Consider the following 55078-nt stretch of genomic DNA (forward strand, 5'->3'; position numbering starts at 1 on the left):
CGATCCCGAGCAGAACTCAACCTTCCGCGACAATTATCTCGCCGTTCCGTTCGACCTCTCCCGCGCAGCTTTCATCGCGACCTCGAATATGCTCGATACCATTCCAGGCCCACTGCTGGATCGCATGGAGATCATTAGCCTGCCCGGCTACACGGAAGATGAGAAGTTCGAAATCGCGCGGCGCTACCTCATGCGCCGTCAGCTTGAAGCCAACGGCCTCACACCAGAGCAAGCTGAGATCGAGCCGGACGCGCTAAGATTGATCATCAAAGGATATACGCGCGAAGCCGGGGTACGCTCACTGGAGCGAGAGCTCGGAAGAGCGTTGCGCTACGCCGCGGTGAAAATCGCCGAGGGAACGACGAGCAAGGTCACCATCGAGACCAAGGACCTGACGGCAGTTCTTGGGCAGCCACGCTTCGAGGGCGAGATAGCGTTGCGCACTAGCGTTCCCGGCGTTGCCACGGGTCTCGCCTGGACGCCGGTCGGCGGCGATATTCTGTTCATCGAGGCTACGCGCGTGCCTGGCAGAGGTGGATTGATTCTTACAGGGCAGCTCGGCGACGTCATGCGCGAGAGCGCACAAGCGGCCATGACGCTGGTGAAGAGCCGTGCGGCTGACCTCGGAGTCGACCCGTCAGTTTTCGAGAAGAACGACATCCACGTTCACGTGCCAGCCGGTGCGACACCGAAAGATGGCCCGAGCGCAGGCGTTGCGATGTTCACAGCACTCGCCTCGCTCCTCACCAACCGCACCGTCCGAAAGGATACGGCGATGACTGGTGAGATCTCGCTGCGCGGACTGGTGCTTCCGGTTGGCGGCATCAAAGAAAAAGTGGTGGCAGCCGCGGCAGCCGGCCTTACCCGCGTCATGCTACCGGCGCGCAACCGCCGAGACTTCGACGATATCCCTCAAGGCGCCCGCGAGAAACTCGAATTCATCTGGCTTGAGCGAATTGACGACGCAATCGCGGCAGCTTTGGAGACGCCTCAGCCGTAGATGGCGCGATGAGTAGTTCATTTAGTAGCGATGCCCAAATCGCCAATCAGCTTGGCGTACTTCGCCAGCTGATCGCGTGTCAGCACACGCAGCTCTTCCGGCGAACTTCCTCTGACCACGAGGCCTTGCTCGTCGAGCCTGCGCTGTGTCTCGGGATCGGTAAGCGCCTTGAGAACTTCCGCGTTCAGACGCGCGATAATGTCTTTCGGTGTTCCTGCCGGGGCCAGAATGGCGAACCAGGAGTTAAACAAAAAGCCCGGTAGCCCGGATTCGGAGATGGTCGGAACGTCCGGAAATTGGGGTAACCGCGCCTTGGTTGTCACGCCGATCAGCTTGACCTGCCCACCGCGCACGAGACCGGCAACAGTACCGAGTCCCTGAAATGCGACCGGGATCTGCCCCGCGACCACGTCGCTCGCAGCTTGTGTCGCCCCGCGATAAGGAACGTGGGTCAACGAAATGCCGGCGCCGGCGGCGAACATTTCCATCGCCAGATGCTGCGGGCTCCCGATGCCACCGGATCCATAATCGATCTTTCCGGGTGATGCTTTGGCTGCAGCGATGAGATCCGCCGCGCTCTTGAAGCCAGACCTCTCGTTGACGATCAATCCCCACTCCACCGTTGCCACCAGAGAAACCGGTTCGAAGTCCTTGACAATGTCCCATCGCAGACCGGGTTGCAGAGCCGGCACCATTGTCATGATGCTGTCGTTGAAGCCACCGATCGTGTAGCCGTCAGGCTCGGCTCTCGCGACCTGTTCAGCTCCGATGGTGCCAGATGCGCCGGGCTGGTTCATGATGACAAACTGCTGCCCGAGGCTTTCGGACATCTTCTGCGTCACGATCCGAGCTGCGACATCCACAGCACTTCCTGCTGCCAGCGGCACGATCATTCGGATCGGCCGATCAGGGTAGCTGGATTCGGCAAAAGCCGTAGTTGCTAATACGGAAATCAAAACGGCAGAGATCGAAGCGCGATAGAAACGCATTCTGACTCCTCTTAGGTGAGACGGGCCATGCCAAGTTCGCCGGCGAGCTTGTCCAACGCGTTCATCAATGCGGGGGCAATTGGAATACCGGAGCGGGCGCGACGGATACGCGTCTCGTGGCTGCGTTCGCCGGGTACAGTGATTCGCTCGACGCCGGGAATACGAGCGCTGTCGCGCAGATCACGGATCAACTTGTCAACGTTCGCCTTGAACACTGCAACATCACCGAAGGCTGCGACGTTGATGGCGGCGATGGCCTGGCCGGTATTGGTGACGCTGTCATCGTCATGATTAAAATCGATGACGTCCTTGCCCATGGCGGCGCCGCCGAGCGTTCCCGCCAACAACCCGATCACCAGAGCAAGGCCATAGCCCTTATAGCCCGCCTCCATACCACCAAGAGGCAACAGCATCCCCTCGTCCGCGCGCTTCGGGTCAGTCAGCGGCTTGCCTTGACGATCGATCATCCACCCCTCGGGCATCGTCTCGCCGCGCAGCGCCTTGGTCTTGACCTTGCCATAAGCTGCTACTGTCGTTGCCATGTCGAGAACGATGGCGCGTTCCTCGCCGGCAGGAATCGCCACCGCAATCGGATTGGTCGACAACAACATATCGAGACCGCCCCACGGCGGGAGGTGATTGGCGTTGCCGACCGCGAAATACAGGCCGATCATGTCATGTGCCAACGGCATGCTGGCATAGAGCGACGCCGGCCCGGCATGATTGCTGAACTGCGAGTTGACCCAAGCGATCCCCGTGACGCGCGCTTTCTCAATTGCCATCTCGGCGGCGCGCTTCATGACAAGGTGTCCCATGCCATTGCCGCCATCGATCAATGCCGTGCTGGGATAATCGTGAACGACGCGAATTTTCGGGGCAACGTTGAAGCCGCCAGCCCTGATACGCCGCGCGTATTGCGGCAGCCGGGTGACGCCGTGCCCGTCAGAGCCCTGCAGGTCCGCTTCCGCCATCAATGCGGCGACCGTCTGCGCATCAGCGTCCGGCAATCCGAGCCTCACCAGCGCGTCCCGGATGAATGCTGCCAATCGATCGAATGACACAGTCGAGTCAGAACTCATAATTCGTCCTTGTCAGGATTGCGATGAACCGCCGGGTGATATCCGAAATGCTTTAATCACCCGTCAATTCGCGCATGATCCGATACAGTGCGGGCTGCGCCTCGAAGCCGATCCCGGGATGATCCGGCACAGCGATCTGTCCATCGCGCACCTTCATGCCATCGGCGAAACCGCCGAAAGCCGCGAACACCCCGGGGTAGGATTCACAGCCACCCAACCCTAATCCTGCGACCAACGCAAACGACATCATGTTGCCGCCATGAGGAAAGATGCGCGCACGCGATCCTCCGAGCGCCTCGACGCGATCGACCATGCGGACATAAGCGCTGACGCCGTAGGCCTGCGGGGGATCGACCTGAAGAAAGTCACGATCCTTGCGGAAGCCGCCGAACCTGAACAGATTCTCGACATCTTGTTGGCAAAACAGGTTTTCGCCCGTGGCGAGCGGCGGCCGATATGTCTCGGCCAGATCGCCGAAGGACGCGTAATCCAGCGGCGCACACGGCTCTTCAAACCATCGCAGCCCGTAGGGCTCCAACGCTCGCCCATAGTCCCGCATGCGATCCGGCGACAGAGCTGCATTCGCGTCAACCGCGAGGCGGCTGGCCTCCCCCACTAACGCGATGGCAGTGTCGATCCGTGCCAGATCGTCCTTGATCGATGCACCGCCGACCTTGATCTTGATATGCGTATATCCGGACTGCAGGTGACGCTTCACCTCGTCGGATAGAGCCTCGAGGTCGCGCTCCGGCTTGTACCAACCTCCCCCGACATAGCAGGGAACCAACGGAGGCGTGTTACCATGATAAAAGCGTTCAGCGAGAACATGCCATAGCGGCCGCTCAAGACTCTTCGCCAACCCATCCCATACGGCGGTCTCGATGGTCCCGATCGGCACTGACCGCTCGGCATCACCGCCGGGCTTCTCCCGCAGCATCATGCGTCGCAAGACTTTGTCAGGATCGATCAGTCCCGCTTCGTCGATCAGTTCGTCTGGCGGCGCGGACAAGATGCGAGGTATGAAGCGCGCGCGCATCGCCGCACCGCAGGCATAACGCCCTGTGGAGTTGAAAGCATAGCCGATGACAGGCTTGCCTTGGCGCACCACATCCGTGACGACCGCGACTACCGACGTCGTCATTTCAGAAAAATCGAATGCTGCATTGCGCATCGTCGACGCGACGGGCACAGCTTTCTCAAAAATGCCGGTGATCCGCACGCCAATTCCGATCTATCAAACCGGCTTGATGCCGGCCTTGGTGACGATTTCGCGCCACTTGGGTATCTCATCGGCAATACGCTTCCGCATGCCATCAGATCCATTGGCGAGCACTTCGAACCCGTCAGCGCGCAATTGATCGGCGATCTTCTGCCCCTTCAGCACCTCGACAGTCTTGCTGGACAGTAACTGCACGATCTCCGGCGGAGTTTTCGCCGGCGCCAGAAAGCCCTGAAAAGTATCGGCGACAAAATCCTTGTAGCCGAGATCAATCATCGTCGGGACATTCGGAAGATCGAACCAACGGTTCGTACCCGTAATCGCCAGTGGCTTCAGGAGTCCACTCTCGATATGCGGATGCGCAGGAGGAAGAGCCGCAGAGCAGACCTGAACGGTGCCACTGAGGGCAGCCTGAATTGCCGGTCCCGCGCCTGAGAATGGCACATGCGTCATTTCTATACCGGCAACATTTTTCAGGAGTTCTGCGGAAAGATGAGGCGTGGTGCCGACACCAGGACTGGCGTAATTAAGAAGATTAGGGTCAGCCTTGGCGCGCGCGATCAGTTCAGGAAGCGAGTTGATGCCCATTTTGGGATCGACGAGAAAGACATTCGGCGACGTTCCGAGTTCAGCGATGGGCGCGAAGTCTTTGTAGGGATCGTAAGGAATCTTGGCATAAAGACTCGGATTCAGGACATAGGCGCTGGATGTGATCAGCAAAGTGTAGCCATCCGGTTCGGAGTTCGCGACCATTCCGATCCCGATGTTGCCACCTGCGCCACCCCGGTTATCGACGATCGCCGTTCCGCCGATGGCATCACCGAGATGCTGGGCGACGATGCGCGCCATGATATCTGTCGGGCCTCCGGGCGCAAACGGAACGAGGATCTTGATGGGCCGCGCGGGGTAGCTCGCTGCCCGACCGCGCCCAGGCCAGAGGCCGGCGGCCGAACCGGCCGCGAATGTGAGGGCGGCCGATCGCAGCACAGAACGACGCGACAGAACACCACTGCTCGTCTTCGACATGGCGTCACTCCCTTTGACAGTGCTTGCTTGCACCGTGATTATTTTTGGCGGCCTTCGTCTTCGCGAATTTTGCGGCCAGACCGCGACGACTGACGTCGTCGCGGGTCAATATCGTCTCAGCGGGTCAGCGGATTGCGACCGGATTGATCGGCGATCCAACTGCTCCGGTGATCGGAAGCGCCGGTCCAACGAACAGGAATTCGTAGACCTTGTCGGCAGCGCAGGCTTTTGCCAGCTCGTCCAGCTTGAAGATTTCGCCCATGGTCAGCCCCATGATCGGGATACAGATCCAGTGCCAGGGCTGGTTTGCATCATCGCAATTGTTGGGACGCACTTCGACGCCCCATGTGTCGGTCGCGACCGCGGCGACCTGCTTGTCCTGAAGCCAATCCAGCGTCTCGAAGGCAAGGCCCGGCGCATCGCCGCCCGGATAACCGTCCCAATTACCAGCCGCGAGCTTCTCTTCCATCTGGCCGGTTCGGATCAACAGATGGTCGCCACGCCCCACCTGCACGTTCTGAGCCTTGGAACAACTGTCGAGCATGTCGTTGGTGATCGCAAAGCCCTCGGGAAGCCAATCGACGCCCTGATGCCGGGCGATGTCGAGCAATACACCACGTCCGACGAACTTCTCCTTGGTGTGCTCGATACCCGCCTTCTCCGCACCGAATGATGAGACATTGCGGCAATCGTAGCCGTTCCACATGTTGTCGCCGTAGAAGATGTGGCCAAGCCCGTCCCAGTGCGTGCCGGCCTGCAACGGAAACAGCACGATATCGTCGGCAGAGCGGATGCCCCGCTTATCCAGTACGCCGGAATAAGCGTCGGTCCCGGTGCGAAGCATCGTGTGCACCGGATTGAAACGGCCAACCGGTGGGAACTTGGTCTTTCCGCCTTGCGGTCCCTTGTTGTCATAGTTCAACGCGAGCGAAAACACCTGGCCTTTACGTACGAGACCAGCAGCACGCACGATGTCTTCGGGCTTCGTATGGTTGAGCGTTCCGATATGATCGTCAGCGCCCCACCTGCCCCAATTCTTCAGCCGCTCTGCTGCTGCTTCGATATCCTTCTTTGTGACTTTTGCAGGCGCGTTTAATCCGTCTGTCATGTGGGACGTCTCCTCGATTTTGTTGTTGATTTTGGAACTGGCGTCGATCTGAAACCGGCGGCCAGAAACGGCACGAGATGGCGCAGCGCATCCTCGACGCGACCAGGATCGCAACGTCCATCAGTCAACGATTGAATGCGGCCGGCATTGGCCATCGTGTAAAACATCGTCCCAAGCATGAAATGGAAGCGCCACTCCAGATCCGCTCGCGGAATATCCGGCAATGCCAACGCTATCGCCTTCACGAACTCGCTACTGGATTCATCGAAGGCTTTGGCGAGTATCTTTCGGCTGACGGCCTCTGGCTCCATGGACAGCCGCGCGCGCAGCTTCACGAAAGCTCGGCCGCCGAAGCGATCGTCCGATCCAATCGTCAACGCTGGCCGAAGAAACGCTTCAAGAATTTGTTCCAGCGATGGCTTCCGCAGATCAATCTCTGCCAACAACCGCAATCGCTCTTCGGCGATAGGCTTCGCTCGCGCAGCAAAAATCTCGGAGAGCAACTGCTCCTTCGATCCAAAATGATAGTGCAACGAGGCAAGATTGACGTCGGCAGCGGCAACGATGGTTCGGATGCTGACGGCATTCCAGCCGTGTTCGGCGAACAATTGCTCAGATGCATCCATTAGGCGCTGACGCGCAGACGGCTTCCCCGCGACAAGATCAATTTCAGATTTTGCGAGAGACGAAGACTTGGCCAATGTCGCGTCGACCCTTGACTAAAATAAACGTTCGTTTCAATAAGTCGTTCGTTTGGATGATGTCAAGCGACGGATGACGTCACTTTGTGAAGATTGAGTCTGCCGCCTCACCCCGACCACCGTTGTTGAACTGACAAAATCAAGAGTCGGCCGACGCTGCTTGCAGTGCGTGCAGATCAAAATGACAGGGAAAACGACCAGCATGACGACACGTCGGAATTTCCTCAAAGGCGCTGCGGCCAGCCTCACTTTCTGCAGTTGCGGCATGCTCGATGCCGCTCACGCGCAACAGGCGCGCCCACGTCATCTGCCGGTCATGGTCAAAGGCAACCGCGTCAAGACCATCGACGTCCATTCGCATTGCATCATTCGCGACGCACTCGACCTGATGGGCGATCAGGTGCCGAAGATTTTACCGCCTACAAAAGGTCAACAAGAACATTTCATCGTTGTGGAAGATCGCCTGAAGGCGATGGATGAGATGGCGATCGACATGGAGGTGCTGTCGATCAACCCTTTCTGGTATCGCACCGAGCGCGACCTTGCAGCCAAGATCGTGCAGATCCAGAACGAACAATTGGCGCAGCTCTGTGCGTCGAAACCGGATCGCTTTGCTGCGTTTGCATCGCTTGCCCTGCAATATCCCGACCTCGCGGTGCAGCAACTCGAGGATGCAGTCAAAAAACAGGGCCTGCGCGGCGCCGCGATCGGCGGCAACGTGGTGGGAACCGACTTTTCCGATCCAAAATTTCATCCGGTCTGGGCCAAAGCCGAAGAGCTCGGGGCCGTGCTGTTCGTGCATCCCCAGAGCACCGTCGAACTCGCCGCACGCTTCAAAGGAAACGGCTGGCTGGCGAATACGATCGGTAACCCTCTCGATACGACCATCGCACTGCAGCGCCTGATCTTTGAAGGGACATTGGATAAATTTCCGAAATTGAAGGTGCTGGCGGCGCATGGCGGTGGCTATCTCGGCTCATACGCACCGCGCTCCGATCACGCCTGCTTCGTCTCACCGCAGAACTGCAATCCAGAGATCCAACTGAAGAAAAAGCCGACGGAGTATCTTAACCAGCTCTATTTTGACTCGCTGGTATTCACACCGGAGGCGCTCCGGCATCTGGTAGCCCAGGTCGGCGCGAGCCAGATCATGCTCGGGACCGACCACCCGATTCCGTGGGAGGAGCATCCCGTCGATCACGTCTTCGCGACAGATAGCCTCTCCGACCAACAGAAGATCGCCATTCTCGGCGGCAATGCCGCCCGCATGTTCGGAATGAAGAGCGGTTAAGCAAACTTAGCTATCATCATCTCGTGTCGCGTCCACTATCGTAACGCGGCGTCAAGCTGCAACATGGATTGATCATGAAACTTGTGACTTTTGAACGGGACGGCCTCGCGCATCTGGGCATTTTGCTGGGTGACGACAAACTTCTCGATCTGCAACGCGTTGTTTCCTCCGCTGGGATGTTCGAAAGTCTTCTGTCCCTGATCGATGCCGGAGAAGCCGGCATCGAAGCACTCCGGCAGGTGGAAGCGCGTGCAGCCGCTGGGGAGTTAAAGGACGCGATCTGCGATAGCTCTGCTGTGAAAATCCTGCCGCCGATTCCGCGACCGCGGAAGAATGTGTTCTGCGTAGGCCGCAACTACATCGAGCACGTCAACGAGGGCTATCGGGCGCGCGGCACGGAAATCAAGCTCCCGGAATATCCGCAATTCTTCACCAAACCGCCGACCGCTGTCATTGCTCATGGCGCTCCCATTCCCCGGCATGCTGGCCTTACAGACAAGCTCGACTACGAGATCGAGCTCGCTCTGGTCATTGGGCGCGGCGGATGCAACATCTCAGAAGACAAAGCCTTCGACCATGTCTTCGGCTACACCATTCTCAATGACGTCACCGCGCGCGACCTGCAGCGGCGTCACGATCAATGGTTCAAGGGCAAGGGCCTCGACGGCACCTGCCCCATAGGTCCTTGCGTCGTTCTGCGTGACGACATTCCGGATGCCCAGTCGCTGGACGTCGAATTGCGCGTTAATGGCGAGGTCCGCCAGAAATCCAACACGCGGCACATGATTTTTTCAATCCGGCGCATCATCAGCGAGTTGTCCCAGGGCCTGACCCTGGAGCCCGGTGACATTATCGCAACCGGCACCCCCTCCGGTGTCGGCTACGCGATGGAGCCGCCAAATCTGCTCAAGAGCGGCGATGTCGTGACATGCCGGATCGAGGGCATCGGCACGCTCGAAAATCATGTGGTCTAGTTGTTGAAGATACCCCTCATTGAATCCGATTATCAGACTCCGATGAAAAATGTGAAACTCCCGGCAAGCTGGCCGAGTGGCCGGCACATCGCCCTTTCAGTGAGCGTCATGCTCGAAGGTTGGACCGACGACAGTGCGCCCGGTATCGGACCGATGGGCAATCCGCTCAAGGCGGGCATACTCGATCTACAGGGACAATCGTGGGCAGCTTACGGACCGCAGGCCGGCGCGTGGCGGCTGCTCGACATGCTGGCGACAGCAAATGTGAAAGCGGTGTTTTATGTCAGTGGGATCCTTGCGGAGCGATATCCCGATCTCATGAAAGCCATCGTCGCGGCCGGTCACGACATCGCTGCGCACAGCTGGGGCCAGAACATCGTTCCTGCCTATCAGACCAGAGAGGAAGAGAAGGCCGATCTACAGCGATGTGTCTCGGCCCTGGAGTCCGCCTCAGGGAAGAAACCGCGCGGCTGGATCAGCCCTCGATGCACGCCGAGTCAAAGCACGTCACCCCTCCTCGCCGAAGCCGGCTTCACGTGGCATGGCGACATCTTCGATACGGACCTGCCGTATCGCTTACAGACGCCGTCGGGGGCACTCATGGCCGTGCCATTCACCATGGAGGTGAACGACATGCCGCTCTACATTCGCTACGGCAACGAACCGGAAGCGTTCACACGCATCCTGCATCGCATCCTTGAGAACGCAGCCGACATACCGCGCCGGCCGTTTTGTCTCGACTTGACGGTTCATGCCCACGTGTTCGGACGGCCTTTTGGCGCAATCGAATTCGCAAAATCTCTGGGCATTGCCAAAGACCATCAAGCCACCACCTGGCTAACGGACCACGCAACGCTCGCCGACCAATTTTCCCATCTTGTAGATACACACAACTAGCGGTCGCCCTCGACCATGACTCAACACAAAACAACTCACAGGGGATTATTATGTCCAAGGACGGAATGACTGTCATCATCACGGGATCGGCATCAGGTCTCGGCGCCGCGACGGCGATTATGCTCGCGAAGCAAGGCGCGCGCATCGTCATCAACTATGCGTCGAGTCAGAAGGAAGCCGAGCAAACTGCGGACCTCTGCCGAAATGAAGGTGCTGAGGTCGTTGTTGTCCAAGGCGACGTATCGCGGGACGAAGACTGCAAGCGGATTGTTGCAGCGGCTGCACCGTGGGGCCGGTTGGACGCACTCATCAACAATGCGGGTACGACGAAACATGTGCCGCAGAGCGATCTCGATGGACTTTCCGCTGAGGATTTCCAGCGCATCTTCGCAGTGAATACGATTGGACCTTACCAAATGGTACGGGCTGCCCGCGCTCTGCTCGAAGCCGGCGCGAAAGCTTCGGGTCGCCCTTCGGCTGTGGTCAATACTTCGTCCGCTTCAGCATTCCACGGCGCCGGCTCATCGATGGCTTACGCCGCTAGCAAGGGCGCACTCAATACGATGACTCGATCCCTCGCGCGCGCACTGGCGCCTCTGATCCGCGTCAACACCATCTGCCCTGGCTATATCGACACGCCCTGGTTCACGAAGGGGCGTGGCGCCGAGGCCGCGGCCAAAGTCCGCGATGCCACCATCGCCAAAGTGCCGCTCAAGGTCGCGTCCACAGCCGAAGATATCGCGGGAGCCATTTGCTTTCTCGCGACACCACAATCCAACAACATGACGGGCGAAATCGTGCGAATGGACGCCGGCGCCCATCTGGTGATGTAAACGAGCTCATTCACGTGCTGCGCGGGATAGGTGATCATACCCCCCGCAACCACAGATAACGCCCGTGGTCCATGCGATTTTCGTCTGGACCACTTTTGTGGACTAAGGGAAGCCAGCGGGATGCGAGCCCACCGACCACTCAATTCTTGAGATTCAAATCGCTACGATCACCGGTCACAGCCTACGCGGCGTTGAGCTAGCTGGGACTACGCGTTCCAGGAATCCTGCCGAGATATCGGCACTTCAACGTTGCGTAATCCGTTGATCGGAAGTCGTAACCATTTGCTCACCCTTTAAAGAGAATGGCTATGCTGCTGCTGGTTGGTTAATGGTGTTGGATTATCAGTATCGACCGATTTACCGGCGGTCGCCAGATGCTTCTTGATCAGTTTTCAATTCTCGTTGCCATCGGTTTTTCCGGTGCATCGCTCGGGCTCACACTCTTTATGATGTGGGTGGTTGGGCGATCGGATACTCATTTGCTGCATTGGTCGGGAGGCCTCGCGCTCATTGTCGCCGGCGTGATCCTCTTTGGCGAGATCATCGACAAATTTAATGACAAACTGCTGCTCGCGTCGTTCGTACTGTTGATCGTCGGCTTTGGCCTGGTCTACGCGGGCTCAGCTAAATTCTGTTCGAGCAGAACAAGCTGGCCTCTCGTTGTTACGGTTGTTGGCATTGGCGTCTTGTTGACGGTAGTCGCTTTCGCGATGGGGTATTCGGGCACGGGGACTATTGCCGGCAATGTGGCAATCGGCACACTGCTCGCGCTCAGCGCTCATCAATATTGGCTCGCGCGCATCGAATCTCCGTTTCTCATGATCATAAATGCAGCGTTTTATCTGGTCACCGCCGTGTCGTTCATAGCTTGCGGCTATGCCCTCGCTAAACAAGGCCAATTCACTCTGACCGCACGGCCGGCCAACTGGGCCGAGGATATCAACTCCCTCGTCGTAATCGCTGGATTGACCGGCATCGGAACGCTATCGCTTACGCTTAATCAGACTCGTATCGCGAACCGGCATAAATCAGATGCGATGACAGACCCGTTGACCGGTTTGCTCAATCGCCGCGCATTGCTGGATAGCCGCATAGATTTGGTCCCGGCGGGAACGGCGGTGATCATGATGGATCTAGATCACTTCAAAGCGATCAATGACCAGTTTGGACACGATGCCGGCGACCAGGTGTTGAAAACCTTCGCCGAACTTGTCCGCGCAAACATTCGTGCAGACGATCTCGCCGCTCGCATGGGAGGCGAAGAATTTTGCCTTGTCCTGTCCAATTCAAATCCGAAGGCCGCCTCTTCTGTTGCCGAGCGCATACGATCTCAGATTGAAGGGATGACTGTTTCGACTTCTTTTGGGCCGATCCGGGCGACGATCAGTGCAGGCATTTGCATTCGATCCACGGAGCTTGAAACACTTCAGGCTCTGCTCAACCGCGCGGATGAAGCTCTCTATCAAGCGAAAGCTTCAGGCCGTAACCGCGTTGAGATCTCCGGCTTCAGTCTGGTTGCCTAGCCCGCAGCCCAATAGCAACGTTGCGCGCCCCGCAATCCGACTTCCGCCAATACTCTGGCAACTTCCGCTGGCGTAAAACCGCCTGATCCAACGAGCCTTCTCACGCTCGGTCTCACTCGTCTTACGCACCCGCATCTCACCCTTAGCCAGGGGCGTCGTCGTCTGGAACGAACTCTCGCGCCGGCACCAGCTACACAACATCGCCTCCCAGTGTATAGTTCACGTGCGGCAATCCAAGGCATGTTGAAAGTCCAAAGCTCGGCGGATTATTCCTCTACCTCCGCATCCAGATCGAAGATCAACCATCCGCTGGCGTCCGCAGGGGCGTCTTTTCAAGATTTACGTCACAGCCTCAGACCGGTGATAACATTCAATGTCGCTTGCCGACCATCCGCGTTTGCCTGCAATGCCTTCTCGATCGCCGGCACGAGGTCTGCGGGATTCTCAACCCGCGCCCCATATCCGCCGCAGCTCTGCGTGACCATCTCAAAATCAGGGGATGGCGCAAGCGAAACGAGTGGAATCTCGTTTTGCCGCGCGGCCTCACCGTGCGGGTAGATGGCTGTAACACCCCGCGCTACGGCATCCCATTGCGAGTTGTTAAGCACGATTGTCAGAGTCGGCAGCTTTTCGGCGCGCTCAACATAGTGAGCGGAAAGCGGAACACCGAACATATAGGAGCCATCGCCTATCGTTGAGATCACTTGCCTGCTGCGGTCAGCGAGCTTGGCACCGATCGCCTGCCCCAAGCCCATGCCGAGTCCACCTGAGCTTCCGGTGATGAAGCCATCATGCCGGCACATGTCCAGATAGTGATAACCTGAACCCATTTCGTCGACGACGATCGCGCTCTTATCACGCACTTGATTGAGTGCGTCGGCGACGAGAGCTGGGCTAATCGGTGCCTTATTGCGCAAGCTTGCGATCATGGCCTTGCGGCCTTCGACGATTTCCGCATGCAGGGCTGACACCGACTTCCTACGCGCGTCGACAATTGCCGACTTACTCCGGAGGCGCGATTCGAGCAATTCGTCGAGCAACTCAGCGGCAAGACCAGGATCTCCTGCGATCGCGAGATCAATCGGAAAGCCTCGAACAGGATAAGTCCGATAGAGCGGATCGTGAGCAATATGAATGATCTTTGCACTGTTGCTCGGTTGCATATGGTGCGGCATCCACGGAACTGGGGACTCAAGCACCACGATTACATCTGCCGCTTCTAGCAGCTTGCTCGTAATTGGCCCAAGATTCATAGGGTGGTCCGAGGCAATATTCGCATGAGCAGCACTCGTGACGGGAATTGCCGCGTTTTGGGCGAGCCTTGCAAGCGCCTCAAAGCTTCTAGATGTTGTAGAGGCACGGCCTGCGACAATCAGCGGCATCTGCGCGTTTGCAATCAAGTCGGCCGCTTGCTCAAGCCCCTGCATGGAAGGTGCAGCAGCTATGGCGCCGCGTGCGGACGCGCGAAATGACGGCTGCTCGATAGACATTTCATCAATCAACGTTTCTCGCGGCAGTGTTAGATAAACTGGTCCGCGCGGTTCGCTCATTGCAATATCGACCGCGCGTTGCACAATAGAACCAACCGGCTGCCCGTGGCGCAGCTCGTACTCCCACTTGACCGACTCTCGAACTATCGCAGCCTGGTCGAAATTCTCCTGCATCCAATGGATCACACGATCGCGCGAGCCGACGTGGCCCTCCTCGGTTAACGGTGTGCGTCCCGCGGCTAAAATCACAGGGACATTGTCGCGCGCGGCATTCATCATTGCGCACACTGTATTCGCGGTGCCCACGTTGACGTGGACCATGACGCACGAGGCCTCCCCTGAAATCTTCGAATAGCCTTGCGCCATGCAGAGGGCGACGTTTTCGTGAGGGACGGTAATAAATTGCGGCACGCTCTTACCGACGCGCTGCATGCGAACCATTCCCTCGATGATCGGAGGAAAGTCGGACCCGGAGTTGGCAAAGACGAAACGAATCCCCGCCGCGCTCAACGCTGAAAGATATCCTTCGGCCACGGAGATCTTCTCGGCTGTTTCCATGTCACTTCCTCTAGCGGGATGTCCGCTCCGAATGTTGCAGACTTCAACTCCAAACGTAAAATATGTCAATCACTCATCATATAAGATGATATGTGTCGCAGGGTTGGTTATGCAGCCTCGGCTTTTAATTTCGCATATTGCGTCGCGGAGCTTCTTCGCGAACATAATCGTCGGAATGTTTGTGTTCGCTGTTGATGAATCCGCCACATAGATATTTTCGATTCCGACGACCTTTCCCTCTGGATCGAGGACTGCCATCCGGCCGGACCGCATCGTCTCATGCGACATGCCCTACCTGACACCAGACGCGAAACGTCAGTCTAGGCCACGCACTCCTCCAAAGCCCAGTTAGCGGCGAGCGCCATCTCAAACAAAATCCAAGCTCGTGGGCTGCGTTAATCTATTCCCGCCGCAGACGACAAAGTGGGTCGCAAAGTTCTCGATATTCCGTTCGAGAACGAATATTGAAGCACGCCCCTGTGAGCTAATACGTTCGCGGGGCTGATGTCGGCGGAATTTTGTCAACCGTTCTTTTCGAATATCTCTTTGAGCAGGGGGCCCCATTGTTCAGCTTCTGCCCTAATCTGCGCAGCGAACTCCTCGGGGTTTCCCTTTACAGCTTCACTTCCGATTTTTCGCATCGCTTCCGCTACAGCGGGATCCTCCGCCATTTTCTGGAGAAGCTGAGCGAGGCGTTTTACAATCGCTTCAGGCGTTCCTGCGGGGGCCATGATTCCATTCCAACTCTCAACCACATAATCGCGCAGCAGCGTCTCGTGAACGGTCGGCACGTTCGGCAAAAACGGGACACGCTCCTTCGACGTAACTGCTATTCCCCTCACCGTCCCTGCTTCCATCTGTGGCAAGGCTTCCGTCATGTTCGCGAAAGCGAAGTCGATCTCGCCAGACACAACGGCAAGAATTGATTGAGAGCCACCTTTGAATGGAATGTGTTGAGCCCGCATCCCTGTGCGCGCCTCGAAGAGGCGCACTGAATAATGCGTCAGACCTGCGATACCACTCGATCCATAGTTGAGCTTTCCGGCGTTGGCCTTCGCATGCTCGACCAGATCTGCAAGGGATTTCACTGGCAGATCCTTCCTGACGATGACGACTTGAGGTACCGTGCTAACGATCGCGATGGGAATGAGGTCCTTGAGCGGATCGTAGCTCACCTTCTGAATGAAGGGCACAATCGATATGGCCCCGACACTGCAGACACAAAACGTGTATCCATCAGGTGCCGAGTTCGCCACGTACTGAACGCCAATAATGCCGCCCCCTCCTGGGCGGGACTCGACGACAATGGGTTGGCCGAGCTCTTTCTCAAGATAGGTGGCGGCGATACGACCTACAACGTCGGTGTAACCTCCAGCGGCATAGGGGACCACAAACGTTATGGGTCGGCTTGGCCAGTTGCTGGTCTGGGCGTAGACCGACGTCATCGTCGCGAAACTTACGATCAGCGCAAGCAAGCCCTTCATGACTCGCCTCCCATACTATGTGTCTAAAAATAAAACCTCTGTGAATAATGTGCTGAGTTCTCCCAACGTCAAACTCATATGATGGGCAATGTCTGCTTTTTGCGAAGGCATCCGCTTATCTCGAGGGCAACTCGGGCGTGTGAGCTACGGCCTGTTCGAGCAATTTGATCGTTCACCGCTGTCCCGCAGTTGATCGACTTGACGAGTGTGGCTGGGGAACCTGGATCCTACTCAGATGACGTCCCCGGAGCCGGCAGTCTCCGTGAAAAACTTCTCGTACTTTCCTTCCATCCCTTCGAAGGCTTCTGCATCGGCAGGCGGGTCTTTCGAGTCGGAAATGTTCGGCCAGATCGCGGCAAACTTCGCGTTCAGCGGAAGCCATTTCGCCGCGTCCGGCGACTTATCCGGCTTGATCGCATCGGCTGGGCATTCCGGCTCGCACACGCCGCAGTCAATGCACTCCTCCGGATGGATCACCAGCATGTTCTCCCCCTCATAGAAGCAATTCACGGGGCACACCGCAACGCAGTCGGTGTATTTGCATTTAATACAGTCTTCGGTGACGACATACGTCATCTCGCGCTCCGCAATAAAGCGACATCAATGGTCGCATCGGATAGCCCATCACGACCCGGCCGCCGCCTGGCGCGCCGCAATCTGCTGAAGCGCCCAGCGTGAATTCTTCCTAACTTCAGGATCGAGATCGTTGACCACGAGCGCGAGGAACGGCTCGGCCGCCGGATGGGCAATTTCCCCCAAAGCTGCAGCAGCCTCCTTGCGGAGATTGGCTTGCTCATGGCTGATGCACCGCCCAATCGGCTCGACCGCGCGATCGATCTTCATCTTGCCCAAGCTGCGGACCGCTTTGAGACGGACCTGCCAGAATTCATCCTCAAGCGCCGTGATCAGGTCGTCCGCCGCGATCGCGCCATTGCCATTGGTGCCGAGCGTCTCGGCAGCCATCTCGCGCACCATCCAGTCATCGTCCTTCAAGGCGCGAGTAATCGCCTCCGCCGCCGGCTTCATTTGAGAAAATGCCAGGGCACTCACCGCAGCGCGCCTGACGTAAGCATCCTTGTCCCCGGTCGAAGCAGTTAAGGCGGGAATCGATTCCTCCAGCTTGAGAAACCCGATGACGCCGATGGCCTGCACGCGAACCGCCGCATCAGCGTCCTGCAGCGCATCGAGCGCAGGTTTGAGTGTGTCCTTGCGCCGCAACTCCTTCAGCGCCCGCAATGCGCTCATGCGCACGAACGCATGGCCGTGCGCCACAAGCGGAAGAATTGCATAAGCACACGCTGGATCTTTCAATTCAGCCATGCTGTCGGCTGCGGCCGAAGCAACGCCTTGTTCGGGATCGATCAGCAGCTTCGTTAGTGCAACAGCTGTTTCCGGACCATCGAATTCACCGAGTGCAATGGCCACTTGCTGGCGCACGCCAGCATCGGGGTCCGAGACCAGGCCCGCGAGATGGCTCACGGCCGCTGGATCTCCCGAATGTCCAAGCGCAATGACCGCAACGCGACGCTCTCCCGGATCGGGCGCGTGCAGGCGTTCATCTGCATCGTCGAGATCGTCATAGGACTCGAATGGACCCGACATGACTTACCTCAGAAGATAAGGAATATTGACGGTCACGGCACCGGTAGGACAATCCGCTTCGCACGGCATACAGTACCAGCACTCGTCGTAGGCCATGTACGCCTTTCCGGTCATATCGCTGATGCGCAAGACATCGAGTGGGCAGACATCGACGCAGACCGTGCAGCCCTTGTCAGCAATGCACTTGGCATCATCGACGACGACAGGAACAGAGGTTTGAAAACTGGCGAGAGGCATTTCTGACACTCCTGTTGTAGGATCAAGGTTGACTTAGGCGGTGGCTCGAATGCGCTGCTTGTCGTAGAGATCCTTTTCGTCGTCCGCGATCGGAACGACATAGGGTTGAACCCCGCGCTTCTCGCTTGTCATCTTGCCGTCCTTTTTGCTGAGAAGGGTATGACAGAACCAATCTTCGTTATCCTTCTCGGGATAATCCGTCCGCAGATGATAGAGACCCCAGCGGCTTTCCTTGCGGTAGAGCGAGGCATGGGCTGCCATGTCCGCGCAGTCCAGTATCGACTGCGTTTCCAGCGCACGCAAAAGCTCGTGTGAATTGCGCACGATCATACGCCGCTCCATATCTTCGCGGACCTCCGAAAGTCGGCGCGCGCCCAATTCGAATTTGCGGGTCACTTTCGGCGGCTGGAAATAGTCGTTCACAAGTCGTCGTGTCTTGAATTCGATCTGGTTCGGCGGGACCCCGTCTTCACGCTTGGTTGGCGCCATCACGCGATCGCGCTCCTTTGCGACGTCGGCCGCGTCGAAGTCCGCGAAGTCGTGATTGTCCGCAAACTCCATCGCATCGATGCCGGCCACCGATCCGTTCGTGAAAGCACCGAGCATATAGTTGTGCGGAACGCTCGCCATGTCGCCCGCGGCATAGAGGCCCGGCACCGTGGTGCGTGCGTTGTCGTCGACAAACACGCCCGATGCGCTGTGGCCGGAACAAAAACCGATCTCCGAGATGTGCATTTCAATTGACTCGGTGCGGTAGTCGTTACCCCGTCCCTTCTGGAATAGGCCGCGGGTCGGGCGCTCGACCTTGTGCAGGGTCGACTCGATCTCTTCGATTGTCTTTTCGTGCAGATGCTTGAGCTGGAGGAATACAGGCCCCTTGCCCGACTGCAGTTCGTTGTAGAATTCCAGCATCATCTGGCCCGACCAGTAATCGCACTCGATGAAGCGAGATCCTTCATTATTTGCGGTGAATGCGCCGAACGGACCTGCAACGTAGGCACACGCCGGGCCGTTATAGTCTTTAATCAGTGGATTAATCTGGAAGCACTCGAGATTCGCGAGTGCCGCACCCGCGTGATAGGCCATGGCATAACCATCGCCCGAGTTTGCCGCGTTCTCGTAGGTGCCGAACATGTAACCCGAGGTCGGAAGACCGAGCCGGCCGGCGGCACCCATGCACAGAATGACGGCTTTGGCCTTGATGACGAGGATTTCCGCGGTGCGTGTGTTGACGCTAATGGCCCCTGCCACCCTGCCACCCTGCGACGTCAAAAGCCTCGTCGCCATATAACGGTTCGAAATGAGGATACGGGCCCGCCGTAACTGGCGATAGATCGCCTTCTTGACGGTTTCGCCGTTCGGCATTGGCAGAACGTAGGTGCCGATGTGGTGCACCTTCTTGACAGCATAGTCGCCGTTCTCGTTCTTCAGGAAGCGGATACCGAAACTGTCGAGCTCCTCGATAATCTTGTAACAGTTCTGCGCATACTTATAGACCGCCTTCTGATCGACGATGCCGTCGTTGGCGATGGTGATTTCCTTGGTATACTGCTCGGGTGTCGCATACCCCGGGATGACAGCGTTATTCAGCCCGTCCATGCCCATCGAGATCGCACCCGAACGCTTGACGTTCGCCTTCTCGAGCAAGACGACATTTGCTTTCGGATTTTTGAGTTTAGCCTTGAGCGCCGCCATCGGACCGGCGGTACCGCCTCCAATGACGAGCACGTCACACGAAACTTCCGAAAGCCCATCGACGATCTCATCCATTGCCATTGTAGTGTCCTCGCTTTGCAGGCAGCGGCTTGTTTGCGCCAGATTTCTTCAGTTGGTCCCGGCGCGATAGCAATTAGTTGTCGCCAGCGACCGAATGCTATTGTTTAGCCGTCCTGCACATTACCGAGACTGGAAATGATCAATTCGCAGGCAGGCGACGACCTTCATCGTTCAGCGAAAGCCTTTTCGATGACGAAGTGACCCGGTTCATTGTGGTTGCCTTCCTGGAAGCCACGACGAACGAATATGTCGTTCAACTCAGCGAGCATCGATGGACTTCCACACAGCATGATGCGATCCGTCTCGATATTGAGCCTCGGCTGATGGGTATCATCGAAAAGGCGGCCCGACTCGATGAGATCGGTGATGCGTCCTCGATTGCGGAACGGCTCGCGCGTCACCGTGGGATAGTAAATGAGCTTGTCCGCCATCAGCGGACCGAACAACTCGTCTTCGCGAAGATTGGCGACAAGGCGTTCGCCATAGGCCAGCTCCGAGACCTGCCGGCAGCCGTGCGCCAGGATAATAGTCTCGTAGCTTTCATATACTTCGGGATCCTTGATCAGGCTTGCGAATGGCGCGAGGCCTGTACCTGTCGAGAGCAGCAACAGTCGCTTTCCGGGAATAAGGTTCCCAGTGATCAATGTCCCTGTGGCCTTGCGACCGACCAAAATGATGTCCCCTTCCCTGATCTTCTGCAGGCGAGACGTCAATGGTCCATGGGCTACCTTGATACTGAAGAATTCCAGCGATTCCTCGTGGTTGGCGCTCGTCATGCTGTAAGCGCGCAACAGCGGACGGCCATCGACTTCAAGCCCGATCATCGCGAATTGACCGTTCTGGAAGCGGAAACCAGGGTCGCGTGTTGCTGTAAAGCTGAACAAAGAGTCTGTCCAATGCGTCACAGACAGCACCGTCTCCTTTTGAAATGCGCTCATCGTATTTCTCCTTCGATCGATATCCGGCATCACAGACGCATTGCGGACGTCCCGATCAGAGATTTCGCGAGGGAGAGAACCTGCGCAACGCCGGACTGAAAATCCGTGTCGATTAGTTTCTAATTTTGCGAAGACCACGCCTGCCCATCGACGCGATCGCTTTGGCAATTAGTTGCTGTCCAACCAAGCGGCCGGCTCATAATGTGATGTCCGGGAGAAGAGCCATGACGAACAGCTCAGCTATAACAATGCAGCTCGACGGATATCAGGTGAGCCATGACCTCACGATGCTGTCCCTCGCAATGGAAGATGGATCGCGACTCGATCTTGCCGCCGAGCTGCTCAGGATGTTCTGCAAGTGCGCTCATTGCACCCGCGCGCGTCTCGATGGCCGTTTCCCTGATCGCTTCCCAGGCATCGCCATCGTCGACGTTGCCAACCTCGGCTACGGGTTCAACATCGCGTTTTCCGACGGCCACAATCGCGGCATCTATCCGAGGCCCTATCTGTTCAGCCTGGTGGACCGCTGAATCCATCGGCGTTTCGAGGTTCCGGTGCCTGCCGTGCACTCAGGATTCTGGCACAAAGCTTGCTGTTCTTTAGACTGGTTATAAAACAGTTTGGAGACCAGCGATGCTGCTACAGGCACCAAACATCGTGCGGGGAAGCTCAACCCCGACGACAGGAACCACCAAGGCTCGATCCAACTCATCACTTCTGCTCACGGAGAACCATCAATCGATCGGCGGCCCGCCGTCATTGATGGATACGCTCACGGTGAAGGAACGCGAAGTCGTTCTCCAAAAGGGGCGTCGGAAAGTGCTGAACCGAGGGCAGACTCTCTTCAGCCAAGGAGCCAAACACGACGGCATCTTCCTCATCGAGAGCGGCCGCATTCGAGTTTTTTACACATCTCCACAGGGACGTGAGATCACGCTGGCCTATTGGCACGCGGGAAACTTTGTTGGCGGGCCGGAGATATTTGGTACCGGCATACACCAATGGTCCGGCATTGCGACCAGCAATTGCAGCGTTGTTCAGCTTCCAGGCAAAGAGCTGCGCACGCTGGCCGCGGAAGTGCCCAATCTCGCGATCGGACTGATCGAAGGCCTGACTTTCAAGGGTAAATGCTATTCGGCCCTCGCACAGATGCTGGGAACCAGATCGATCACCCAGCGCCTTGCGCATCTTCTCCTGCATCTCATGGAGCTGTACGGCGTGGACGATCCGGACGGCGTGTTGATCGCGGCATCCTTTACCCATGCCGATCTGGCTCACATGGTGGGCGCCACGCGGCAGTGGGTCACGATTAGCCTCAAGCGCATGCAGGCCAAGCAGATCGTCCTGACAAGGCGGTCCCAGATCGTCGTCTGCAGAACCGATATCCTGGAAGAGATGCGAGGCCAGGCATCAGACCAGATCTGATGCACACGCAAACGGCTGCAAGGAGGGAAATTGCCCAACTCGTGTGCAAACGGCATTTCGCGGCAACTAATCGACTGTAAAGGCCAGTCGGCGTTTGCCGGGCGCTCAGTAGCGACCAATCATGTGAGCCGCAACACATCCAACATGACGGGGATGAAAATGGCTCGCCACATTTCGATACTCTCGCTTGCGATGTCCGTCGCGTCTGCCGCCCTTATTGCGGCCCAGCCAGTCAAAGCCGAAACCGTGACCATCGGCATCGGCACGCAAGACACGACGACCAACACCGCCACCACCGGCGTTGTCATCCGCCAGCTGCACCTTCTCGAAAAGTACCTCCCCAAGGACGGGAAATACGCCAACATCAAGTTCGAGATCGAATGGCAGAATTTCACGTCGGGCCCGCCGGTTACCAACGGCATGATGGCCAACAAGCTTCAATTCGGGGCGATGGGCGATTACCCGCTCGTGGTGAACGGTTTCACCTTCGAGAACAATCCGGAAAGCAAGAGCCGGCTGATCGGTGTCGCTGCCTACAGCATGTCGGGGTCAGGCAACGGTATCGTCGTCCACAAGGATTCACCCTACTACGAGCTCTCTGATCTGACAGGAAAGCTCGTCAGCGTCCCGTTTGGCTCGGCCGCACACGGCATGGTCCTGAAGGCAATGCAGGACCGTGGTTACCCGGCGGACTTCTTTCAGCTTGTCAGCCAGAGCCCTGAAGTTGGTTCAACCAATCTTCAAGAAAAGAAGATCGACGCTCATGCGGACTTCGTGCCGTTCGCGGAACTGCTTCCGTTTCGCGGCTTCGCTCGCAAAATCTTTGACGGCGTGGAGACAAACCTTCCCACCTGGCATGGCGTGGTGGTCCGCACCGATTTCGCGGCGAAATATCCGGAAGTCGTCGTGGCTTATATGAAGGCGATCATTGCCGCTAACCAATGGCTTCGCGCCGATCCCAAGCTCGCGGCCGAAAAGATCCAGGAGTGGACCGGCATCAACAAGGAAGTAGTCTATATCTTCTTCGGCCCGGGCGGAAACATGACCACCGATCCGACGATCAAGCCTGCTCTGATCGACGCTGCCGTCACCGACGTTGGAGTGCTCCAGAAACTGGGCCGAATGAAAGAATTCGATCCCCGAAAATGGGTCGACGACTCATTCCTCCGCAAGGCTTACGCGGAAATGAACCTCGACTATGACGCGCAGCTCGCCAGTACCAAAAACTACGAAATCTCCGGCGAAGACAGCTTCTGCAGGAAATCGATCTCCGAACCACGCAAGTCGGGTGAGGTCTGGGTGGATGGCGACGGAATCCTGCCATTCTCCAGCACCCGGTGCACGCTTGGCGCGTATGCGGACTACAAGGCGAAAGGCAAGAAGATCAACGTGGCCTACGTCTTCGATACGGCACGTGGAATCAAGCTGTTCGCGGATCAGGCCTTCTTCGCAGTCGCAGGCGACGATATCGCTCCATTTTTGCTGAAGAAGGACGCCGAGGCTTATGCCGCGAAGAGCAACGGCAAAGTCCTTGGCTTTGAAGATGCAGTAAAAGCGGCCGTCAGCGGAGGAAAAACATGAACAGTCCTGCACGCGTGATCAAGCCGGACGACCATCAATCCCTCAACGCAACAGCCGCCCCTATCCTCGCGGCAGCTACGCCGGCAATGCCTGCAGCGCGCGAGTATATGAAGCGATGGTTACGGCTCAACAAGGACAAGATCAGCGCCGCGTTCATCGGCGCGCTATCCTTGCTGGCGTTTCTGATCGCATGGCATTTGCTGACAAAGTATCGCGTGGTGTTCTTCGTGCGCTTCACAAATGTCCCCTCGCCGCTTGCAGTTTATGAAAGCTTCGCTAAGGCCATTCACGATCCAAAATTCCTCATGCACATCGCGCTGAGCTGCCGCAGGATCCTGCTTGGATTTTCGCTGGCCGCGATCATCGCCGTCCCGCTCGGTCTTCTCATGGGAAGGTTCAAGCTGGTTCACGAGATGCTATTCCCGATCTCGGAAGTTCTGCGCCCCATCCCGGCCATCGCGTGGGTGCCGATGGCGATCATGCTTTGGCCCACCAACGAACAGAGCATCATCTTCATCACGTTTCTCGGCTCGTTCTTTCCGATTCTGGTGAACACGCTGCACGGCATGTCGTTGGTCGATCCTGTTTTCGTGCGCGCAGCGCGGTCGCTCGGCGCGCGTGAGGCGTCGATCTTTCGCGAGGTCTATTTTCCGGCATCACTTCCCCACATCTTTACCGGACTGACGGTCGGCATGGGCGTGGCCTGGGTTTCACTAATCGCTGCCGAAATGATCTCAGGTCAGTACGGCATCGGCTATTTCACCTGGGAGGCCTATTCACTGGTGCAGTACGCGGACATCGCGCTCGGCATGATCGCCATCGGAGTCCTTGGACTGTCGTCAAGCTTGTTAATCCGTATGGTTGGACGCCTGTCAATGCCGTGGAGCCGCACATGACACTCACAGAGACCCAAACATCGAAAGGACATGTCGAGGTCAAGGACTTCGCCTTGAACTACGAGACGATCGACGGATCGGTCTCGGCGGTCACCAACACAGGCATCCACATCAAGCCGGGTGAATTCGTCTCGATCGTCGGTCCCTCAGGGTGTGGCAAATCCACTCTGCTCAACGCGGTGGCGGGATTTCTCAAGCCCACCGAAGGCACAGTGACTGTCGACGGGGAACCCGTGAAGGGACCGAGCGCGGACCGCGGCATGGTTTTTCAGCAATATTCCCTGTTTCCGTGGAAAACGGTGCGAGAGAACGTCGAGTTCGGTTTGAAGATGCGCGGCATGGAGCGGTCGCAACGCGAACGAGCAGCGCGCACGCTTCTTGGACTAGCTGGTCTTGAAGCCTTCGAGAAGCACTACCCGGATCGTCTGTCCGGCGGCATGAAGCAGCGTGTCGGCATTGTCCGGGCCTTGGCAACCGGACCAAAAGTCCTTCTGCTCGACGAACCGTTCGGTGCACTCGACGCACAAACGCGCGTTATCATGCAACAGATTCTCACCAACATGTGGCAGCGATTGAAGATATCGGTGCTGTTCGTCACCCACGATATCGACGAAGCGATTTTCCTGTCAGATCGGGTTTATTGCATGACAGCCCGCCCCGGATCGATCAAAGCCGAGATTCCCATTCCTCTGGAACGACCGCGGCAGCAATCGATGATGATGTCTTCGGAATTCCTGGCGCTGAAGCGCGGGCTCATGTCCTTGATCCGCGAAGAAAGTCTCAAAGCCATGGGCGGCGAAATCAATGACCTCGGTCTGCAGGGCCTGAACATCGAACTCAATGGACACTCGCTGGCAGACATTCTCTAAGCAGCGCTACGGAGTTATCTCGCGTTCAGTAGGCCGAAACGACGCACGAATTCCTATATTGGCTCACCCTTCGATCGGCTACCTTTCGCTAGAAGCGAATCATGCTGCAATGAGCCTATGCTGTGTGGCCTTCATCGATTCGCGGCAAGAAAATTCATCGAACCATGCGGCCAAATCAGGCCTGCCGGCCCGCCAATTCCGGTCAGGCCATCGAAAATCCAGATAACCGAGGAACGTAGCTACCGATATGTGGCCAATGGTGAGGCCGCTTCTAACATCGCGATTTGTTTCGAGACCATCCAAGGACGCTCCTAGAGCGTGCCGAAATCGCTCCATCATCGAAGCAGACTGCTGCGACACCGGTTTTTGCTCGTCCGCGTAAAGCCGCCCCGCCGCGGTGGATGCACCATCCGCCAGGCTTTGCAGCAACAATGCTTGCCAGCGTCGCTCGCCATGAGGCGGATGAAGGCATGGCCCACCTTGAATCGAGTCCAGATAATCGCAGATGACACTCGACTCGATCAGCACAGCACCTGTCTTCAATACAAGCGTCGGAACCTTTGAAAGAGGATTGAGCTCTCGAAGCCCACCCTCTATCCACGGATTGACCTCTATGAGTTCAATTCTAGGGGTCAATCCCAGTTCATAACCCGCAATCCTGACCTTACGAGCAAAAGGAGACGTCGGCGCATACCAAAGCTGCATAGGGGTGTCGTCTGAAGATATACAGTTGTGAATTTGTTAGATCGCCTATTCCGCGTCCATGGCAAGACGCGATTCAGCTTGAGTTAGTTTTGACTGACGCAGAGACCAATGCACAGTTTTGTGATCATAACTTTGAAGACTCGAGTAGCAGCGATGTCTCGGATGGAAACGACCAATTAAGCGCGTTCGCGCTCAAGCTAAGTGACAATGATTGCGTGTTTCGAATGCGCAACACTTTCCGTGTCGCGGAGACCGCAGACAGATCACGCTGGCTGTTGGGCGCCTAAGTTGATATACGCTCAAAGTCGGGGCCTTAAGCGTGGTTTAAGCTTCTCGTCATTGTGTTCTCACCATCAGAATGAGGACATATCGCGATGAGATTTTTACGGCGGCTGTTGATAGCAGCCCCTAACGCAAAACCGGACCATCGCCTGAGTGGGCGCCTATTCTCTGCAAGAATGGGGCGCCGTTCGGTCTTTGCGCTCGGCGCAGCCACCCTCGCTGGGTGTGTAACGGAAGATGGAACTTCAGGACCGCTCTTAAGCTCGTCAACGACACAATCGGCGGCTCGTCCTGGCCCTTCGATATACGATGCTGTGTCAGATAATGGATATCAGATACCTGCTGTTGACGTCGCTCAGGTGGATCAAAGGTACTGGCGAACCGATGTAGTGTATTCAACCAAAGAAAAGCCAGGAACACTGATTGTCGATACGCCGAACAAATACCTCTACCACGTCCTCTCAGAGGGCCGTGCGACACGCTACGGCGTAGGCGTGGGCCGCGAGGGGTTCGAGTGGTCAGGTCGAGCCGTCGTCGCCTACTCACGTCAATGGCCTCGCTGGGTGCCACCGGACTCGATGATGCAACGGCAGCCGGAGCTCAAGCGTTACAGCGCCAACAATGGCGGTATGCAACCGGGCTTGCGAAATCCTCTCGGCGCACGCGCCCTTTATATCCACGAAAACGGCCGAGACACATTATACAGATTGCACGGCACCAGCGAACCAGACTCTATCGGTATGGCTGTGTCGTCAGGCTGCATCCGCCTTCTGAACCAGGACGTCATTCACCTCTACAACAATGTCAGAAACGGTACGCCCATTGTGGTAATCCCCGACCCGTCGATGTCCCCCACCCGACTATCAACGATCTGAGTCAGATCTTAGCGATAAGCCGCATCTTCTCGATTGTAACGCGCTGCGAGAGCCTTGAGTGCTCTATGAAATGCAACACGCACGGCAACTTCGCTCATACCAAACCGCTTCGCCGTCTGTTGAATGCTAAGCCCCTCTATAGCTATCGATTTGACTATCTTCTGGGGGGTATCCTTCAACGAACTCAAAATTCGTTCAACATTGTGGGTCTCAACGACCGGATCTGTGCTTTCGACCTCAAGGACATCGATGATGTCGTCAATGGGAATCTTGATGTGCCGGCCGCGATGACGAAGCACGTCTACAAGCTTGTTTCGCGTAATCGCGGTAATCCATGGCCCAATCGGGCGCGATGGATCCCAAGTGTGACGCTTCAAATGGACAGCAAGAAGTACTTCCTGCACGACGTCCTCAGATTCGGACAAGGCCATGCCGTATTTATTGCAGAGGCGCTTTGAGACGATACGCAGAAACTTGGACAACGATTCCAAAAGCTCGCGATACGCATTGGCATCCCCTTCTAACGATGCTTGCATCATAGCAGCCCACTGGCCCTCACGAGAGTCGGGTTGCACGCATCATCCTTTAATTCGACGGAGCCGAGCCGTTCGGCCTGAACTATCAACCGGGTCAAACTAACTCGTGGCCGCGCACCTAAAGCGACCTCGGTTTATTTTAGATCGTTCGTTCTAGATTGCAAGATACAACCAACCGGCAAGCCAAAATTGCACCATTAATGACTTCGTCATGTAACAATTATCCCGCTCAGCACGAAAGAACCGTAATTCAGCCAATGTAGGACCCGTCGAGCCTCAGTCGGCTCCAAAACCCGGGATCAAAATGAAGACGGAATTTCTTATTTCGGCTCTAGCTCAAGATAACGCCCCGGGGCGAAGCTTCAGGCAGACGATAGCTATCGCGTTCCTCGCAGGATGCTGCGTCGCGGCGGCTGTGTTCGTCATCGGCATGGGGCCTCGACCCGATTTTTCCGAAGCCATGCACACCGTGCGCTTCCCGTTCAAATTTGTGGTTACGATACTACTGGCGGCCACGGCCTCCGCCTTTGTGATCAGATACAGCCGGCCCGGCGCTAAGTTAGGCTGGATTGGCCGGGCTCTCGTGATTCCACCCTTGCTCCTCGCAAGCGCAGCCATTGCCGAATTAATCCTGGTGCCGAAGTCACTCTGGATGACAAGACTGATCGGATCAAATTCGCGGTTCTGCCTAACTCTCATTCCGCTATTGTCAATCGGCCCCCTCGCCTGTCTTCTCATGGCATTAAGAAAAGGGGCACCTTCAAACCCAGGAGCTGCCGGCGCAATCGCAGGGCTTGCGTCCAGCGGAATCGCGGCCACGTTTTATGCAGCGAATTGTTTTGACGACAGCCCGCTCTTTGTCGCTTTTTGGTATCCTCTTGCGATCAGTATCGTTGTCGCTGTCGGATACGTGGCGGGTCGAAAATATCTCCGCTGGTAACAATTTTTTCAGGAGTAACCAAAATCATGAACAGGCTCACCCAAGTCCCGGATGAGCCTGACATTCAATGCATCGATACGTAATTACTTTTTCATCTCGTCCTTCTTCATGGCGTCCTTCGACATACCGTCGTGGCCCATCGCGTCCTTCTTCATATTATCCTTTTTCATCGAATCTTTCGCCATACCGTCCTTGCTCATGGCGTCTTTGCTCATGGAATCCTTGCTCATCTTGTCCTGCGCATGGGCCATCGGGCTAAGGGCAAATCCGGTCGCTACGACTGCAGCCAAAATCAAAGGCGATTTGAATTTCATAATCGTGTCCTCATCGAAGTCCTGACGGCACATGCCGTCCAGTGAGCTTACGTGTTTGCGACCATGTCCGTTACACACCGTCGGCGACTATAGCGGACCGAGTGCGAAATACATCCTCGACCGACATGTAACAAATGCTGGGGTGCTCGCGAACATAGTTGGACAATGAGAGGAGCCTCCTATGTTAACGCGTTTCGCCATCGCATTGGGCATTGCTACGAGCCTTTTCCCGGCTGTTACCCAAGCATCTGATCGCCCGGTTGTCGTCGAGTTATTTACTTCTCAAGGATGCTCGTCCTGCCCCCCGGCGAACGCTTTCCTCAATGAATTGTCTAAGGATCGACAGGATCTGCTACCGTTGGCCTTTCATGTCACTTATTGGGACGGCCTGGGCTGGAAAGACCCGTTCTCACTACAGGCTGCAACCGATCGCCAAGGCCGATATGGCAGACGGTTTGGCGACGGATCGTACACACCCGAGATGGTGATCGATGGAGCGGTAGGCCTGGTTGGCTCATACCGTGGAGAGGTGAATTCTGCGATCGAAAAGGCGAAACTTGAGCAGCAGACATCCGCTGAAATTCACATTGAACGGAATGGCTCACGCCTTGCAGTAAAGATCGGCGCCGGCAAAGGTGAAGGAAATATCCTGCTGGTTGGGTTTGATCACCAACATACCACGGCTATTGGTCGAGGCGAAAACTCAGGCCGAACGTTGATGGAAGCCAACGTCGTCAGATCCCTGCGCGCGATCGGTCGCTGGTCCGGCAATGCTCTCACCCTGAATGAGCCATTTCCAGAAGGCCAAGACGTCGCAATTCTGCTTGAAGACGGATCGGGCCATATCGTCGGCGCATCTCGCCTTTCTGGCGGTCCAGCCTAAGGTGAGGCGCCTCTCGCCCAATTTGGCAGCAGATTCATCACATCAATTGGCTAGTGACCTTGCCGAGCCGTTTCCTGCGACCGGCGTGTTCGCCAAGTTATCAGCAAGGTAAGTCGCGAGCTCACTCACCACGCGAGAGTTCGATCTACGCCCTTGAGTGTAAACCAGATCGACCGCCGGCAAATCTGGCAGCATCGCCGAAAGACTGACAACGCGAAGAGGTGGCGCCACCAAGACGCGGGCCAGAACAGTTACCCCCATGCTTTCGAGCGCAGCTGCCCGAAGACATTCAAAGCTTGGGCTAACGAAGCTCAGATGCCATGATCGATTACGCGCTTTCAGGGCAGCGATCGCGCAACGACGATAGGCGCATCCTTCTGGAAACAAAATCAGCGGAAGCGATTCCGCAGAATTCGGAGAGAAGTTCGGCCCGGTCACCCAAACAAGTTGTTCGCTCAGCGCTACATTCCCGACGTTTGCGCCCATCTCCTGCTTGAAGAAAGCCAAGTCAAACTCGCCTCTCGCACTACGAACGGCCAGACTTTCGGATTGATTGGCTTCGACCTCAAAACCGACCATTGGGTGTTCGCTTTTAAAACGCGCAAGCCACGAGGTGAAATTTCGTCCCAAAAAATCCAATGGGACACCCAGCTTCACAAATCCACTCAGGGCGTCATCCGACATTGACGCATAAGCTTCGTCGTTCAATTGCATCATGCGCCGCGCATACTGCAGTAACCGGTCACCTTCCGGTGTCAGCTCAATCACGCGCCCCTTGCGCCGCGACAGCAACTCTTTCCCGATTTGAATCTCGAGCTTTGCAATCTGCTGGCTGATGGTCGATTGAGAGCGCCCCACGCTTTCCGCCGCTCTCGAGAAACTCATCGTCTCAGCCACAACGACGAAAGACCTGAGGCAATCGATATCAAAGTTCATCGCTCACCATTATGAGAAAAAGCAATATGGAGCATCATCATTACTTATTTTGGCGTCCCAATCCTAACGCGTAAATAGAGAAAGCCGTAGGACAAAACGGCGGGATTCATTTTTGAGTATCGCTGCAACGCAAGATTAACTGCCCCCCGCCGATGGCCACAGCGGCCTCAAAGGGAAGGAACGCAGAACAATCCTCTGGAGGAACTAATGGAAAGCGACGCGCGGTCGTTCGATGCCGCTCACTCCTCAATAAAAGCTCTCGTCGCCGTGAAGCTTAAATCTCTTATTCCGATGACGATCATCTTTGTAGTCGGGTACATCGGACTGACGATCCTGGCCGGATTTGGAAAGCATTGGGCAGGCCTCAAGGTCCTCGGTTCCATCAACCTGGGATTTGCGCTCATCGCATTCAACTACGTGTTGTCGTGGGTTCTGGCGATTGTGTATGAGCGCATCGCCAACAACGTCTTTGATCCTCTGGCCGAGAAGGCCATACACGAGCTCAAGGAGACATCGCGATGAACCTTACGCTCATTATTTTCTCGGCCATTTTAATTATTACTCTGGCTATTACCTATTGGGCCGCGAAACGTACAAGCACGACCGCGGACTTTTACGCAGCCGACGGACGATTGACCGCCGCTCAGAACGGCTTCGCCCTTGCCGGCGATTGGTGCAGCGCCGCCGCCTTCCTCGGATTTACTGGACTAACAGCTCTCTACGGCATGGACGGGGCTTTCTACGCCCTCGGGCCACTGGTTGCTTTCTGCACGGTCCTACTTCTCATCGCCGAGCCGCTTCGAAATGCCGGACGGTACACGCTGGGAGATATCATTCGAACTCGGATGCAGTCGCGAACATCGCTCCTCGCGGCTATTGCAGGTACCGTGGTGGTAAATTTCGCTTACCTCATGCCGCAGATGGCAGGGGCCGGTGTTCTAGTCAGACTGTTGACCGGTATCTCTTACGATTGGGCTGTAATCTTTGTCGGCGTGGCGATGATTGTTTACGTCGCATTTGGCGGGATGCTGGCGACAACCTGGGTGCAGATCGTCAAAGCCGTTCTGATGCTCGGCGCAGGCGCATTGATCCTCGTCCTGTCGCTGGCATTGGTGAAATTCAATCCGGTGACCTTGTTCGATATGGCGGAAGCAAAGAACGGACCGGGCTACCTGCTTCCTGGGAACTACCTCAAGAATCCGTTCGATCAGATCTCGCTAGGTCTCGGCTATACCCTTGGATTGTCCGGGCTTCCCCACGTCATGACGCGATTTTACACCGTGCCTGACGCCCGCACTGCCAGACGATCCGTTCTATGGGTCATGTTCCTCGCGGGCGTCTTCTTTGCGGCAACGACGATCTTTGGAATCACCGCATCTGCCTTCATCGGCAAGGATGTCCTCCTCGCTGCCGACAAGGGCGGCAACCTGACGCTTCCCCTGCTTGCGGAATACCTCGGCGGAGGCAAGGGAAGTTTTGGCGGGGAGTTACTGCTGGGATTTGTTGCTGCTGTTGCCGTCGCGACGATCCTTGCAGTTGTTTCGGCGCTGACATTGTCGACATCGAGCACGATCGCCCATGATTTCTATGTGAACTGGATGAAGGGCGGCGAGGTCGACAGCAAGCGAGAGGTTATAATCGCGAGGGTGGCATCGGTTATCATCGGCGTTCTCGCCGTAACGCTTGGTATCCTGGCACAAGGCGTGAACGTCGCTGTGCTGGTCATCCTGGCGATATGCGTGGCGGCCAGCGCAAACTTCCCCGTGCTCATCCTATCGTTGTTCTGGAGGCGATTTAACACAGGCGGTGTCATTGGCGGGATGACTGTCGGCCTCGTATCGTCAGTTGTACTGGCCATGATTGGTCCCGCAATGCGAGGAGCGGACGCCTTGTGGCCGCTCGTGAACCCGACGATCGTGTCGATGCCGCTCGGCTTCCTCGGCGCAATTGTAGGCAGCCTGCTCTACGGAAGAGATGCCGATAACGAAGATCGGTTCGATAACTTTCTTATTCAAGTCCACACCGGCGTTGCGCCGAAATAGCCAACACTCCTACAACAAGAAGAGACAACCGTGACGATCAAAGCAGTCGTATTCGATGCATATGGGACGCTTTACGACGTTCAATCCGTCGAAAAGGTAACCAATGACGCATATCCCGGATATGGAGCCATCATCACTCAAATTTGGCGACTCAAGCAGCTCGAATATACGTGGCTCCGCACGCTAATGAAGCGTTACGAAGACTTCTCGCTCATCACCGAGCAGTCGTTAACGTATACCCTCCGATGCCTGGGTTTGAAGGAAGATCCGGCGATCCTTGCCCGTATCATGGATAAATACGTTCACCTCGACCTGTATCCCGATGCGGTCTCGGCGCTTGAAAAAATGCGTGAGCGCAAGCTGGCGATCTTGTCGAATGGGAGCACCGCGATGCTCAACGACTTGGTCAAAAACACAGGACTCGACAAAATTCTCACCGCTACGATCAGCATCGACTCGAAGCGAATGTTCAAGCCGAGTCCGGAGGCTTACACCCTGATTCAATCTCATTTGGGCGTAGCTCCGTCAGAGGTGCTTTTTGTCTCCTCGAATCCCTTCGACGTGTGCGGAGCAAAATCCTTCGGCCTCAGAGTTGCATGGATCGAACGCGTGACACCCGAAGCAATGGCCACCGCCTGCATCGATAACAGCACCGTTCCGCCACTTACAATGTTCAAGGCGCTGCGTACGCAGATGGATGAACTCGGTTTTCAACCCGATGTCCGGATCTCGTCATTATCAAATATTCCGCACGTGTTAGCTGAGCTAAGCTAGCTTCCCCTCCCATGACGGAGAGAGGCCGGGGCAACTTGCTGTCCCCGGCCTCTTTTATTACTGCCGATCCTCGGTGGTCATTGAATATGTCAGTCGCTGAATAACGGGGGCGGCAAAGAGAACGACCGGAACCATGACCGCCCACGACGTCAACCAGGCTTGAAGCCAGCGCGCCAGAAAGATGTCTTCAGAAAGGTAACCCAAACTACCTATTCCAGAGGCAACGCCCGATGTAATCCCCGACTGGATACTTCCATAGAGAAAATGGGCGTAGCGACGCGGTATCTTTAACATAGAACGTCTCACTCAAGCGGCAGCCGTCTTTGCCGCCCTTCTATTCATTTCAAGCCGGCGATCAACCAACGCAACAATCCTATCCAGCACTGGATGGCTCATCCCTTTTTGCTTGGCAGCCAATTGAATAAGCTTGTCGGCTCTTTCGATATTCGGTGCGCCGTTATTTAGCGCGCGAGCGGCGGATGCGGGGCGAGAGAGCCATTCGGCCGCGGCTGCATATTTCTCGAAGGGCACGAGCTCGTCTCGAGACGCGCCGAGCTTTACGCAAACGTCTACCACAAAATTATAGATCGAGCGTGATTCGTCTAGATTGGTGTGAACTGCCTCCTTTGCCGTGCACATGCCATCTTCCGTAACGCAGCGATAATTCCCTGCCATTAGCATCGCCCACTTGGCCAACGGAACGAAGATTGAGTCATAAAATCGCAATTTCACGGGAAGTTCGACCTCGCCCTCTGGTACTCCAAAGCGGACAGCATCGATATCTTTTTCCAGCTGCCGAAGGATACTGTTGCTCTCCTCGCTGTCGAACCGCGCCACCTTGAAGTTTGTTGGCAGAGTGACCTGCAGCACATTGACCTTCTCATCCGGCGGCCTCACTGCCTGTGGATCAGGACTACACAGAGTCAGCTTTCCCGGATCGAAATTATCCCATACCGCGGGTGCGGTGTACGCCGGTTTCAAAAGGTCGGCATCTAGACCTGGAATACGTCTCATGTACGGAAGCGGCGGCATGTTCATGATGGACATGCACGGGACGTTGGATCGGGCGATTGCATCGAGCAATTCCCGAACACCAGCGGAGCCATATTGCGGCTCCTGCATGGCTAACCCGATCAGATCATATTCGCTGGGATCAACGTCCGCAGCGCCGGCAGCAGACACTTCTCCCGGAAGCTTTCGTGAGTCGATCTCAACCTGATCTTTGCGACCCTTCACCGGCATCCGCACGCGAAATCCCTCCGCGTTGATGAGATCTGCCTCCGCTGGAAGACACACCAGCTTTACCGTGTGACCGCCGAATAATATTTTCGATGCGAGCAAGGAGCCATACGACGCGCCAAGAATAAGAATGTTGTATTTCGACATTGAGTACATTTCCTCGAAGTTTATTTATCTTGAGCACGCCGCTTATGCGTCATGCCGAGTACTTCTTACATGATCGATGACAAGAGGGATATCCGGACGTAGCAAGCTCACGGCAAGTGCGCCGCACAATAGGATTGCGACTCCCGTAGCGAACGGCACATTCCAACTGCCAGTGAGATCGATCAACCGCCCAAACACGACCGGCGATACGATTCCCGAGATGCCAACTCCCATAATGACGTAAGCACTCCCCAGACCTGCATACTCTTTCGAAATATCCATCGGGATCGCATACATCGGCGCGATGGTCAGCTCGAGAAAGAACATGGCGCCTGCGAGCAAAGGTACGACCAGCCGCAGGTCATCTAAAAACATCGTCGGCGTGATGAAAGCCGCAGCTCCCAGCAGTGACACCAAAATGACGCTGCAGCGAGCCAGTCTATTACGTCCAGTCAACGACAGAATGCGATCCGAGACGACGCCGCCGACCGTATTTCCGATCAAGCCAGCAAAGAACAACGCACTGGTCAGCATCGCGGAACTGCTCAGATTGGTGCCATGCTGATTGACGAAATAGAGCGGGAGCCATGAGACGAACACCCAGTAGGTCCAGCCGTAGGCAAACATCACGATTGTTACGGGAAACATCCGCTTCGTGATAATCCAAAGCGGCGTTTTCGCGCTCCGGCTTGGCAGAGAAATGCTCAATCCTTCCAGCCTTTTTGGATCGAGCATCGGATGCGTCCGCGGATCGTCGCGAAATAGCGCCCACCATAGAGCGGACCAGACAATTGCCGCAACGCCGCAAATCATAAACGAGACTTGCCAGTCGCCCCACGCGATCAATGCTGCGACGACCGGCGGCGCGAGCGCCGCTCCTAAGCGGGACGCACTGTGTGTGATGCCCTGAATGTAACCGAAGCGCTCAGGCGGATACCAATTGCGCATTGCCTGTGTCGCAGCTGGGAATGCGGGTCCCTCGCCCAAACCAACAGCGAGTCGCGCGATGAAAAGAGAGATAAGGCCTCCTGCGAGACCGGTCGCGATCGTCCCCAATCCAACAACGACAACGCAAACGACCAATGTGGATCGCGCGCCGAACTTCCTTGCTCCCCACCCTCCGAGGAGCACAGACGCCAAATAAGCCCAGGAAAACCCGCTGAAGACGAGACCCATCTCTGTATTCGTGAGGGCAAAATGAGATTTGACGGAAGTAGCCGCAGCGGAAATATTCACGCGATCAAGATACATGATGGCGAACAAGACACAGAGCAGCGTCGTAACAAGGGTATGCGCGCCGATGAACGAGCGCGACGACGACACTCTTCGTGGCGCCTCTTCCGTTTCTTGGATAACAACCATTGTTTCTCTCCCATGGCGTCGTCGATTTTTCCGACTTATCGCCTCTAGTTGTTTGCTCGCTCTCCTACTCCGCCGCTTGCACAACCCGGCCAATCGGCGGGGAATTACCGGACAAAACCTCGATCGCCGCGTTCACTCCGCCTGTGCGATAAGGTATCCCCCTCGCCTTCAGGCCGATCTCAACGCTTGAAAGGGTGCCGAGGACAGATGCCGTGCTGAAATCACCCAGGTGCCCGATGCGAAATACACGGTCAGCCAGAGGGCCAAGACCGTTTCCCAGGGACATATTCGTTCGTTGCAGGATTTCACTGCGGAGTTCGTCGGCCGAATGTCCATCAGGCAGCCGAACAGCAGTCAACGACGAGGAATATTCCGACTCATTGCGGCATTGAATTTCAAATCCCCAATGCTCGACCGCCCGACGCGTGGCGAGCGCTGCCCGATCGTGTCGCGCAAAAACCTGATCGAGCCCCTCTTCCTCGATCAAATCGAGAGCAACCTTCAAGCCTTGCAACAGGTTGGTCGAGGGCGTGTACGGAAAATATCCTTTTTCGTTCGCAGAGAGCATCTCATCCCAGCCGAGAAAGCTGCGCCGTAACTTAGCTTGCCGCGAGGCCGCGATCGCCTTTTGAGAGATAGCATTGAACGCGAGTCCGGGCGGAAGCATTAGTCCCTTCTGCGAACCCCCTACGGTCACGTCGACGCCCCACTCATCATGCCGATAGTCGATGGAGCCGAGAGATGAGATTGTGTCGACCAGCAATAGTGCCGGATGTCCTGCGTTATCAATGGCCCGTCGAACGGCTGCTATATTGGACGTAACGCCGGTGGACGTCTCGTTGTGAACGACTGCCACCGCCTTGATGGCATGCCCGGTGTCTGCGCGAAGCGCCTCTTCGATTGCGTCAGCCTTCACACCAGAGCGCCAATCGCCTCTGATGACGTCCGAACGAAGATCCAGCGCCTTCGTCATGGAGTTCCAGAGCGTAGAGAACCAACCCGTCTCAAACATGAGTACGCGGTCCCCCGGCGACAACGTGTTTACGAGCGCCGCCTCCCACGCCCCTGTGCCGGAACATGGATAGATGATCACCGGATTCTCTGTCTTGAAGACAGTCCGAATGCGTTGCAATACATTCAAACCGAGCTTCCCGAACTCGGGCCCTCTATGATCGATAGTTGGCTTGGCGATTGCCGCAAGTATTGGGAGCGGTGTGTTTGTCGGACCGGGTATCTGAAGGAAATGACGTCCGGGCGTATAAGTCATCCTAAGCTCCGTTCAGTTGTCATAAGAAAAGCGCGGCGTGCCAATCACGGCAAACCATTGCGACCATGCTTTCGAAAGGCCGGACGTTCGGTCATCAGTTCGTAATAAGCGGATACCGCGGGGTAGTCCGGCCTTATGAGCCCCGGATGCGTGAGACAGAACCATCGGTTCACCACTAAGCCGACCGGAATATCAGCAATCGTGAACCGGTTCCCCATCACGTAGGGTCCGTGATTTGTCAGGTGTTTATTCAAAAGGCCGATGACGTGAATGAGCTCTTTCTGGCCTTGCGCGACATACCAAGGATGATCGTACGGCGCTTCTTTTAGTTGGCCGCCGAGAAACGCCCCGCGCAAGGCATGCGTGACGTCGTAGGCTACCCAATCCATCCACTCTTCGATGGCCTGCCGTCCTACCGGATCGTCGGGATAGAGATCGACCGCATTAAACTTGGCGGCGAGATAGCGGACGATTGTGTTGGACTCGCGCATCACGCGCCCGCCGTCGACCACGACAGGTACCTGCCCTGTTAGATTCAACCTGAGAAACTCTGGGGTATTCGTTGGAGCGAAGCCGCGGCCATAATCCTCGCGCGTAAATGGAATACCAATTTCGTCGCAGACCCAGAGAACCTTGCGCACGTTGAAAGAATTTGACCGCCCAAGAATTCTGATCGGGCCACTGCTGCTTTTGGAACCGCCAGCCGTATCTGCCGCGCTGGGAGTCAGGATGTCCGTCATCACACACTCGCTTATCCGTTTTGAATAAGAGAATTGAAAACCTCCTCAATTCGGAAGTAAAATTGAAAGATCAGATGCTTTAATGAGTTTTAGAAATGAATATCGCTCTGCGTCAGTTACGCATTTTTCTCGCAGTTGCGAAGCACGGCTCGTTCAGTCGTGCGGCCGAAGAAATCGGCGTTTCCCAAAGCGCCATGAGCCTCGCCGTGCAGCAACTGGAAACGGAGCTGGGCGTGAAGCTCCTGGACCGCACGACACGGCAGGTGCGACTGACGATGGTTGGTCAGACGCTCGTCGCCAATAGCTCTCGCCTAATCGGAGAACTCGATGTCACTCTGAAAGAGCTTCGCGACATCGGTGAGCAACGCCGTGGCCGTGTTATCATGGCGTGCGTGCCATCAGTCGCTCGCGGCCTCATGCCGCGCTGCATAGACTACTGCGCCATGAAATGGCCAGAGGTGTCTTTTGCGATCGAAGATATTGCAGCCCGAGAAGTGGTCGCCAAGGTCCTCCGTGGCGATATCGAATTCGGTCTCTCAAGTGGCGAAATCGACACATCGGAGTTCGAGATTCAGAGGCTTCTTGAAGATCCGTTCGTTCTAGTTTGCCGTCGCAACGACGCTTTGACGCGTCGAAAGACTGTTTCCTGGCAACAACTCGTCGATCGTCGATTGATTATGCTCAACAACACTTCGGGGAGCCGCCAGCTGATTGTCGACACCATGGCGCGCCTTGGTATCAAGCCCGAGATCTTTCTTGAGCTTGCGCAACCAAGCTCTGTGGTTGGCATGATCGAGGCAGGACTGGGCGTTGCAGTAATACCGGAAATGGTCGCCCCTCATGCAACCCATCCTGGCGTCGTTACCTGCAAGCTCGTAAGGCCATCCGTAAGCCGGACAATTCTCTTGTTTCGCCGTTACGATAGATCGCTATCACCCGCCGCCACCGCTGTATGGGAATCACTTATCCATCTCTACGGCTCTCCTCGTCTTCGGAAGCGTGGATCAACCGCAAGATCCGCATCCGGATAAGCGTTGCAATTTACGGCGGCGGTCCCCGCCTCGACGCTTAAGAGGAATTTTTCTCAAGCCTTAGACAATCAAGCACTTCGTCCTACATCGTCGTTGCTGTCTCTAAACGACTTCGGGCTGCTGTTTAACCTCGTCCTCGCTCGCCTGACGCCACTGAGGGAGACTTGTGTCGACTGTCGTATCGCCTGACGCTCGAGCGGCGTTAACTAAGAGGCACCATCACCACCTTCCGAAAAGCCGACCGCTCCTTTATTCGCCCATACCAACGCTGCAGATGAAGAAGCTCTGGATGGGGGGTCTCCAGTTCGTACCAACGGTGAACAGCCACCGCGGCCGGAATATCGCCCATCGAAAACGAGTCGCCGGCGAGAAATGCCCGATTGGAAAGTCTGGCATCAAGTATCCGCACAGCGCGCAACGACAGCTCTTCAGCGCGGGCAATAACCACCGCATCGCGATTTTTCGGCTTGGTCCTGATCAGTTGGATGAAAAGCGGCCGTAACGCCGGCCAGAATACTGTGGCCTGCCAATCCATCCAGCGCTCCGCATCGAAACGCCTCTTCAATTCAGTCGGAAAGAGACGACCATCGCCCGCCTTATTCGCGAGATAGCGGACAATCACGTTCGATTCCCAAAGCTCAAAATCGCCGTCTTCGATTGTGGGGACGAGTCCATTGGGATTGAGTGCCCGATATGCTGAGGTGTGAGTCATTCCAAGTTCATTGCCGGCGTCAATGCGCTGGAATTCGAGGCCAAGTTCGACACAACACCAGAGTACTTTCTGGACGTTGATCGAATTTGCACGGCCCCAAATCTTCAGCATACTAATAAGTTCCTCGAAGACCGCCTCAGCTTCAGCGACGCGTTAACTGATAACCTGGCTAGGCAGCTTGTCCGCGAGTACCGATGGCTGGCGGATTTCAGGCGCGACCGAAAGAAGTTCGGCAGCGTGGGTCATCAGGCCCGCGGCGACGGCGCCATTCAAATGTGCGTTCCGCCCCGCCTCATCATCGAACGCATCAAAAATCGCGAACGTTGCTTTGTCAAAGCGTACGGCAAACCAGGTGACAGTACCAGCCTCTGCCGCGACAAGGTCACGCGCGTTCGTAAGAAAAGCCGCTACGTCTTCCTCGCGGCCAGGTTTGGCTTTCAACTCGACGTAAAGTGCAAAGCGTGTCACCGTCCCACTCCTTCTTCCCTCTAGCTCACTTCTCTGCCCTAGCGAACGGGCCATTCCGCATCTAAAGAGCTGAGTGGTCGCGAACCGCCTCCGCGAGCGCCGGCTTCAGATCGAGGAACCGCTTGTCGAGTGCTGCTGGATCGTCACGATTAAGGGCGATCATCTTGGCGCGCGTCTCCCCACCGCGGATAACCTCGAAGGCATTTTGCTCGATTGCCTCAATCGTTGCAGTTGCAACGGCGCTTGCGGGCTCACGTACAAAGCCAAGTTCAGGGCCTGCGCGCGACGAATGCATCATCGGAGTGTCGGTCGCTCCGGGATAAACCGTCATGACATGCACGCCCTCGCCCTTTAATTCTCGCCGCAACGATTCACCGAACTTTGCGAGCCCTGCCTTGACACCGGCATAGGTCGCGTAAAACGGGGCTGCAACAAGCGCGATACCGGACGTGACATTGACAATAAGGCTATCGCCGCTCTCACGAAGTGCGGGCAATGCGGCGCGCGCGAGCAGGATGGGCGCGACGAGGTCGACCTCAATCATGGTGCGGATCTCGTCCTCTGCCGTGTCTTCGAGACGCCCCGCCCGTACCCCTCCTGCATTATTGACGAGGACATCTAGGCCGCCGAGGAACTTGAGCGACGATGCAAGTGTCGCCTTGCGTCCCTCCTCTTTGCTCACGTCGGCAGCGGCGTACTCCACGCGCCCCCTTTTGCGCAATTGCTCCGTAGCGGCCTGCAAAACATCCGGCCGACGGCCGGTGATCACAACGCGTGCTCCTTTTTCCAACATCCCCTCGGCAATCGCGTATCCAATACCGCTCGAGCCGCCGGTGATCAGTACCCGCTTTCCTTGAAGATTCATGGTTGTCTCATGTCACATGTTTTTTGGGGGGGATAACGTCGCGTCTTTAGCGCGCAGCCTTGGGGTAGTTTGAAGGAAACAGCGCGCGTCGTGTTTCTTCATCCATTTCCTTCTTGAACGCGTGATCCGTCCCGACTGCTCTGGCTTTGGCAACAGCGGGCCGAGCATCAATGGCTTTGAACCAGCGTTCAAGATTCGGAAAAGCTGCGATCGCGGCAGCCTCACCAGGCAACACGCGAGGAGCACGGTCGAGCCACCCCCACGCCGAGATGTCAGCGACCGAAAACTTATCTCCGACGATGAATTCACGCCCCTTGAGATGAACGTCCAACACCTCATAATGACGCTCGACTTCCCGGCGGTAGCGATTGATCGCATAGCCCAGTTTTTCTGGAGCCGCGTGCTGGAAATGAACAGCCTGCCCCGAGAAAGGGCCGATACCCGTGGCTATAAAAAACAACCACGACAACAGCTCTCCCTTCTCGTTCGGCGAGCCAATGAGGCGCCCCGTCTTTTCGCCTAGATAAAGCAGGATCGCTCCTGAATCAAAAACCCGTATTTCGTTTCCTCCAGCTCCATCCGTATCGACGATCGCGGGCACCTTTCCGTTCGGATTGATGGCACGAAATTTCGGTTCGTGCTGCTCACCCTTACTGGTGTCGACAGGGATCACCTCATATTCGAGTCCAACTTCCTCAAGCATGAGCGCGACTTTGGCCGGGTTAGGTGTCGGATGAAAATAAAAACGAATCATTGGCTTCCTCTCTGGAGGCGATTGAATGGCAGCTGCCAAGCAAGAGGCCGATAGCAGTAGCGCCGGCACCAACTTGCCTGTCAGGCTGGCGCTCGTTCCGCATTATCATTCATTTTAGATCATGTGATCTAAAATGAATCAAGCGCGATCACGGCAGTCTTTCTCCTGCCGTTAGAGGAATCATTGTTATTCGTGCTCAGAAGAAAACAGAAACTATCCGCAGCGGGTTCAAAGCCGTATGTCGCGAAAGCGAAATGGCCCGCACTTGGTGACATTCAAGTCAGCGGCGCCGCCGGCACCCGATACAAACGTTTCCTGTTCGGAAGAGACGGATCAGGCCCGCATTTCGGGACCGGAATCCTCCTGCAAGAAGTGACGCTCAGTCACGAGGAGCGGACCTTCGGCATGGGGCAGCATTTTCTTGAACCTGTTCGAAAACGTCGCGATAAGCGTGGGAACTTTCGAACGAGAAAGCTCCTGTGCAAGCCAATGATCCAGCGGAAGGGACATGACTTTCCCCTTATCCCCATTTCCCGGGCAGATTCGACTGCAATTGCGGTCATTGTAGATCACGCGTTCTAAAATGAGCAGCCCTGCGGCGGCCAATTCCGGCAGCAACCAAGATTGTCAACCCACCGCACCGGGTGCTATGTAACAGGTTCAAGAGACTAGGTATTTATCAATGGGAAGAGGTTCAAAGTAGATGGCGAGGCCGCGTGAATTCGATGAGGCGGCTGTTTTAGATGCGGCCATCGAGCGATTTTGGCAACGCGGATATGAGGCGACTTCCGTGCGCGACCTCGCCGACGAAATGAACATTGCCGGCGCCAGTCTTTACAATGCCTTTGGCGACAAGCGCAGTTTATATGCCAGAGCGCTTAATCGGTATCTTGATCAAACCTTCCGTGAACGAATTCGGCGTATCGAACCGGCCATGCCCCCGCGGGAGGCTATCAGCAGTTTCCTTCAGGAAATCATCAAGCGCTCGCTGACCGACAAGCAGCGTCGCGGCTGCATGCTAGTGAATTCGGCGATAGAGAGCGCGCCCTTCGACCCAGATTTTCTGAGCATTGTAGCGACGTTTCTCAACGAGGTGGAGGCGTTTTTCTTTCGGTGTGTCTCTAAGGGCCAGAAAGATGGCAGCGTTACGCGCGATCATTCAGCCGAGGATCTTTCCAAATCGCTCCTTGGTATCCTCCTTGGCATCAGAGTACTCGCACGCGTCCGTCCAGATCGGAAATTACTCGAGGGCCTCGTCCGACCTATCCTTGGCTTGCTCGATGGAGAGGCCACCGCGCCGTCTCGCCGCACGCGCAAAAGTCGCTCTCACTAGAGGTAACGAGACCTCCTCTCCCGACTCTATCACCCCCAGATTTCGATCTATGGGAATCTGTTTCAGCCGCTAGAGTGAACGCTGTCAGTTACGCTCATATCCCTCTCCCGCGCGCCTCAAGCGAGCTTCACTTGCGCATCGGGCCAATCGCTGGCCAAGCATGCAAGGAGCTCGTCGGTTGTGAAAGATGCTGTGTGTGTGTCCCGACCGAACAAAAGCAGAGACACCACTGAGCCCTAACCGCGGACCTCGAGTCTCCATGTTTCAAATAGACGGTCTAATAAGTGGAGCGCCGAAAGAAAGAACTCCGTCAGACTGCGCCTAGGCTGCGGATTCGAACGCCCGATTGGCGATTCTTTGGACAATTCAGAAAATGCTGGTTGCTATGCTCCACGAATGTGGTCCAAGGCGGCCCTCACAGATCACTGTCTGCGGCAAAAAGCCTATTCAGATCAGGCTGTTGATTGGTTCGGAGTATGTGGCTGGGGAACCTGGATTCGAACCAAGATTAACGGAGTCAGAGTCCGCTGTTCTACCGTTGAACTATTCCCCAATCGATCGAGCGTCCCAAGGGAGCAAAGCCTTAGCTCAGCTCACCCGCTACCGGGAGCCGCAAATCAATCGTGGCGCACGATATAGAGTGCGCGCGAGCCGCGGTCTACCCCCACTTTTCATCGAAACCACATTCTTGCGGATCTATCTCCGCTGGGTTGACAGAGAAACAGATATCAACTTATTTTCTATTGTAAAAACAATTAGATAGGTAGATCTACGACGAATCGACTTGATGCTGGCTTTAAGAGATAGGTCCACGCGCCCCGCTCTCCCTTTGCCCCGCTCACCGGCCGTCCTGGCTCCTCGATTCGATCGGGTTCCATCGTCCTGTTTAACAATTTGTGCAACAACGCCCGTCATAGTCCGGGGAAATCAAAATTCCTGACAGGCAAAACTTACGCATGTTGACCTCACCGCAGGCTACCTCGCTTGGGCGCGTGATTTCGGTTCGCGGCTCACAGGCCCGCGTTGGAATCCTCGCGACCAACCAGATCTCGAACAATGCTCCACGCGCGACCGTCGGCCAATTCTTCGGAATTCGCACCGCGACGACGACGATCGTGGCGATCATCACTGAAGTGACGCGAGAAAACCTGCCGACAACCGATAATTATTTGGCGGTTGCTTCCGTCGACCTGCTCGGCGAAATCGCAAGCGGACCGACCGGCCGCTTTCAACGCGGCGTTACGTCTTATCCAACCATCGGCGATGCGGTCGATGTGCTCACCAATCAGCAGCTCAGAACGGTCTACGCACCATCGAAAGCCGAACAGATCAGCATCGGCACGCTGCAACAGGATCCTTCCGTCATCGCGCACGTCGATGTCGAAGAAATGCTCAGCAAGCATTTCGCGATTCTAGGTTCAACGGGCGTCGGAAAATCCAGCGGCGTCTCGTTACTGTTGAACGAGATTCTCCGCGTTCGGCCGAACCTGCGCGTCTTCCTGCTCGACGTGCACAACGAATATGGCCGTTGCTTCGGTGACAAGGCACTGGTCCTTAATCCACGCAATATCAAACTACCATTCTGGCTGTTCAATTTTGAAGAGTTCGTCGACGTGATCTTTGGCGGACGCCCTGGCGTTCCTGAAGAACTCGAGGTGCTTGTCGAGTTGATCCCGCTCGCAAAAGCAACCTACACGCAATACCAGAACTCCGATCGCGTTGGGCTTAAACGGGCCGATCCGAAAAATGTTGGCTTTACACCAGATACACCGGTGCCCTACCGGCTCGTTGACCTGATCTCGCTGATCGACGAACGCATGGGCAAGCTGGAAAATCGATCTTCACGCATCGTCTACCACAAGCTGATCTCGCGCATCGAAGCCGTAAAGAACGATCCGCGCTATGCGTTCATGTTCGAGAATGCGAACGTCGGCGGCGACACGATGGCTGAAGTCGTCAGCCTTCTATTCCGCTTGCCTGCAAATGGCCGGCCGATGACCATTATGCAACTCGCAGGCTTCCCCGCCGAGGTTGTGGACTCCGTCGTTTCCGTGCTTTGCCGCATGGCATTCGATTTTGGATTGTGGAGCGACGGCGCATCGCCGCTGCTGTTCGTGTGCGAAGAAGCCCACCGTTATGCGTCTGCCGATCGTAGTGTCGGATTTGGTCCGACGCGAAAAGCCGTATCGCGCATCGCCAAGGAAGGCCGCAAATACGGCGTTTATCTCGGATTGATCACGCAACGGCCGGCCGAGCTCGATGCGACCATCATCTCCCAGTGCAACACACTGTTTGCCATGCGGCTGGCTAACGACCGTGACCAGACGCTGCTCCGCTCCGCGGTTTCTGACGCCGCAGCCAATCTTCTGTCGTTCGTGCCATCGCTTGGCACCCGCGAAGTACTTGCGTTCGGCGAAGGCGTCGCACTGCCGACCCGTCTGCGTTTCAAGGAAGTGCCGACGCATCAATTGCCACGCGGCGAAGCGACCATTGCAACCTCGCCAACCGCCTATACCGGTCACGACATCAACTTCGTCAGCTCGGTGTTGGAACGTTGGCGCGGCGCGCAAACGCACCGAGAAGCTCCGAACGACCCGGTCTTCGGCGGCGGATTGGGCGATCGTACGCTCCCGCGCATGTCTGAAGCTCCCATGCTGCAACCATCCATGGGCCTCGATCCCGATCGCTTCTCCTTGCTGAAAAAGCCGTTGCGCTGAGCTGATCTGCGTCCCGATTGTTGGAGAGCTGCCGCTTGCGTGGCGGGCGCCTTCGCCTATGCTCGCGGCAACAGTTCTCATATCGGGCTATACATATGTCTCAACGTCCTATCAGCCGCTTTCCCGTCCCTGCGTTGAACGCATTGCCAGACGACATCCGCACGCGGATTCTAGCGGTCCAGGAAAAATCCGGATTCGTACCAAACGTGTTCCTCGCGCTGGCCTACAGGCCGGACGAGTTTCGCGCGTTTTTTGCCTACAATGACGCGCTGATGGAAAAAGAAGGCGGGTTGAGCAAAGCCGAGCGCGAGATGATCGTGGTCGCGACCAGCGCCGCCAACCAATGTCACTATTGCATCGTCTCCCACGGCGCAGTGCTGCGCATCCGCGCCAAGAATCCGCTCATCGCCGACCAGATCGCGAACAACTACCGCAAGGCCGACATCACACCGCGTGAGCGCGCGATGCTCGATTTCGCCGTCAAGGTTTGCCTGGAATCGCAAAAGACATCCCCCGACGACTTTAAGACGCTGCATGCGCACGGCTTCAGCGACGACGACATCTGGGACATCGCAGCGATCGCCGCGTTCTTCGCGCTTTCAAATCGCATGGCCAGTGTCACGGACATGCGGCCCAACGACGAATTCTATATGATGGGCCGAGTCCCGAAGACGTAAAGAGAAAGGCGCTTCAATTTGCTCGAGTGGTCTGACATCGTCCTGCGGCTGGGTGTGGCAACACTCGCATCCGGCGCCATCGGTCTCAACCGCGACCTGCACGGTAAGCCGATCGGGTTGCGAACGTTGGGCCTGGTCGGCCTCGCAACCGCACTTGCCGTCATGATCGCCAACCCTGCGGCCCTCGAAGCCGGACGATTGTCCGACGCCACGAGCCGCGTCATTCAGGGAATTCTCACCGGCATCGGCTTTCTTGGCGCTGGCGTCATCGTCCATGCCGAACAGCACAAGGTGAAAGGTCTCACGAGCGCGGCGAGTGTCTGGTTTACCGCATGCATCGGCGTGGTGTGCGGCTTGGGGCACTGGCGGCTCGTTGCCGTCGCTCTCGGCATCGCGCTCTTGCTACTTGTCTTCGGCGGACCGCTAGAGCGCGCGATCCATCGCCTTTTCAGCGGCCGGAATAGCGAAGACTTGCCACCCGCTCCTTAGTCGTCCGAAGCCGGTCCACACCAGCCGGGCAAGTAAATCGCGTCTTTGCTTTTTCCCAACGCCAGAGCCTGCTCGATAGCCTTTTCAAAATCGGCATCGACGGATTTGCGCGGCAGGCGCCGGCGCAGAAAATCCGCCCAAAGGAATTCGCTGAAAGGCGTTGTGTCCTTGGCAAAGCCACCGGCACGACGTAGTTCGCCGGCCAGGCTCCGGAATGGATCGTCTTTCAAACCCGTGATGTTTTTCGGCAGCTCATCATAGTGGCAACGTTCGCCCTTGGCGTCGTAGGGATACACCCAGCGATGGTTATCCAGCACCACCCAGAATGCCTTTTTATCCACCATCGTGAGATCGGCGACCACCGAGACCAGAACGTCCTTCTCACCTTCTTCATGAAGGGCGCGGGCCAAATGGTGATGGTCGATGACGTAGTTGCGCTTGTCTGGACCCACCACGACCGGGATCATGTGCCTTCCGAGCAGCTCGGCGCGCTTCTTTTTGGTGTGGTTTCGCCACCGTTTGCGCTTCTCATTGACCTCTCTCATACCGACAGTCATCTGCGTGGGACGCAGAGAGAGGATTGAAACTGGCTCCAGGACTGGCTCGCGTTTGTTCGCCATTGGGTTCGACAACCTCCGATGCGTAAGACAGCGAATATGTACCGAAAATGTGATCCGGCTGGACATCACGATCGGGGCATGATGCAGTGCAAACTAAATTGTCTGCATGGTCCGCGACGTGAGATTGGCCGAACAACGACAATCGGTTCCATCTATCCTTTAAGGCATCACAGGAATACCTTCTTTTTTCAAGACACCTTGAATCGACGTGCTAAAACAATTGGCAATTCGGATTTCGATTCATGACCATTCAGCGACCAGTGATGACGGACGGCGAAAATCGCGTAGTGAAATTCCGCCCGCGCACCTTGGCGCGACCGCCTGCACCTGTTGCGAATGAGAACACCGACAACGTCGCCCATGTTGGGAGCGACAAGGCTGCGCCTGATCTGTCACAATATGAGCGTGGACGTGAGAGCCCTGAAGAGTATCGCCATCGGATGATTGCTAATGTTGCCGCGATCGTTTTCACGGCGGCGCTGACAGGCATCGGAATTTGGCTGGCGATGACTCTTGCCGATCTTCGCAATACGCAGGACTGCGTTTTGATGGGCCGGCGGGATTGCGCTCACATCTCCGCCCAGGCCGTCCATCTAGCTCGGTACAACTAGTGTGGCGGTTCTGAAGTCCGCATCATGCTTGCTGCGAGTCCGGAATGCGGACTTCAGAACCAAAGCCACACTAGAACAATAACTTGCTAGAGCCCTTCGATTCCGAAGTTCGCAGACGAACGAGCAGCGGTATCATGCGAACTTCGGAATCGGGACTCTAGCCATCCCCAGGCTGTCCACCGTGGCTCCCTGTGCCATTGAACTCGGCCCCCTGCTCCGATATACGGGAATTTAACACTCGTCCCTTCGGGGGCTGCGACAGCCTTCCCTGTTCCTGCTCCGCGCCAAGAATGGGCAATTTACCCCGAAATATCAAAGGTTTATAGATGTCGACTACATTCGATCAGGTCGCCACGATCATTGCGGAAACATGCGACATTCCCCGCGACACGATCACCCCTGAGAGCCATGCAATCGACGATCTGGGCATCGACAGCCTGGATTTCCTCGACATTGCATTCGCAATCGACAAGGCATTCGGCATCAAATTGCCGCTTGAAAAGTGGACCCAGGAGGTCAACGACGGCAAGGCGACTACAGAGCAGTACTTCGTTCTGAAGAACCTCAGCGCCCGTATCGACGAGCTGGTCGCGGCCAAGGGCGCCTGACGCGCCCCCGCCATGCACCTCGAATATTTCAAACTGATCGACCGGATCGCCGACCTCAACGTCGGCGAACGGACCATTACGGTTGAAGCCCAAGTCCCGCAGACCAATACGATCTTCGAAGGGCACTTCCCCGGCTATCCGCTGATGCCGGGCGTTTTGCTGATCGAGGCGATGGCGCAGACGTCGGGCTGGCTTCTGATCGCTCTGTTGAAGTTCGAACGCATGCCATTTCTCGCCAGCGTCAAAGAAGCCAAGATGCGGGATTTCGTAAAGCCGGGCGAACTGCTGACTATTGATGCCAGCCTCTCCCACGATGGGTCAGGCTTTGCGATCACGGAGGCAAAGGTGCGCGTCAACGGCAAGCTGAAATGCAACGCCACGCTGACTTTCCGCCACACGCCATTTCCGAACGCAGAACTGCGTGGACACATGGAAGCGATGGCGAAGCAGCTCGGCTTTCCCGAACAGGCTATGACTCATGACTGAGCCCACATCGAACGGCGGGTCGCGTGAAACCTGGATCACCGGCATTGGCCTTGCGACCTCGCTGGGCGAAGGGCTGGACGCGCATTGGGATGCTCTGAGCAAGAAAGAGATCAATGCGGACGTGACGTCGTTCGCGCCGTATATCGTTCACCCCATGGTGAAGGTCAGCTTTGACTCACAGATCCCTAAAAAGGGTGATCAGCGCCAGATGGAAGCCTGGCAGCGCATCGGCACCTACGCCGCAGGGCTCGCGCTCGATTCGGCAGGCATCAAAGGCAATACCGAGATTCTTTCCCGGACGGACATGATCGTTGCCGCCGGTGGCGGCGAACGCGATCTCGCTGTGGACTCGGCCGTTCTCAACGCGCAGGCCCAGAGCAACGACTCTCCGGCTTCGTTGAACGAACGCTTGATGAACGACCTGCGCCCGACGCTGTTTCTGGCGCAGCTTTCCAACCTGCTCGCAGGCAACATCGCCATCGTCCACGGCGTGACCGGATCATCCCGCACCTTCATGGGTGAGGAAGCCGCGGGCGTTGATGCCGTCCGCATTGCGCTGGCACGTATCGCGGCAGGCCAGAGCGATATCGCCCTCGTTGGTGCTGCGCAGAACGGCGAGCGCAAAGATCTGCTGATGCTCTATGAGTTCGCGGATTACAACCTGAAAGACAAGTTTGCCTCGGTATGGGAGCGTGCGAACGGTTTCGCGCTTGGCTCCGGCGGAGCCTTCCTGGTTCTGGAATCCAAGGAGCACGCGCTAGCGCGCGGTGCGAAGCCCTACGCGAAGCTCACGAACGTAGTCTCCGACCTCGCACGGCGCAAAACCGCGGGCGATGTCACCTCGACGATGGATCGGTTGTGGTCAAAGCTTGGCCCAGTTGGAAGCGATGCGGCCATCATCACCGGTGCAACGGGGGCAGCCCAGGTGACCGCTGAGGAGCGGGCTTTCCTGGCGAAACATAAGGACATCCCCGTACGCGCCACGGGCACTTCTTTCGGCCACATCATGGAAGCGCAGTTCCCCCTCGGGATAGCGCTTGCCGCGTTGTCGGTCTCCCGCGGAGGGCTATTCCCCGCGAATGATGGCAGCAATGTCGAGATTGAAATGTCCAAGGCGCCTTCCCAGATTGTGGTGATTGGGGCTGGCCACTGGCGCGGCGAAGGCATGGCGCTGGTCGAAGCTGTATAACTGCGGGGACACCATGACAGCGAAACGCGATAAATTCGGACGGCCTATTATCGTTGTCACGGGCATGGGCGTTGTCACCTCGCTGGGCGCCGGCAAATCCGACAATTGGGCGAAGCTCTCCGCTGGCGAGTCCGGAATTCGCACGATCACGCGTTTCCCGACTGACGGCATGAAGACCACGATGGCCGGCACCGTCGATTTCCTTTCCATCGAACCTTTCTCATCCACCGTTCTTTCTGAACGCCTCGCCGACGTTGCGACTGAAGAAGCGGTCGCCCAGGCGAACATTGGCACGAAGGGCGACTTCCCAGGCCCCTTGTTTCTGGCTGTTGCGCCGGTCGAACTCGAGTGGCCTCCTCGCCAGGACATTGGCCGCGCCACTGGCTTGCAGTCCGGCATAGATTACGACGCGCTGCTGCGCGCCAGCGGTGGCGGAAAGTTTACGGATCTCCATCGCCGCTTCGTATTTGGCTCGGTTGCTGACCATCTGGCAGAAACCTTCGGCACCAAGGGCTCGCCTATTTCGTTGTCCACCGCATGCGCGTCGGGCGCCACCGCCATTCAACTCGGTGTCGAGGCAATCCGCCGCGGTGAGACCGACGCTGCGCTTTGCGTGGCAACGGACGGCTCGGTGAATGCCGAAGCCCTGATCCGCTTTTCGCTGTTGTCCGCCCTCTCAACTCATAACGAGCCGCCGCAGGGCGCAGTGCGTCCTTTCGCGAAGAATCGCGATGGCTTCGTGATGGCCGAAGGCGCAGGAGCGCTCGTGCTCGAAAGCCTCGAGTCAGCGACTGCGCGCGGAGCAAAAATTCTCGGCGTTGTGGCCGGTTGCGGCGAGCTGGCAGATTCCTTCCACCGCACCCGATCCAGCCCGGACGGAAAACCGATCGTGGGTTGCGTTCGCAATGCATTGGCTGATGCCGGGATGGACGTCGAGCGGATCGACTATATCAACGCCCACGGCACCGGCACGCCCGAGAACGACAAGATGGAATACCTCGGCATCTCGACCGTATTCGGCGAGCGCGCCAAGCAGGTGCCGGTTTCGTCCAACAAGTCGATGGTCGGCCATACCCTTTCGGCCGCGGGCGCGGTCGAAGCGGTATTTTCGCTACTGACGCTCGAACACCAGCGCATCCCGCCCACGATCAATTACGACGTGCCCGACCCTGCAATCCCGTTCGATGTGGTGCCGAACCAGGCACGCGACGCCCGCGTGACGGCCGTGATGTCCAATTCGTTCGGATTCGGCGGCCAAAACGCCTCCCTGATCCTGACCGGCGAGCCGGTCTGACCGGGCTTCTGTGACGGCGATGGTTGACGCCATCGCCTGAACCGGCGATACGCTCCCGAACAGTTCATGAACCTTTAGTCTTGGATCTAGTCTTGGAGACGCAGTGATGCGTGCGCTTAGCCTTGTTGCCGACCGCGAACTGGTGGTCGCAGACGTCCCGCCCCCGCCACCGCCGGGCGCTGGCGAAGTGCAGATCCGCGTCAAGGCCGTCGCACTCAACCATATCGACGTGTGGGGCTATCGCGGCATGGCCTTCGCCAAGCGTAAGCTGCCTCTTGTGGTCGGCGCCGAAGCCTCAGGCGAGATCGCATCGGTCGGCGAAGGCGTCACACGCTTCAAGCCGGGCCAGAAGGTCGTGATGTACGGCGCGCTGACGTGCGGCACCTGCCCGGCCTGCAAGGAAGGCCGTGACAACCTCTGTGAAAACGTTGCCGGCATCATGGGTTTCCATGTCGACGGATTTGCCCGCGAGTTGATGAACCTGTCGGAACGGCTCGTCATTCCGGTTCCGGATGGTGTTAGCGACCGCGATGCAGCCTGCGCACCGATCGCCTTTTCCACCGTTCAGCACATGCTGTTCGACAACGCGAAACTCCAGCCTGGTGAGACTGTCCTGGTGCATGCCGGTGGCTCAGGCATCGGCACGGTCGCGATCATGATGGCGAAAGCCATCGGCTGCACCGTCATCACCACTGTGGGCGATGACTCGAAAATCGAAGGCGTGAAGGCGCTCGGCGCCGACCACGTCATCAACTACCGCAAGGATCGTTTCGAGGGCGAAACCCGCAAGATCACCAAGAAGAAAGGCGTCGACGTCGTCTTCGAACACGTCGGCGCGGATACCTTCAACGGCTCCCTGCTGAGCATGAAGCGCGGCGGGCGTCTGGTAACCTGCGGATCAACATCGGGACCGACAACCACCATCAACCTGATGCAACTGTTCCAGCAACAGTACCGCATCTTCGGTTCGTTCGGCGCGACCATGCGCAACATCACCGACAGTCTCGACAAGATCGCCGCGGGCATGAAGCCGGTCATCGATATGGAAGTGCCGATCAGCGATGTCGCATCCGCACTCAAGCGCATGGAAAGCCGGCAGGTCTTCGGCAAGATCATCGTCACATTCTGATGAAGCGTCTTTTCTTACGCGCCAAGGCCGGCCTGCGCGATGCCGTAAAGCCCGTGACGGGCGCGGTCGTGGGTAGCATCGCGGTTGGCGTGCTGCGCATGACACGTTATTTCGATCCGCAGCGCACCGCAGACACGTTTGCATCCGTGACGCGCGGGATCGGACCATGGCTGCCAGAACACAAGATCGGCCGCGCCAACTTGACTGCGGCATTTCCGGAAAAGTCGCCTGAGGAAATCGAAACGATCCTCACGGGCGTATGGGAAAATCTCGGACGCGTCGCCGCAGAATTTGCCCACATTGATCACATCTGGGATCTCGATCCTGAAAATCCCGAGAAGGGCCGTATCGAACCCGCGCCGGGCAGCATCGAGAAATTTCTAAAATTGCGCGACGACGGCAAGGGTGCGCTCGTCTTCGCAAGTCATCTTGCCAATTGGGAATTGCCTGCCCTCGCCGCGCCAGCGTACGGGCTCGAATCGGCTGTGCTCTTTCGCCGGCCGAACATCGCCGCTGTCGATCGCGCCATTCAGGACATCCGCGCGGTGAACATGGGAACGATGGTTGCAACCACGCACGACGCCCCCTTGCGACTTGCGCAGGCCCTTCAGGACGGCGTGCACGTCGGCATGTTGGTCGATCAACATTTCGGACGCGGTGTGGACGTGACTTTCTTCGGCCGCCGAGCCAAAGCCAATCCCATGCTCGCACGCCTCGCCCGTCAGGTCGACGTCCCGATCCATGGCGTTCGTGTCATGCGGTTACCGAACCATCGCTTCCGTATCGAGGTCTCGGACGAAGTCGTCCCGGTTCGTGATGCCGACGGCAAAGTCGACGTACAAGGGACGACGCAAGCGATCACATCGGTGATCGAAGGCTGGATTCGCGAAGCCCCCGAGCAATGGCTCTGGCTGCACCGCCGTTGGCGCTGAGACGGCGTCTCCTCAGCGGCCGGTTTTCACACGCGTCCATATCCGGTTGATGATCCGCTGCGTCGCAGGATCGCGCGCGGTAATCACGAACAGCCGACCAAGTGTCGTATCGTCCGGATAAACCGTCTTATCATCGAAGACTTTCGGATTGATCAGATTCTGGCTGGCGAGATTGCCGTTTGCATAAGACAGAAAGTCGGAATTCTTGGCCGCAACATCCGGACGGTAGAGATAGTTGATGAGTTCGTAGGCCTCGGCGACATTCTTCGCATCCGCCGGAATGGCGAAATTGTCGAAGAACATCTGCGCGCCCTCTTTGGGGATCGCGTAACCGATTTCAACGCCGTTGTTGGATTCCGCAGCCCGGCTCTGCGCCTGCTTGATGTCTCCGGACCAGCCCACCACGAAGCAGATCTCGCCGGTGGCCAGCGCACTCAGATATTCCGACGAGTGAAACTTGCGGACATAAGGCCGTATCTTGCTGACCAGCTCAGCCGCCTTTTCAAGATCCGCCTGCTTGGTCGAATTCGGATCAAGCCCGAGATAGTTCAGCGCCGCCGGCAGAATGTCGTCAGGGGAATCCAGCATCTGGATTCCACAATCCTTGAACTTCGCCAAGTTCTCC

59 protein-coding genes and 1 tRNA gene (2 of these 60 cut by a window edge) are annotated in these 55078 nt (G+C 56.8%); 29 read left to right on the forward strand and 31 right to left on the reverse strand.

What is annotated here, in order from left to right:
• Positions 1–1000, forward strand: the 3' end of a protein-coding gene (gene lon / locus ACZ5C3_RS18340) for an endopeptidase La (protein ID WP_464031905.1). 1373 nt of this gene lie to the left of the window's left edge; the window shows 1000 of its 2373 coding nt (coding positions 1374–2373); its start codon lies off the left edge, out of view; the stop codon is at positions 998–1000.
• 17 nt (positions 1001–1017) lie between these two features.
• Here the strand turns inward: lon and ACZ5C3_RS18345 are convergent, their stop codons facing one another.
• From ACZ5C3_RS18345 to ACZ5C3_RS18370, 6 genes are all read right to left on the reverse strand, one after another.
• Positions 1018–1989, reverse strand: coding sequence for a Bug family tripartite tricarboxylate transporter substrate binding protein (locus ACZ5C3_RS18345; protein ID WP_464031907.1), 972 nt, complete (start codon positions 1987–1989; stop codon positions 1018–1020).
• A gap of 11 nt (positions 1990–2000) precedes the next feature.
• On the reverse strand, positions 2001–3068 hold the full coding sequence (locus tag ACZ5C3_RS18350) for an Ldh family oxidoreductase (protein WP_464031909.1): 1068 nt from the start codon (positions 3066–3068) through the stop codon (positions 2001–2003).
• 52 nt (positions 3069–3120) lie between these two features.
• Positions 3121–4287 carry an enolase C-terminal domain-like protein gene (locus ACZ5C3_RS18355; protein ID WP_464031910.1) on the reverse strand — a complete coding sequence of 389 codons (1167 nt, stop codon included), beginning with the start codon at positions 4285–4287 and terminating at the stop codon, positions 3121–3123.
• A 15-nt stretch (positions 4288–4302) separates the two neighbouring features.
• Complete coding sequence (locus tag ACZ5C3_RS18360) at positions 4303–5313, reverse strand: Bug family tripartite tricarboxylate transporter substrate binding protein (RefSeq protein WP_464031912.1); 1011 nt, start codon at positions 5311–5313, stop codon at positions 4303–4305.
• A gap of 124 nt (positions 5314–5437) precedes the next feature.
• The gene (locus ACZ5C3_RS18365; protein WP_464031913.1) at positions 5438–6421 is read right to left on the reverse strand and encodes a cyclase family protein; all 984 of its coding nucleotides are present in this window, start codon (positions 6419–6421) and stop codon (positions 5438–5440) included.
• Positions 6418–7047 carry a TetR/AcrR family transcriptional regulator gene (locus ACZ5C3_RS18370; protein ID WP_464044204.1) on the reverse strand — a complete coding sequence of 210 codons (630 nt, stop codon included), beginning with the start codon at positions 7045–7047 and terminating at the stop codon, positions 6418–6420. The genes ACZ5C3_RS18365 and ACZ5C3_RS18370 overlap by 4 nt, the downstream gene beginning before the upstream one ends.
• Positions 7048–7324: 277 nt before the next feature.
• On the opposite strand from ACZ5C3_RS18370, the gene ACZ5C3_RS18375 reads away from it, so the two are divergent.
• The 5 genes from ACZ5C3_RS18375 to ACZ5C3_RS18395 all read left to right on the forward strand — a co-directional run bounded on the left by ACZ5C3_RS18375 (position 7325) and on the right by ACZ5C3_RS18395 (position 12640).
• A complete protein-coding gene (locus ACZ5C3_RS18375) occupies positions 7325–8413 on the forward strand; it encodes an amidohydrolase family protein (RefSeq protein ID WP_464031916.1) in 1089 nt (362 codons plus the stop codon).
• 74 nt (positions 8414–8487) lie between these two features.
• Positions 8488–9387 (forward strand): fumarylacetoacetate hydrolase family protein, encoded by a 900-nt coding sequence (locus ACZ5C3_RS18380; protein ID WP_464044205.1) that lies wholly within the window; start codon positions 8488–8490, stop codon positions 9385–9387.
• Positions 9388–9429: 42 nt separating this feature from the next.
• Positions 9430–10284 carry a polysaccharide deacetylase family protein gene (locus ACZ5C3_RS18385; protein WP_464031920.1) on the forward strand — a complete coding sequence of 285 codons (855 nt, stop codon included), beginning with the start codon at positions 9430–9432 and terminating at the stop codon, positions 10282–10284.
• Positions 10285–10334: 50 nt separating this feature from the next.
• A complete protein-coding gene (locus ACZ5C3_RS18390) occupies positions 10335–11117 on the forward strand; it encodes an SDR family NAD(P)-dependent oxidoreductase (RefSeq protein ID WP_464031921.1) in 783 nt (260 codons plus the stop codon).
• A 374-nt stretch (positions 11118–11491) separates the two neighbouring features.
• Complete coding sequence (locus tag ACZ5C3_RS18395) at positions 11492–12640, forward strand: GGDEF domain-containing protein (protein WP_464031922.1); 1149 nt, start codon at positions 11492–11494, stop codon at positions 12638–12640.
• A gap of 344 nt (positions 12641–12984) precedes the next feature.
• On the opposite strand, the gene ACZ5C3_RS18400 is transcribed toward ACZ5C3_RS18395, so the two are convergent.
• From ACZ5C3_RS18400 to ACZ5C3_RS18435, 8 genes are all read right to left on the reverse strand, one after another.
• Positions 12985–14688 carry a thiamine pyrophosphate-requiring protein gene (locus ACZ5C3_RS18400; protein WP_464033396.1) on the reverse strand — a complete coding sequence of 568 codons (1704 nt, stop codon included), beginning with the start codon at positions 14686–14688 and terminating at the stop codon, positions 12985–12987.
• 69 nt (positions 14689–14757) lie between these two features.
• The gene (locus ACZ5C3_RS18405) at positions 14758–14976 is read right to left on the reverse strand and encodes a GMC oxidoreductase (protein WP_464031925.1); all 219 of its coding nucleotides are present in this window, start codon (positions 14974–14976) and stop codon (positions 14758–14760) included.
• Between the two features lie 233 nt (positions 14977–15209).
• Entirely contained in the window at positions 15210–16172 is a 963-nt protein-coding gene (locus ACZ5C3_RS18410) for a Bug family tripartite tricarboxylate transporter substrate binding protein (RefSeq protein ID WP_464031927.1), read from the reverse strand.
• A gap of 231 nt (positions 16173–16403) precedes the next feature.
• On the reverse strand, positions 16404–16748 hold the full coding sequence (fdxA, locus tag ACZ5C3_RS18415; RefSeq protein WP_464031928.1) for a ferredoxin FdxA: 345 nt from the start codon (positions 16746–16748) through the stop codon (positions 16404–16406).
• Between the two features lie 48 nt (positions 16749–16796).
• Entirely contained in the window at positions 16797–17774 is a 978-nt protein-coding gene (locus tag ACZ5C3_RS18420) for a HEAT repeat domain-containing protein (RefSeq protein ID WP_464031929.1), read from the reverse strand.
• A gap of 3 nt (positions 17775–17777) precedes the next feature.
• Positions 17778–18011 (reverse strand): 4Fe-4S dicluster domain-containing protein, encoded by a 234-nt coding sequence (locus ACZ5C3_RS18425; protein WP_464031931.1) that lies wholly within the window; start codon positions 18009–18011, stop codon positions 17778–17780.
• A gap of 33 nt (positions 18012–18044) precedes the next feature.
• The gene (locus ACZ5C3_RS18430) at positions 18045–19787 is read right to left on the reverse strand and encodes a fumarate reductase/succinate dehydrogenase flavoprotein subunit (RefSeq protein ID WP_464031932.1); all 1743 of its coding nucleotides are present in this window, start codon (positions 19785–19787) and stop codon (positions 18045–18047) included.
• A gap of 164 nt (positions 19788–19951) precedes the next feature.
• Entirely contained in the window at positions 19952–20725 is a 774-nt protein-coding gene (locus tag ACZ5C3_RS18435; RefSeq protein WP_464031933.1) for a ferredoxin--NADP reductase, read from the reverse strand.
• 224 nt (positions 20726–20949) lie between these two features.
• Here ACZ5C3_RS18435 and ACZ5C3_RS18440 point away from each other — a divergent pair, with 224 nt between their 5' ends.
• From ACZ5C3_RS18440 to ACZ5C3_RS18460, 5 genes are all read left to right on the forward strand, one after another.
• Positions 20950–21255 carry a gamma-butyrobetaine hydroxylase-like domain-containing protein gene (locus ACZ5C3_RS18440; protein WP_464031935.1) on the forward strand — a complete coding sequence of 102 codons (306 nt, stop codon included), beginning with the start codon at positions 20950–20952 and terminating at the stop codon, positions 21253–21255.
• Between the two features lie 103 nt (positions 21256–21358).
• Positions 21359–22150 (forward strand): Crp/Fnr family transcriptional regulator, encoded by a 792-nt coding sequence (locus tag ACZ5C3_RS18445; RefSeq protein WP_464031937.1) that lies wholly within the window; start codon positions 21359–21361, stop codon positions 22148–22150.
• Between the two features lie 159 nt (positions 22151–22309).
• Positions 22310–23731: an ABC transporter substrate-binding protein gene (locus tag ACZ5C3_RS18450; protein ID WP_464031938.1), complete on the forward strand. Its 1422-nt coding sequence runs from the start codon at positions 22310–22312 to the stop codon at positions 23729–23731.
• Positions 23728–24627, forward strand: a complete 900-nt coding sequence (locus ACZ5C3_RS18455) for an ABC transporter permease (protein WP_464031940.1) — start codon at positions 23728–23730, stop codon at positions 24625–24627. The genes ACZ5C3_RS18450 and ACZ5C3_RS18455 overlap by 4 nt, the downstream gene beginning before the upstream one ends.
• Positions 24624–25496 carry an ABC transporter ATP-binding protein gene (locus ACZ5C3_RS18460; RefSeq protein ID WP_464031941.1) on the forward strand — a complete coding sequence of 291 codons (873 nt, stop codon included), beginning with the start codon at positions 24624–24626 and terminating at the stop codon, positions 25494–25496. Before ACZ5C3_RS18455 ends, ACZ5C3_RS18460 begins: the two co-directional genes overlap by 4 nt.
• A gap of 99 nt (positions 25497–25595) precedes the next feature.
• Here the strand turns inward: ACZ5C3_RS18460 and ACZ5C3_RS18465 are convergent, their stop codons facing one another.
• Positions 25596–26201 (reverse strand): glutathione S-transferase family protein, encoded by a 606-nt coding sequence (locus tag ACZ5C3_RS18465; protein ID WP_464031943.1) that lies wholly within the window; start codon positions 26199–26201, stop codon positions 25596–25598.
• 458 nt (positions 26202–26659) lie between these two features.
• Between ACZ5C3_RS18465 and ACZ5C3_RS18470 the strand changes: the two genes are divergently transcribed.
• Positions 26660–27358: a L,D-transpeptidase gene (locus tag ACZ5C3_RS18470; RefSeq protein ID WP_464038375.1), complete on the forward strand. Its 699-nt coding sequence runs from the start codon at positions 26660–26662 to the stop codon at positions 27356–27358.
• Positions 27359–27366: 8 nt separating this feature from the next.
• Here ACZ5C3_RS18470 and ACZ5C3_RS18475 read toward each other — a convergent pair whose 3' ends face one another.
• A complete protein-coding gene (locus ACZ5C3_RS18475; RefSeq protein ID WP_464031945.1) occupies positions 27367–27933 on the reverse strand; it encodes a sigma-70 family RNA polymerase sigma factor in 567 nt (188 codons plus the stop codon).
• A gap of 265 nt (positions 27934–28198) precedes the next feature.
• On the opposite strand from ACZ5C3_RS18475, the gene ACZ5C3_RS18480 reads away from it, so the two are divergent.
• Complete coding sequence (locus ACZ5C3_RS18480; RefSeq protein WP_464031946.1) at positions 28199–28834, forward strand: NrsF family protein; 636 nt, start codon at positions 28199–28201, stop codon at positions 28832–28834.
• A gap of 83 nt (positions 28835–28917) precedes the next feature.
• On the opposite strand, the gene ACZ5C3_RS18485 is transcribed toward ACZ5C3_RS18480, so the two are convergent.
• Positions 28918–29148, reverse strand: coding sequence for a pentapeptide MXKDX repeat protein (locus ACZ5C3_RS18485; RefSeq protein ID WP_464031948.1), 231 nt, complete (start codon positions 29146–29148; stop codon positions 28918–28920).
• Positions 29149–29329: 181 nt separating this feature from the next.
• On the opposite strand from ACZ5C3_RS18485, the gene ACZ5C3_RS18490 reads away from it, so the two are divergent.
• Positions 29330–30031 carry a DUF1223 domain-containing protein gene (locus tag ACZ5C3_RS18490; RefSeq protein WP_464031950.1) on the forward strand — a complete coding sequence of 234 codons (702 nt, stop codon included), beginning with the start codon at positions 29330–29332 and terminating at the stop codon, positions 30029–30031.
• 42 nt (positions 30032–30073) lie between these two features.
• On the opposite strand, the gene ACZ5C3_RS18495 is transcribed toward ACZ5C3_RS18490, so the two are convergent.
• Positions 30074–30967: a LysR substrate-binding domain-containing protein gene (locus ACZ5C3_RS18495; RefSeq protein WP_464031952.1), complete on the reverse strand. Its 894-nt coding sequence runs from the start codon at positions 30965–30967 to the stop codon at positions 30074–30076.
• 207 nt (positions 30968–31174) lie between these two features.
• On the opposite strand from ACZ5C3_RS18495, the gene ACZ5C3_RS18500 reads away from it, so the two are divergent.
• The 3 genes from ACZ5C3_RS18500 to ACZ5C3_RS18510 are packed head-to-tail and all read left to right on the forward strand — an operon-like array spanning position 31175 to position 33783.
• Positions 31175–31489 (forward strand): DUF485 domain-containing protein, encoded by a 315-nt coding sequence (locus ACZ5C3_RS18500; RefSeq protein WP_464031954.1) that lies wholly within the window; start codon positions 31175–31177, stop codon positions 31487–31489.
• Positions 31486–33009: a solute symporter family protein gene (locus ACZ5C3_RS18505; protein ID WP_464031955.1), complete on the forward strand. Its 1524-nt coding sequence runs from the start codon at positions 31486–31488 to the stop codon at positions 33007–33009. The genes ACZ5C3_RS18500 and ACZ5C3_RS18505 overlap by 4 nt, the downstream gene beginning before the upstream one ends.
• Positions 33010–33039: 30 nt before the next feature.
• Positions 33040–33783, forward strand: coding sequence for a haloacid dehalogenase type II (locus ACZ5C3_RS18510; RefSeq protein ID WP_464031957.1), 744 nt, complete (start codon positions 33040–33042; stop codon positions 33781–33783).
• Positions 33784–33840: 57 nt separating this feature from the next.
• On the opposite strand, the gene ACZ5C3_RS18515 is transcribed toward ACZ5C3_RS18510, so the two are convergent.
• The 5 genes from ACZ5C3_RS18515 to ACZ5C3_RS18535 form a co-directional block, all read right to left on the reverse strand.
• Positions 33841–34077 carry a DUF2798 domain-containing protein gene (locus tag ACZ5C3_RS18515; RefSeq protein WP_464031959.1) on the reverse strand — a complete coding sequence of 79 codons (237 nt, stop codon included), beginning with the start codon at positions 34075–34077 and terminating at the stop codon, positions 33841–33843.
• 12 nt (positions 34078–34089) lie between these two features.
• The gene (locus ACZ5C3_RS18520) at positions 34090–35169 is read right to left on the reverse strand and encodes a Rossmann-fold NAD(P)-binding domain-containing protein (RefSeq protein WP_464031960.1); all 1080 of its coding nucleotides are present in this window, start codon (positions 35167–35169) and stop codon (positions 34090–34092) included.
• Between the two features lie 42 nt (positions 35170–35211).
• Positions 35212–36531, reverse strand: coding sequence for an MFS transporter (locus ACZ5C3_RS18525; RefSeq protein WP_464031962.1), 1320 nt, complete (start codon positions 36529–36531; stop codon positions 35212–35214).
• A 64-nt stretch (positions 36532–36595) separates the two neighbouring features.
• Positions 36596–37798, reverse strand: coding sequence for a pyridoxal-phosphate-dependent aminotransferase family protein (locus ACZ5C3_RS18530; RefSeq protein WP_464031964.1), 1203 nt, complete (start codon positions 37796–37798; stop codon positions 36596–36598).
• Between the two features lie 44 nt (positions 37799–37842).
• Complete coding sequence (locus tag ACZ5C3_RS18535; RefSeq protein ID WP_464031966.1) at positions 37843–38538, reverse strand: glutathione S-transferase family protein; 696 nt, start codon at positions 38536–38538, stop codon at positions 37843–37845.
• Between the two features lie 95 nt (positions 38539–38633).
• On the opposite strand from ACZ5C3_RS18535, the gene ACZ5C3_RS18540 reads away from it, so the two are divergent.
• Complete coding sequence (locus ACZ5C3_RS18540) at positions 38634–39569, forward strand: LysR family transcriptional regulator (protein ID WP_464031967.1); 936 nt, start codon at positions 38634–38636, stop codon at positions 39567–39569.
• Positions 39570–39771: 202 nt separating this feature from the next.
• On the opposite strand, the gene ACZ5C3_RS18545 is transcribed toward ACZ5C3_RS18540, so the two are convergent.
• The 5 genes from ACZ5C3_RS18545 to ACZ5C3_RS18565 all read right to left on the reverse strand — a co-directional run bounded on the left by ACZ5C3_RS18545 (position 39772) and on the right by ACZ5C3_RS18565 (position 42878).
• The gene (locus tag ACZ5C3_RS18545) at positions 39772–40392 is read right to left on the reverse strand and encodes a glutathione S-transferase family protein (RefSeq protein ID WP_464031969.1); all 621 of its coding nucleotides are present in this window, start codon (positions 40390–40392) and stop codon (positions 39772–39774) included.
• A gap of 42 nt (positions 40393–40434) precedes the next feature.
• The gene (locus tag ACZ5C3_RS18550) at positions 40435–40749 is read right to left on the reverse strand and encodes a putative quinol monooxygenase (RefSeq protein WP_464031971.1); all 315 of its coding nucleotides are present in this window, start codon (positions 40747–40749) and stop codon (positions 40435–40437) included.
• Positions 40750–40810: 61 nt separating this feature from the next.
• Positions 40811–41614, reverse strand: a complete 804-nt coding sequence (locus tag ACZ5C3_RS18555) for an SDR family NAD(P)-dependent oxidoreductase (RefSeq protein ID WP_464044206.1) — start codon at positions 41612–41614, stop codon at positions 40811–40813.
• A gap of 46 nt (positions 41615–41660) precedes the next feature.
• The gene (locus ACZ5C3_RS18560) at positions 41661–42368 is read right to left on the reverse strand and encodes a glutathione S-transferase family protein (RefSeq protein ID WP_464031973.1); all 708 of its coding nucleotides are present in this window, start codon (positions 42366–42368) and stop codon (positions 41661–41663) included.
• 333 nt (positions 42369–42701) lie between these two features.
• A complete protein-coding gene (locus ACZ5C3_RS18565) occupies positions 42702–42878 on the reverse strand; it encodes a hypothetical protein (protein WP_464044207.1) in 177 nt (58 codons plus the stop codon).
• Between the two features lie 193 nt (positions 42879–43071).
• On the opposite strand from ACZ5C3_RS18565, the gene ACZ5C3_RS18570 reads away from it, so the two are divergent.
• Entirely contained in the window at positions 43072–43701 is a 630-nt protein-coding gene (locus ACZ5C3_RS18570; RefSeq protein ID WP_464031975.1) for a TetR/AcrR family transcriptional regulator, read from the forward strand.
• 479 nt (positions 43702–44180) lie between these two features.
• Here the strand turns inward: ACZ5C3_RS18570 and ACZ5C3_RS18575 are convergent.
• Positions 44181–44254 (reverse strand) — tRNA-Gln (locus ACZ5C3_RS18575).
• A gap of 403 nt (positions 44255–44657) precedes the next feature.
• Here ACZ5C3_RS18575 and ACZ5C3_RS18580 point away from each other — a divergent pair.
• The 3 genes from ACZ5C3_RS18580 to ACZ5C3_RS18590 all read left to right on the forward strand — a co-directional run bounded on the left by ACZ5C3_RS18580 (position 44658) and on the right by ACZ5C3_RS18590 (position 47584).
• Entirely contained in the window at positions 44658–46418 is a 1761-nt protein-coding gene (locus ACZ5C3_RS18580; protein WP_464031976.1) for an ATP-binding protein, read from the forward strand.
• A gap of 95 nt (positions 46419–46513) precedes the next feature.
• Entirely contained in the window at positions 46514–47095 is a 582-nt protein-coding gene (locus tag ACZ5C3_RS18585) for a peroxidase-related enzyme (RefSeq protein WP_464031978.1), read from the forward strand.
• An 18-nt stretch (positions 47096–47113) separates the two neighbouring features.
• On the forward strand, positions 47114–47584 hold the full coding sequence (locus ACZ5C3_RS18590) for an MgtC/SapB family protein (RefSeq protein ID WP_464031979.1): 471 nt from the start codon (positions 47114–47116) through the stop codon (positions 47582–47584).
• Here ACZ5C3_RS18590 and ACZ5C3_RS18595 read toward each other — a convergent pair.
• Positions 47581–48204, reverse strand: a complete 624-nt coding sequence (locus tag ACZ5C3_RS18595; protein ID WP_464031981.1) for a ParB-like protein — start codon at positions 48202–48204, stop codon at positions 47581–47583. The two genes, ACZ5C3_RS18590 and ACZ5C3_RS18595, sit on opposite strands and share 4 nt — an antisense overlap.
• A gap of 242 nt (positions 48205–48446) precedes the next feature.
• Here ACZ5C3_RS18595 and ACZ5C3_RS18600 point away from each other — a divergent pair, with 242 nt between their 5' ends.
• From ACZ5C3_RS18600 to ACZ5C3_RS18630, 7 genes are all read left to right on the forward strand, one after another.
• Entirely contained in the window at positions 48447–48815 is a 369-nt protein-coding gene (locus ACZ5C3_RS18600; protein WP_464031983.1) for a hypothetical protein, read from the forward strand.
• A 326-nt stretch (positions 48816–49141) separates the two neighbouring features.
• Positions 49142–49423, forward strand: a complete 282-nt coding sequence (locus ACZ5C3_RS18605) for an acyl carrier protein (protein WP_143573138.1) — start codon at positions 49142–49144, stop codon at positions 49421–49423.
• A gap of 12 nt (positions 49424–49435) precedes the next feature.
• Positions 49436–49909 (forward strand): 3-hydroxyacyl-ACP dehydratase FabZ family protein, encoded by a 474-nt coding sequence (locus ACZ5C3_RS18610; RefSeq protein ID WP_464031985.1) that lies wholly within the window; start codon positions 49436–49438, stop codon positions 49907–49909.
• Complete coding sequence (locus ACZ5C3_RS18615) at positions 49902–51098, forward strand: beta-ketoacyl-ACP synthase (protein ID WP_464031987.1); 1197 nt, start codon at positions 49902–49904, stop codon at positions 51096–51098. The genes ACZ5C3_RS18610 and ACZ5C3_RS18615 overlap by 8 nt, the downstream gene beginning before the upstream one ends.
• A gap of 13 nt (positions 51099–51111) precedes the next feature.
• Entirely contained in the window at positions 51112–52392 is a 1281-nt protein-coding gene (locus ACZ5C3_RS18620; protein WP_464031989.1) for a beta-ketoacyl-ACP synthase, read from the forward strand.
• 106 nt (positions 52393–52498) lie between these two features.
• A complete protein-coding gene (locus ACZ5C3_RS18625) occupies positions 52499–53521 on the forward strand; it encodes a zinc-binding dehydrogenase (protein ID WP_464031991.1) in 1023 nt (340 codons plus the stop codon).
• On the forward strand, positions 53521–54453 hold the full coding sequence (locus tag ACZ5C3_RS18630; protein ID WP_464031993.1) for a lipid A biosynthesis lauroyl acyltransferase: 933 nt from the start codon (positions 53521–53523) through the stop codon (positions 54451–54453). Before ACZ5C3_RS18625 ends, ACZ5C3_RS18630 begins: the two co-directional genes overlap by 1 nt.
• A 12-nt stretch (positions 54454–54465) precedes the next feature.
• Here ACZ5C3_RS18630 and ACZ5C3_RS18635 read toward each other — a convergent pair whose 3' ends face one another.
• Positions 54466–55078 carry the 3' portion of a polyamine ABC transporter substrate-binding protein gene (locus ACZ5C3_RS18635; RefSeq protein ID WP_464031994.1) on the reverse strand. Its footprint extends 488 nt past the window's final position, so the window shows 613 of its 1101 coding nt (coding positions 489–1101); the start codon falls outside the window, past its right edge; the stop codon is at positions 54466–54468.

The sequence above is a fragment of the Afipia dichlorophenoxyacetatis genome (assembly GCF_055386385.1).

Excerpts from the sequence above, each read along its gene's own strand:
- ACZ5C3_RS18530 (WP_464031964.1), bottom strand. The coding sequence starts at position 37,798 with ATGACTTATACGCCCGGACGTCATTTCCTTCAGATACCCGGTCCGACA.
- ACZ5C3_RS18500 (WP_464031954.1), top strand. The coding sequence starts at position 31,175 with ATGGAAAGCGACGCGCGGTCGTTCGATGCCGCTCACTCCTCAATAAAA.
- ACZ5C3_RS18625 (WP_464031991.1), top strand. The coding sequence starts at position 52,499 with ATGCGTGCGCTTAGCCTTGTTGCCGACCGCGAACTGGTGGTCGCAGAC.
- ACZ5C3_RS18600 (WP_464031983.1), top strand. The coding sequence starts at position 48,447 with ATGACCATTCAGCGACCAGTGATGACGGACGGCGAAAATCGCGTAGTG.
- ACZ5C3_RS18460 (WP_464031941.1), top strand. The coding sequence starts at position 24,624 with ATGACACTCACAGAGACCCAAACATCGAAAGGACATGTCGAGGTCAAG.
- ACZ5C3_RS18630 (WP_464031993.1), top strand. The coding sequence starts at position 53,521 with ATGAAGCGTCTTTTCTTACGCGCCAAGGCCGGCCTGCGCGATGCCGTA.
- ACZ5C3_RS18435 (WP_464031933.1), bottom strand. The coding sequence starts at position 20,725 with ATGAGCGCATTTCAAAAGGAGACGGTGCTGTCTGTGACGCATTGGACA.
- ACZ5C3_RS18595 (WP_464031981.1), bottom strand. The coding sequence starts at position 48,204 with ATGGCGAACAAACGCGAGCCAGTCCTGGAGCCAGTTTCAATCCTCTCT.
- ACZ5C3_RS18505 (WP_464031955.1), top strand. The coding sequence starts at position 31,486 with ATGAACCTTACGCTCATTATTTTCTCGGCCATTTTAATTATTACTCTG.
- ACZ5C3_RS18390 (WP_464031921.1), top strand. The coding sequence starts at position 10,335 with ATGTCCAAGGACGGAATGACTGTCATCATCACGGGATCGGCATCAGGT.
- ACZ5C3_RS18440 (WP_464031935.1), top strand. The coding sequence starts at position 20,950 with ATGACGAACAGCTCAGCTATAACAATGCAGCTCGACGGATATCAGGTG.
- ACZ5C3_RS18495 (WP_464031952.1), bottom strand. The coding sequence starts at position 30,967 with ATGAACTTTGATATCGATTGCCTCAGGTCTTTCGTCGTTGTGGCTGAG.
- ACZ5C3_RS18580 (WP_464031976.1), top strand. The coding sequence starts at position 44,658 with ATGTTGACCTCACCGCAGGCTACCTCGCTTGGGCGCGTGATTTCGGTT.
- ACZ5C3_RS18560 (WP_464031973.1), bottom strand. The coding sequence starts at position 42,368 with ATGATTCGTTTTTATTTTCATCCGACACCTAACCCGGCCAAAGTCGCG.
- ACZ5C3_RS18470 (WP_464038375.1), top strand. The coding sequence starts at position 26,660 with ATGGGGCGCCGTTCGGTCTTTGCGCTCGGCGCAGCCACCCTCGCTGGG.
- ACZ5C3_RS18455 (WP_464031940.1), top strand. The coding sequence starts at position 23,728 with ATGAACAGTCCTGCACGCGTGATCAAGCCGGACGACCATCAATCCCTC.
- ACZ5C3_RS18445 (WP_464031937.1), top strand. The coding sequence starts at position 21,359 with ATGCTGCTACAGGCACCAAACATCGTGCGGGGAAGCTCAACCCCGACG.
- ACZ5C3_RS18525 (WP_464031962.1), bottom strand. The coding sequence starts at position 36,531 with ATGGTTGTTATCCAAGAAACGGAAGAGGCGCCACGAAGAGTGTCGTCG.
- ACZ5C3_RS18450 (WP_464031938.1), top strand. The coding sequence starts at position 22,310 with ATGGCTCGCCACATTTCGATACTCTCGCTTGCGATGTCCGTCGCGTCT.
- ACZ5C3_RS18490 (WP_464031950.1), top strand. The coding sequence starts at position 29,330 with ATGTTAACGCGTTTCGCCATCGCATTGGGCATTGCTACGAGCCTTTTC.
- ACZ5C3_RS18565 (WP_464044207.1), bottom strand. The coding sequence starts at position 42,878 with ATGTCCCTTCCGCTGGATCATTGGCTTGCACAGGAGCTTTCTCGTTCG.
- ACZ5C3_RS18540 (WP_464031967.1), top strand. The coding sequence starts at position 38,634 with ATGAATATCGCTCTGCGTCAGTTACGCATTTTTCTCGCAGTTGCGAAG.
- ACZ5C3_RS18585 (WP_464031978.1), top strand. The coding sequence starts at position 46,514 with ATGTCTCAACGTCCTATCAGCCGCTTTCCCGTCCCTGCGTTGAACGCA.
- ACZ5C3_RS18615 (WP_464031987.1), top strand. The coding sequence starts at position 49,902 with ATGACTGAGCCCACATCGAACGGCGGGTCGCGTGAAACCTGGATCACC.
- ACZ5C3_RS18610 (WP_464031985.1), top strand. The coding sequence starts at position 49,436 with ATGCACCTCGAATATTTCAAACTGATCGACCGGATCGCCGACCTCAAC.
- ACZ5C3_RS18350 (WP_464031909.1), bottom strand. The coding sequence starts at position 3,068 with ATGAGTTCTGACTCGACTGTGTCATTCGATCGATTGGCAGCATTCATC.
- ACZ5C3_RS18345 (WP_464031907.1), bottom strand. The coding sequence starts at position 1,989 with ATGCGTTTCTATCGCGCTTCGATCTCTGCCGTTTTGATTTCCGTATTA.
- ACZ5C3_RS18545 (WP_464031969.1), bottom strand. The coding sequence starts at position 40,392 with ATGCTGAAGATTTGGGGCCGTGCAAATTCGATCAACGTCCAGAAAGTA.
- ACZ5C3_RS18425 (WP_464031931.1), bottom strand. The coding sequence starts at position 18,011 with ATGCCTCTCGCCAGTTTTCAAACCTCTGTTCCTGTCGTCGTCGATGAT.
- ACZ5C3_RS18395 (WP_464031922.1), top strand. The coding sequence starts at position 11,492 with ATGCTTCTTGATCAGTTTTCAATTCTCGTTGCCATCGGTTTTTCCGGT.
- ACZ5C3_RS18365 (WP_464031913.1), bottom strand. The coding sequence starts at position 6,421 with ATGACAGACGGATTAAACGCGCCTGCAAAAGTCACAAAGAAGGATATC.
- fdxA (WP_464031928.1), bottom strand. The coding sequence starts at position 16,748 with ATGACGTATGTCGTCACCGAAGACTGTATTAAATGCAAATACACCGAC.
- ACZ5C3_RS18380 (WP_464044205.1), top strand. The coding sequence starts at position 8,488 with ATGAAACTTGTGACTTTTGAACGGGACGGCCTCGCGCATCTGGGCATT.
- ACZ5C3_RS18535 (WP_464031966.1), bottom strand. The coding sequence starts at position 38,538 with ATGACGGACATCCTGACTCCCAGCGCGGCAGATACGGCTGGCGGTTCC.
- ACZ5C3_RS18410 (WP_464031927.1), bottom strand. The coding sequence starts at position 16,172 with ATGAAGGGCTTGCTTGCGCTGATCGTAAGTTTCGCGACGATGACGTCG.
- ACZ5C3_RS18485 (WP_464031948.1), bottom strand. The coding sequence starts at position 29,148 with ATGAAATTCAAATCGCCTTTGATTTTGGCTGCAGTCGTAGCGACCGGA.
- ACZ5C3_RS18555 (WP_464044206.1), bottom strand. The coding sequence starts at position 41,614 with ATGAATCTTCAAGGAAAGCGGGTACTGATCACCGGCGGCTCGAGCGGT.
- ACZ5C3_RS18570 (WP_464031975.1), top strand. The coding sequence starts at position 43,072 with ATGGCGAGGCCGCGTGAATTCGATGAGGCGGCTGTTTTAGATGCGGCC.
- ACZ5C3_RS18360 (WP_464031912.1), bottom strand. The coding sequence starts at position 5,313 with ATGTCGAAGACGAGCAGTGGTGTTCTGTCGCGTCGTTCTGTGCTGCGA.
- ACZ5C3_RS18400 (WP_464033396.1), bottom strand. The coding sequence starts at position 14,688 with ATGGAAACAGCCGAGAAGATCTCCGTGGCCGAAGGATATCTTTCAGCG.
- ACZ5C3_RS18430 (WP_464031932.1), bottom strand. The coding sequence starts at position 19,787 with ATGGCAATGGATGAGATCGTCGATGGGCTTTCGGAAGTTTCGTGTGAC.
- ACZ5C3_RS18480 (WP_464031946.1), top strand. The coding sequence starts at position 28,199 with ATGAAGACGGAATTTCTTATTTCGGCTCTAGCTCAAGATAACGCCCCG.
- ACZ5C3_RS18420 (WP_464031929.1), bottom strand. The coding sequence starts at position 17,774 with ATGTCGGGTCCATTCGAGTCCTATGACGATCTCGACGATGCAGATGAA.
- ACZ5C3_RS18620 (WP_464031989.1), top strand. The coding sequence starts at position 51,112 with ATGACAGCGAAACGCGATAAATTCGGACGGCCTATTATCGTTGTCACG.
- ACZ5C3_RS18370 (WP_464044204.1), bottom strand. The coding sequence starts at position 7,047 with ATGGATGCATCTGAGCAATTGTTCGCCGAACACGGCTGGAATGCCGTC.
- ACZ5C3_RS18515 (WP_464031959.1), bottom strand. The coding sequence starts at position 34,077 with ATGTTAAAGATACCGCGTCGCTACGCCCATTTTCTCTATGGAAGTATC.
- ACZ5C3_RS18520 (WP_464031960.1), bottom strand. The coding sequence starts at position 35,169 with ATGTCGAAATACAACATTCTTATTCTTGGCGCGTCGTATGGCTCCTTG.
- ACZ5C3_RS18385 (WP_464031920.1), top strand. The coding sequence starts at position 9,430 with ATGAAAAATGTGAAACTCCCGGCAAGCTGGCCGAGTGGCCGGCACATC.
- ACZ5C3_RS18375 (WP_464031916.1), top strand. The coding sequence starts at position 7,325 with ATGACGACACGTCGGAATTTCCTCAAAGGCGCTGCGGCCAGCCTCACT.
- ACZ5C3_RS18465 (WP_464031943.1), bottom strand. The coding sequence starts at position 26,201 with ATGCAGCTTTGGTATGCGCCGACGTCTCCTTTTGCTCGTAAGGTCAGG.
- ACZ5C3_RS18405 (WP_464031925.1), bottom strand. The coding sequence starts at position 14,976 with ATGTCGCATGAGACGATGCGGTCCGGCCGGATGGCAGTCCTCGATCCA.
- ACZ5C3_RS18605 (WP_143573138.1), top strand. The coding sequence starts at position 49,142 with ATGTCGACTACATTCGATCAGGTCGCCACGATCATTGCGGAAACATGC.